At 30.9% G+C, this 57,671-nt stretch carries 55 protein-coding genes and 1 tRNA gene (1 of these 56 only partly in view); 20 read left to right on the plus strand and 36 right to left on the minus strand.

What is annotated here, in order from left to right; genetic code table 11:
* The 6 genes from C7447_RS14710 to C7447_RS02400 form a co-directional block, all read left to right on the plus strand.
* Positions 1-1,503: GEVED domain-containing protein (locus C7447_RS14710; RefSeq protein WP_170245876.1), on the plus strand; the 1,503-nt coding region annotated here is incomplete at its 5' end.
* Between the two features lie 269 nt (positions 1,504-1,772).
* Positions 1,773-4,436, plus strand: a complete 2,664-nt coding sequence (locus C7447_RS02380) for a GEVED domain-containing protein (RefSeq protein ID WP_246143000.1) — start codon at positions 1,773-1,775, stop codon at positions 4,434-4,436.
* A gap of 79 nt (positions 4,437-4,515) precedes the next feature.
* A complete protein-coding gene (locus C7447_RS02385; RefSeq protein WP_148868580.1) occupies positions 4,516-6,375 on the plus strand; it encodes an ABC-F family ATP-binding cassette domain-containing protein in 1,860 nt (619 codons plus the stop codon).
* 30 nt (positions 6,376-6,405) lie between these two features.
* Positions 6,406-7,083, plus strand: a complete 678-nt coding sequence (locus tag C7447_RS02390; protein ID WP_148868581.1) for a response regulator transcription factor — start codon at positions 6,406-6,408, stop codon at positions 7,081-7,083.
* Entirely contained in the window at positions 7,080-8,378 is a 1,299-nt protein-coding gene (locus C7447_RS02395; protein ID WP_148868582.1) for a sensor histidine kinase, read from the plus strand. Before C7447_RS02390 ends, C7447_RS02395 begins: the two co-directional genes overlap by 4 nt.
* Positions 8,379-8,450: 72 nt before the next feature.
* Positions 8,451-8,819, plus strand: coding sequence for a hypothetical protein (locus C7447_RS02400; protein WP_148868583.1), 369 nt, complete (start codon positions 8,451-8,453; stop codon positions 8,817-8,819).
* A gap of 113 nt (positions 8,820-8,932) precedes the next feature.
* Here the strand turns inward: C7447_RS02400 and C7447_RS02405 are convergent, their stop codons facing one another.
* The 4 genes from C7447_RS02405 to C7447_RS02420 form a co-directional block, all read right to left on the minus strand.
* Positions 8,933-9,649: a 3'-5' exonuclease gene (locus C7447_RS02405; RefSeq protein WP_148868584.1), complete on the minus strand. Its 717-nt coding sequence runs from the start codon at positions 9,647-9,649 to the stop codon at positions 8,933-8,935.
* Positions 9,639-11,387, minus strand: coding sequence for a DUF4153 domain-containing protein (locus tag C7447_RS02410; RefSeq protein WP_148868585.1), 1,749 nt, complete (start codon positions 11,385-11,387; stop codon positions 9,639-9,641). Before C7447_RS02410 ends, C7447_RS02405 begins: the two co-directional genes overlap by 11 nt.
* 67 nt (positions 11,388-11,454) lie before the next feature.
* Positions 11,455-12,084 carry a DUF6973 domain-containing protein gene (locus C7447_RS02415; RefSeq protein ID WP_148868586.1) on the minus strand — a complete coding sequence of 210 codons (630 nt, stop codon included), beginning with the start codon at positions 12,082-12,084 and terminating at the stop codon, positions 11,455-11,457.
* Between the two features lie 13 nt (positions 12,085-12,097).
* On the minus strand, positions 12,098-12,610 hold the full coding sequence (locus tag C7447_RS02420; RefSeq protein WP_148868587.1) for a DUF4442 domain-containing protein: 513 nt from the start codon (positions 12,608-12,610) through the stop codon (positions 12,098-12,100).
* Positions 12,611-12,892: 282 nt separating this feature from the next.
* Between C7447_RS02420 and C7447_RS02425 the strand changes: the two genes are divergently transcribed.
* Positions 12,893-13,591, plus strand: coding sequence for a response regulator transcription factor (locus C7447_RS02425; protein WP_148868588.1), 699 nt, complete (start codon positions 12,893-12,895; stop codon positions 13,589-13,591).
* Between the two features lie 64 nt (positions 13,592-13,655).
* Positions 13,656-14,705, plus strand: coding sequence for a sensor histidine kinase (locus tag C7447_RS02430; protein WP_148868589.1), 1,050 nt, complete (start codon positions 13,656-13,658; stop codon positions 14,703-14,705).
* Here C7447_RS02430 and purD read toward each other — a convergent pair whose 3' ends face one another.
* The 4 genes from purD to C7447_RS02450 all read right to left on the minus strand — a co-directional run bounded on the left by purD (position 14,706) and on the right by C7447_RS02450 (position 18,142).
* Complete coding sequence (gene purD, locus C7447_RS02435) at positions 14,706-15,980, minus strand: phosphoribosylamine--glycine ligase (RefSeq protein ID WP_148868590.1); 1,275 nt, start codon at positions 15,978-15,980, stop codon at positions 14,706-14,708. It abuts the gene before it with no gap.
* A gap of 93 nt (positions 15,981-16,073) precedes the next feature.
* On the minus strand, positions 16,074-17,270 hold the full coding sequence (locus tag C7447_RS02440) for a 3-coathanger stack domain-containing protein (RefSeq protein ID WP_148868591.1): 1,197 nt from the start codon (positions 17,268-17,270) through the stop codon (positions 16,074-16,076).
* Positions 17,271-17,306: 36 nt separating this feature from the next.
* The gene (locus tag C7447_RS02445; protein WP_148868592.1) at positions 17,307-17,738 is read right to left on the minus strand and encodes a tail fiber protein; all 432 of its coding nucleotides are present in this window, start codon (positions 17,736-17,738) and stop codon (positions 17,307-17,309) included.
* Between the two features lie 119 nt (positions 17,739-17,857).
* On the minus strand, positions 17,858-18,142 hold the full coding sequence (locus C7447_RS02450) for a hypothetical protein (RefSeq protein ID WP_148868593.1): 285 nt from the start codon (positions 18,140-18,142) through the stop codon (positions 17,858-17,860).
* A gap of 105 nt (positions 18,143-18,247) precedes the next feature.
* Between C7447_RS02450 and C7447_RS02455 the strand changes: the two genes are divergently transcribed.
* Positions 18,248-18,817, plus strand: a complete 570-nt coding sequence (locus C7447_RS02455; RefSeq protein ID WP_148868594.1) for a response regulator transcription factor — start codon at positions 18,248-18,250, stop codon at positions 18,815-18,817.
* Here C7447_RS02455 and C7447_RS02460 read toward each other — a convergent pair.
* Genes C7447_RS02460 through rnpA form a run of 12 tightly spaced genes read right to left on the minus strand, consistent with a single transcriptional unit; the run spans position 18,800 to position 32,135 of the window.
* A complete protein-coding gene (locus tag C7447_RS02460) occupies positions 18,800-19,570 on the minus strand; it encodes a glycosyltransferase family 2 protein (protein ID WP_148868595.1) in 771 nt (256 codons plus the stop codon). The two genes, C7447_RS02455 and C7447_RS02460, sit on opposite strands and share 18 nt — an antisense overlap.
* Positions 19,570-20,925 (minus strand): undecaprenyl-phosphate glucose phosphotransferase, encoded by a 1,356-nt coding sequence (locus C7447_RS02465; protein WP_148868596.1) that lies wholly within the window; start codon positions 20,923-20,925, stop codon positions 19,570-19,572. The genes C7447_RS02460 and C7447_RS02465 overlap by 1 nt, the downstream gene beginning before the upstream one ends.
* Positions 20,915-22,042, minus strand: coding sequence for a glycosyltransferase (locus tag C7447_RS02470; RefSeq protein WP_170245878.1), 1,128 nt, complete (start codon positions 22,040-22,042; stop codon positions 20,915-20,917). Before C7447_RS02470 ends, C7447_RS02465 begins: the two co-directional genes overlap by 11 nt.
* Entirely contained in the window at positions 22,035-23,390 is a 1,356-nt protein-coding gene (locus C7447_RS02475) for an O-antigen ligase family protein (RefSeq protein ID WP_148868598.1), read from the minus strand. Before C7447_RS02475 ends, C7447_RS02470 begins: the two co-directional genes overlap by 8 nt.
* On the minus strand, positions 23,387-24,448 hold the full coding sequence (locus tag C7447_RS02480; protein WP_148868599.1) for a hypothetical protein: 1,062 nt from the start codon (positions 24,446-24,448) through the stop codon (positions 23,387-23,389). The genes C7447_RS02475 and C7447_RS02480 overlap by 4 nt, the downstream gene beginning before the upstream one ends.
* On the minus strand, positions 24,429-25,493 hold the full coding sequence (locus C7447_RS02485) for a glycosyltransferase (protein ID WP_148868600.1): 1,065 nt from the start codon (positions 25,491-25,493) through the stop codon (positions 24,429-24,431). Before C7447_RS02485 ends, C7447_RS02480 begins: the two co-directional genes overlap by 20 nt.
* The gene (locus C7447_RS02490; RefSeq protein ID WP_148868601.1) at positions 25,490-26,794 is read right to left on the minus strand and encodes an MATE family efflux transporter; all 1,305 of its coding nucleotides are present in this window, start codon (positions 26,792-26,794) and stop codon (positions 25,490-25,492) included. Before C7447_RS02490 ends, C7447_RS02485 begins: the two co-directional genes overlap by 4 nt.
* Entirely contained in the window at positions 26,781-27,326 is a 546-nt protein-coding gene (gene rfbC, locus C7447_RS02495; RefSeq protein ID WP_148868602.1) for a dTDP-4-dehydrorhamnose 3,5-epimerase, read from the minus strand. The genes C7447_RS02490 and rfbC overlap by 14 nt, the downstream gene beginning before the upstream one ends.
* A 49-nt stretch (positions 27,327-27,375) precedes the next feature.
* Positions 27,376-28,413 carry a hypothetical protein gene (locus tag C7447_RS02500; protein WP_148868603.1) on the minus strand — a complete coding sequence of 346 codons (1,038 nt, stop codon included), beginning with the start codon at positions 28,411-28,413 and terminating at the stop codon, positions 27,376-27,378.
* 3 nt (positions 28,414-28,416) lie between these two features.
* A complete protein-coding gene (locus tag C7447_RS02505; protein ID WP_148868604.1) occupies positions 28,417-30,096 on the minus strand; it encodes a DUF6909 family protein in 1,680 nt (559 codons plus the stop codon).
* A gap of 40 nt (positions 30,097-30,136) precedes the next feature.
* A complete protein-coding gene (locus C7447_RS02510; RefSeq protein ID WP_148868605.1) occupies positions 30,137-31,762 on the minus strand; it encodes a S41 family peptidase in 1,626 nt (541 codons plus the stop codon).
* On the minus strand, positions 31,752-32,135 hold the full coding sequence (gene rnpA / locus C7447_RS02515; protein ID WP_148868606.1) for a ribonuclease P protein component: 384 nt from the start codon (positions 32,133-32,135) through the stop codon (positions 31,752-31,754). Before rnpA ends, C7447_RS02510 begins: the two co-directional genes overlap by 11 nt.
* A gap of 69 nt (positions 32,136-32,204) precedes the next feature.
* On the opposite strand from rnpA, the gene C7447_RS02520 reads away from it, so the two are divergent.
* Together C7447_RS02520 and C7447_RS02525 are read left to right on the plus strand one after the other, a co-directional pair.
* Entirely contained in the window at positions 32,205-33,383 is a 1,179-nt protein-coding gene (locus C7447_RS02520; protein ID WP_148868607.1) for an acyl-CoA dehydrogenase family protein, read from the plus strand.
* 545 nt (positions 33,384-33,928) lie between these two features.
* Positions 33,929-34,108, plus strand: coding sequence for a hypothetical protein (locus C7447_RS02525; protein WP_148868608.1), 180 nt, complete (start codon positions 33,929-33,931; stop codon positions 34,106-34,108).
* A 104-nt stretch (positions 34,109-34,212) separates the two neighbouring features.
* Here C7447_RS02525 and C7447_RS02530 read toward each other — a convergent pair whose 3' ends face one another.
* From C7447_RS02530 to C7447_RS02555, 7 genes are all read right to left on the minus strand, one after another.
* Positions 34,213-34,755 carry a pyridoxamine 5'-phosphate oxidase family protein gene (locus C7447_RS02530; protein WP_148868609.1) on the minus strand — a complete coding sequence of 181 codons (543 nt, stop codon included), beginning with the start codon at positions 34,753-34,755 and terminating at the stop codon, positions 34,213-34,215.
* 134 nt (positions 34,756-34,889) lie between these two features.
* A complete protein-coding gene (gene glpK, locus C7447_RS02535) occupies positions 34,890-36,371 on the minus strand; it encodes a glycerol kinase GlpK (protein ID WP_148868610.1) in 1,482 nt (493 codons plus the stop codon).
* Between the two features lie 405 nt (positions 36,372-36,776).
* On the minus strand, positions 36,777-37,454 hold the full coding sequence (locus tag C7447_RS02540; RefSeq protein WP_148868611.1) for a response regulator: 678 nt from the start codon (positions 37,452-37,454) through the stop codon (positions 36,777-36,779).
* Entirely contained in the window at positions 37,447-38,958 is a 1,512-nt protein-coding gene (locus C7447_RS02545; protein ID WP_170245880.1) for a tetratricopeptide repeat-containing sensor histidine kinase, read from the minus strand. Before C7447_RS02545 ends, C7447_RS02540 begins: the two co-directional genes overlap by 8 nt.
* Before the next feature lie 401 nt (positions 38,959-39,359).
* The gene (locus tag C7447_RS15025) at positions 39,360-39,485 is read right to left on the minus strand and encodes a hypothetical protein (protein ID WP_262712194.1); all 126 of its coding nucleotides are present in this window, start codon (positions 39,483-39,485) and stop codon (positions 39,360-39,362) included.
* A 440-nt stretch (positions 39,486-39,925) separates the two neighbouring features.
* Entirely contained in the window at positions 39,926-40,222 is a 297-nt protein-coding gene (locus C7447_RS02550) for a GIY-YIG nuclease family protein (RefSeq protein ID WP_148868613.1), read from the minus strand.
* A gap of 305 nt (positions 40,223-40,527) precedes the next feature.
* Complete coding sequence (locus C7447_RS02555; RefSeq protein WP_148868614.1) at positions 40,528-41,058, minus strand: RNA methyltransferase; 531 nt, start codon at positions 41,056-41,058, stop codon at positions 40,528-40,530.
* A gap of 181 nt (positions 41,059-41,239) precedes the next feature.
* Here C7447_RS02555 and mutS point away from each other — a divergent pair, with 181 nt between their 5' ends.
* The 6 genes from mutS (at position 41,240) to C7447_RS02580 (ending at position 47,247) form a co-directional block, all read left to right on the plus strand.
* Positions 41,240-43,849: a DNA mismatch repair protein MutS gene (gene mutS / locus C7447_RS02560; protein WP_148868615.1), complete on the plus strand. Its 2,610-nt coding sequence runs from the start codon at positions 41,240-41,242 to the stop codon at positions 43,847-43,849.
* A gap of 93 nt (positions 43,850-43,942) precedes the next feature.
* Positions 43,943-45,277 (plus strand): MATE family efflux transporter, encoded by a 1,335-nt coding sequence (locus tag C7447_RS02565; RefSeq protein ID WP_148868616.1) that lies wholly within the window; start codon positions 43,943-43,945, stop codon positions 45,275-45,277.
* A 21-nt stretch (positions 45,278-45,298) separates the two neighbouring features.
* Entirely contained in the window at positions 45,299-46,066 is a 768-nt protein-coding gene (locus C7447_RS02570) for an enoyl-CoA hydratase/isomerase family protein (protein ID WP_148868617.1), read from the plus strand.
* Complete coding sequence (locus tag C7447_RS02575) at positions 46,063-46,515, plus strand: GNAT family N-acetyltransferase (protein ID WP_148868618.1); 453 nt, start codon at positions 46,063-46,065, stop codon at positions 46,513-46,515. The genes C7447_RS02570 and C7447_RS02575 overlap by 4 nt, the downstream gene beginning before the upstream one ends.
* Before the next feature lies 1 nt (position 46,516).
* On the plus strand, positions 46,517-46,690 hold the full coding sequence (locus C7447_RS14715) for a hypothetical protein (RefSeq protein WP_170245882.1): 174 nt from the start codon (positions 46,517-46,519) through the stop codon (positions 46,688-46,690).
* A gap of 107 nt (positions 46,691-46,797) precedes the next feature.
* A complete protein-coding gene (locus C7447_RS02580; RefSeq protein WP_148868619.1) occupies positions 46,798-47,247 on the plus strand; it encodes a 6-pyruvoyl trahydropterin synthase family protein in 450 nt (149 codons plus the stop codon).
* A 41-nt stretch (positions 47,248-47,288) separates the two neighbouring features.
* Here the strand turns inward: C7447_RS02580 and pth are convergent, their stop codons facing one another.
* The 3 genes from pth to C7447_RS02595 form a co-directional block, all read right to left on the minus strand.
* On the minus strand, positions 47,289-47,918 hold the full coding sequence (gene pth / locus C7447_RS02585) for an aminoacyl-tRNA hydrolase (RefSeq protein WP_246143001.1): 630 nt from the start codon (positions 47,916-47,918) through the stop codon (positions 47,289-47,291).
* Between the two features lie 63 nt (positions 47,919-47,981).
* Positions 47,982-48,557: a 50S ribosomal protein L25/general stress protein Ctc gene (locus C7447_RS02590; protein WP_148868620.1), complete on the minus strand. Its 576-nt coding sequence runs from the start codon at positions 48,555-48,557 to the stop codon at positions 47,982-47,984.
* Positions 48,558-48,578: 21 nt separating this feature from the next.
* Complete coding sequence (locus C7447_RS02595) at positions 48,579-49,520, minus strand: ribose-phosphate pyrophosphokinase (RefSeq protein WP_148868621.1); 942 nt, start codon at positions 49,518-49,520, stop codon at positions 48,579-48,581.
* A 113-nt stretch (positions 49,521-49,633) separates the two neighbouring features.
* Here C7447_RS02595 and C7447_RS02600 point away from each other — a divergent pair.
* A tRNA-Leu gene (locus C7447_RS02600) sits at positions 49,634-49,715 on the plus strand.
* Between the two features lie 82 nt (positions 49,716-49,797).
* Positions 49,798-50,337 carry a GNAT family N-acetyltransferase gene (locus tag C7447_RS02605; RefSeq protein ID WP_148868622.1) on the plus strand — a complete coding sequence of 180 codons (540 nt, stop codon included), beginning with the start codon at positions 49,798-49,800 and terminating at the stop codon, positions 50,335-50,337.
* Here C7447_RS02605 and C7447_RS02610 read toward each other — a convergent pair.
* From C7447_RS02610 to moaA, 6 genes are all read right to left on the minus strand, one after another.
* Positions 50,318-51,403, minus strand: a complete 1,086-nt coding sequence (locus C7447_RS02610; RefSeq protein ID WP_148868623.1) for a HesA/MoeB/ThiF family protein — start codon at positions 51,401-51,403, stop codon at positions 50,318-50,320. The two genes, C7447_RS02605 and C7447_RS02610, sit on opposite strands and share 20 nt — an antisense overlap.
* A 40-nt stretch (positions 51,404-51,443) precedes the next feature.
* Positions 51,444-52,574 (minus strand): NTP transferase domain-containing protein, encoded by a 1,131-nt coding sequence (locus tag C7447_RS02615; protein ID WP_148868624.1) that lies wholly within the window; start codon positions 52,572-52,574, stop codon positions 51,444-51,446.
* 81 nt (positions 52,575-52,655) lie between these two features.
* Positions 52,656-53,129: a cyclic pyranopterin monophosphate synthase MoaC gene (moaC, locus tag C7447_RS02620; RefSeq protein WP_148868625.1), complete on the minus strand. Its 474-nt coding sequence runs from the start codon at positions 53,127-53,129 to the stop codon at positions 52,656-52,658.
* Positions 53,130-53,131: 2 nt separating this feature from the next.
* A complete protein-coding gene (locus C7447_RS02625; RefSeq protein ID WP_148868626.1) occupies positions 53,132-53,653 on the minus strand; it encodes a hypothetical protein in 522 nt (173 codons plus the stop codon).
* A 14-nt stretch (positions 53,654-53,667) separates the two neighbouring features.
* The gene (locus C7447_RS02630; protein ID WP_148868627.1) at positions 53,668-54,858 is read right to left on the minus strand and encodes a molybdopterin molybdotransferase MoeA; all 1,191 of its coding nucleotides are present in this window, start codon (positions 54,856-54,858) and stop codon (positions 53,668-53,670) included.
* Between the two features lies 1 nt (position 54,859).
* Positions 54,860-55,849: a GTP 3',8-cyclase MoaA gene (gene moaA, locus C7447_RS02635; RefSeq protein ID WP_148868628.1), complete on the minus strand. Its 990-nt coding sequence runs from the start codon at positions 55,847-55,849 to the stop codon at positions 54,860-54,862.
* Positions 55,850-55,914: 65 nt separating this feature from the next.
* Here moaA and uvrC point away from each other — a divergent pair, with 65 nt between their 5' ends.
* Positions 55,915-57,671, plus strand: partial view of an excinuclease ABC subunit UvrC gene (uvrC, locus tag C7447_RS02640; RefSeq protein ID WP_148868629.1) — the 5' portion only. The gene runs 37 nt beyond the window's last position; only the first 1,757 of its 1,794 coding nucleotides appear in the window; the start codon lies at positions 55,915-55,917; its stop codon lies off the right edge, out of view.

Genomic DNA, 57,671 nt, shown 5'->3' on the forward strand with positions numbered 1-57,671 from the left:
GGAGGAGGAAGTGGAACAGCAGCGACAACGAATGTTACTACAACAGGAACGCCACCATTAAACTATTGTGATTCTAAAGGAAATAGTGTTGCAGATGAATATATAGGAAGAGTTCAATTAGGAACTATTAATAATACTTCTGGAGGAGGAAGTGGATATACAGATCATACTTCAATTTCAACAACTTTATCAAAATCAGCATCAGCTACTATTACAATTACCCCTACTTGGACAGGAACCACGTATAATGAAGGTTATGCAGTGTTTATTGATTATAACCAAGATGGAGATTTTGCAGATAGTGGAGAAACAGTTTGGACGAAAACAGCTTCTAAAACGACGCCAGTTTCAGGATCATTTACGGTACCCGCAAGTGCAGCATCAGGAGCAACAAGAATGCGTGTTTCTATGAAATATAATGGAATACCAACTTCATGTGAAACATTTTCTTATGGAGAAGTAGAAGATTATACTGTGGTAATTGGAGCAGGAGCACCAGATACACAGGCACCTAGTACACCAGGAAACGTTAGTGCATCAAGCGTTACACAAACATCAGCAACACTAAGCTGGTCAGCATCATCAGATAATGTTGGAGTAACAGGATATGATGTGTATAGAGGAGCAACTTTTGTAACTTCAACCACATCAACATCTACAAATGTATCAGGATTAACAGCAGCAACAAGTTATACGTATTCAGTAAGAGCAAAAGATACAGCAGGAAATGAATCTGCATCAGGATCAGTAACATTTACTACATTAAGTAATCAAGTTTCTTACTGTGCATCAACAGGAAGTAGAGTTACGTATGAGTGGATTGATTATGTATCATTTGGAGGTATGACAAATTCAACTGGAGCTAATGGAGGTTACGGAGATTTTACAAGTCAAGTAGCAACAGTAGCACCAGGATCTACAAACCAAATTATTTTTAGTGCAGGATTTAGCGGAAGCACTTATACTGAGTTTTTTACAATTTGGATTGATTTTAACCAAAACGGAACATTCGAATCAAATGAAGAAGTGGTAGCAGGATCGTCATCAAGTGCCGGTAATTTATCAGCAGATATTATTGTGCCATCAGATGCGGTATTAGGAAATACGAGAATGCGTGTTTCTATGAAATATAATAGTAAATCTACAGCCTGCGAGTCTTTTGGAGATGGAGAGGTTGAAGACTACACGGTTAATATAACAAATTCGGCAGCGGTTGTTCAAACGTTTGGGGAAGTAGCCAATGTAAAAGCATCTACAATAGGTAATGAAGGCAGCTTTGTTCTAAAAGCGGTTCCAAATCCAGCGACTAATTTTGTTCATGTTAATTTACAAATTAGAGGAGATATTGCATCATATAGAATCCTAAATATTATAGGCCAATTAGTAAAAAAAGGAAAACTAAACGGAGAGAGTATTAGTCTATCTAATTTGAAAACAGGAATGTATATTTTAGAAGTTAATGATGGACAAAAGTTATTAAAAACCAAATTGGTAAAGAAATAACCTATCAGTTTCATGAGGAAATAAAACCCCAAGATGATTTTGCTTGGGGTTCTATTCTTATGATTAAACATAATTTTTTATGTTTTTTTACAGCTTACACTTAAATATTTACGATTTATACATAATTTTTTAATTTTCTTTTAACTTTAAATAAAAAAATTATATTTGCTACTGCTTTAACAAAAATTTATGATTTTTTTTAGATTATTTATTTTTAAATAACCTAAAGGTTAAGCAAAATATAATATTAATTAAAACCCTTCAATCAAATGAAAAAAATTACCCTAACACTTATGTGTTTATTATTTGTTGCTGTAAATTTTGCACAACAAAGAAACTGTCACTCAATGGAAAACCTTGAGTATAGACAATCTCTAGACCCGACATTACAACAACGTATGGGAGAAATAGAATCTTTTACTCAAAGAAAGGTAAGAGAAAAGGAAAGTAACCAAGCAAGAGTAGACGGTCAAATTATTACTATTCCTGTAGTAGTTCATGTTATTTATAGCAATTCTCAAGAAAATATTAGTGCTGCACAGATTCAGTCGCAATTAGATGTTTTAAATGAAGATTACCGTAGAACTAATTCTGATGCAAATAGTAAATGGTCTCAAGCAGCAGATACTCAAATTGAGTTTCAATTGGCGACTATAGATCCTAATGGTAACCCAACAACAGGTATTACTAGAAAATCTTCTTCTACAACTTCTTGGGGAACTAATGATGCAATGAAAAAATCATCTCAAGGAGGTGTGGACCCATGGGATGCTTCAGAATATTTAAATATGTGGGTTTGTAACATTGGAGGTGGAATTTTGGGATACGCTCAATTCCCAGGAGGTAGTGCTTCTACTGATGGTGTTGTTATGGGACCTCAATATTTTGGTAGTTCTGATAAAGGAACAGGATTTTATTTATCTGCTCCTTTCGATAAAGGAAGAACAACAACTCACGAAGTTGGTCACTTTTTAAACTTACGTCATATTTGGGGTGATGGAGGTTGTGGAGTAGATGATTTTGTATCAGATACTCCAGAATCAGATGCGGCTAATTATGGCTGTGAATCGTCACACTCTTCTTGTGGTTCTTTAGATATGGTAGAAAATTACATGGATTATTCTGATGATACTTGTATGAATTTATTTACGGTAGGACAAAAAGCAAGAATGCGTACTGTTTTAGAAGCAGGAGGGTCTCGTAGAAGTTTAGCATTATCTGATAAATTTGGAACCCCTTGTGATTTAGCAGCACCAGCCAGTTTATCGTCTTCAAGTGTTGGAGATAACGGATTTACAGTATCATGGAGTTCGGTTTCTGGTGCAGTATCTTATGATGTTACTGTTGGTGGAAGTACCTCAAACGTTTCTGGAACTTCATTTACTGCCTCAGGTTTAACAGCAGGAACTCAATATTCAGTATCTGTATCTGCTAAATGTTCAGATGGAGGAAGTGGAACAGCAGCGACAACGAATGTTACTACAACAGGAACGCCACCATTAAACTATTGTGATTCTAAAGGAAATAGTGTTGCAGATGAATATATAGGAAGAGTTCAATTAGGAACTATTAACAATACTTCTGGAGGAGGAAGTGGATATACAGATCATACTTCAATTTCAACAACTTTAGCAAAATCAGCATCAGCTACTATTACAATTACTCCTACTTGGACAGGAACCACGTATAATGAAGGTTATGCAGTGTTTATTGATTATAACCAAGATGGAGATTTTGCAGATAGTGGAGAAACAGTTTGGACGAAAACAGCTTCTAAAACGACACCAGTTTCAGGATCATTTACGGTACCAGCAAGTGCAGCATCAGGAGCAACAAGAATGCGTGTTTCTATGAAATATGATGGAGTGCCGACTTCATGTGAGACATTTTCTTATGGAGAAGTAGAAGATTATACTGTGGTAATTGGAGCAGGAGCACCAGATACACAGGCACCTAGTACACCAGGAAACGTTAGTGCATCAAGCGTTACACAAACATCAGCAACACTAAGCTGGTCAGCATCATCAGATAATGTTGGAGTAACAGGATATGATGTGTATAGAGGAGCAACTTTTGTAACTTCAACCACATCAACATCTACAAATGTATCAGGATTAACAGCAGCAACAAGTTATACGTATTCAGTAAGAGCAAAAGATGCAGCAGGAAATGAATCTGCAGCAGGCACTGTATCATTTACAACGTTGAGTAATCAGGTTTCTTATTGTACATCAACAGGAAGCAGAGTTACGTATGAGTGGATTGATTATGTGTCATTTGGAGGTATGACAAATTCAACAGGAGCTAATGGAGGTTATGGAGATTTTACAAGTCAAGTAGCAACAGTAGCTCCAGGATCATCAAATCAATTGTTAGTAAGTGCTGGTTTTAGCGGGTCTTCATATACAGAATTCTTTAGTGTATGGATTGATTTTAATCAAGATGGAACATTTGCTAGTAGTGAAAAAGTAGCATCAGGATCATCTAGTAGTGCAGGAAATTTAAGTTATACAGTTGCAGTACCTGCAAATGCAGTATTAGGAAATACAAGAATGCGTGTTTCTATGAAATATAACTCAGCATCAACTGCTTGTGAGTCTTTTGGAGATGGAGAAGTTGAAGATTATACGGTTAATATTTCAACATCTGCACGTTCTTACGGAGCTGATGTTTCTGCAGAAGCTTTAAGAAACGAGAAAGTTTTAGATGTAGTTGCATATCCAAATCCAGCAACCAGCTTTATTCAAGTAAAGTTAAATACTAAAGATACATCTAATGCAACGTATAGAATTGTGAATACAATCGGTCAATCTGTACAAACAGGTAGATTAGACAATGCAAACATTAACGTTTCCAAATTACAAACGGGAATGTATATTTTAGAAGTTAACGATGGTCAAAAGCTATTAACAACTAAATTGGTTAAGAAATAATCACCCTTCATTTTTTTAAAACCAATTAAACCCGAGCAAATTGCTCGGGTTTTTTGTTTCTTTGCGTAAAATTATACAGATGAATTACCTTACGGTTGAAAATATATCAAAAGCTTATGGCGAAAGAGTATTGTTTGAAGATATTTCTTTCGGAATTAATAAAGATCAGAAAATTGCATTTGTAGCAAAAAATGGTAGTGGAAAGACTTCTATTTTAAATATTATAGCAGGTTTAGATACACCAGACACGGGGCAAATAACGAGTCGAAAAGGAATTTATATAGCTTATTTAGCACAAGACGATAAATTAAATCCTGAGTTAACAATAGAGGAAACTATTTTTTCAACAGAAAATAAAATTCTTACGATTGTAAAACAATATGAAAAAGCACTAGAAAACCCTGATGAAGTTGAAGCTTATCAACATGCGTTTGAATTAATGGAGCAACACAATGCCTGGGATTTTGAAACACAATACAAACAAATTTTATCCAGATTGAAGTTGGATGACTTAAGTCAAAAAGTGGGTACGCTTTCTGGAGGCCAAAAAAAACGATTGGGGTTAGCGATTGTACTAATAAATAAACCAGATTTATTGATTTTAGATGAGCCAACCAACCATTTAGATTTAGAAATGATAGAATGGCTAGAGGCTTTTTTTGCAAAAGAAAAGATTACCTTGTTTATGGTAACGCACGACCGTTACTTTTTAGAGCGTGTATGCAATGAAATTATAGAGTTAGATAACGGACAGTTATATAAGTATAAAGGAAACTACTCGTATTACCTTCAAAATAAAGAAGAACGACAAGCGCTTGAAGCTGTTAACTTGAGTAAAGCAAAAAGTTTGTTCAAAAAAGAGTTGGAATGGATGCGTCGTCAACCTAAAGCACGAACTACGAAGTCGAAATCACGTATTGATGACTTCACTGAAATTAAAGAAAAAGCACATCAGCGAAGAAACGAACATGAAGTTCAGTTAGAAATTAACATGGAGCGCTTGGGAAGTAAAATTGTTGAGCTACATAAGTTAAAAAAATCTTTTGATGATAAAGTTATTTTAGACGGATTTGACTATGTGTTTACAAGAGGAGAACGCATAGGGATTATCGGAAAAAACGGAACAGGTAAGTCGTCTTTTTTAAATATTTTAACAGGAAAAGTTCCTGTTGATGGAGGAAAAGTGATTGTAGGAGAAACCGTAAAATTTGGTTACTATACCCAAAAAGGTATTGTTATTAAAGAAGGACAGAAAGTAATAGACGTTATTAAAGAATTTGGTGAGTATATTCCTTTAACGAAAGGAAGAAAAATTTCTGCAAGTCAATTATTAGAACGTTTTTTATTCGATAAAAAAAAGCAGCATGATTTCGTTGAAAAACTAAGTGGTGGAGAACAAAAAAGATTGTATTTGTGTGCGGTACTTATTCAAAATCCTAATTTTTTAATTCTGGATGAACCTACGAATGATTTAGATGTAGTTACTTTAAACGTGTTAGAAAACTTTCTATTAGATTACCCTGGTAATTTAATGGTTGTATCACATGACCGTTATTTTATGGATAAAATAGTGGATAATTTGTTTGTGTTTAGAGGCGATGGAATTGTTGAAAATTTCCCTGGAAATTATTCTGATTTTAGAGCTTATGAAGATTCTAAAGAAGAAGAACCCAAGGAAGAGAAGAAAGAGGTTGTAGCACCCGTTAAAACACCTCAAAAAGGAAAGTTAAGTTTTAATGAAAACCGAGAATTTGGTTTGTTAGAAAAAGATATTGAAAAACTTCAGAAGAAAAAAGCAATTATTGAAACACAATTTATGAATAATGAAGTTTCATCAGAAGACATTAATGATAAATCAATAGAGCTCCAACAAATTATTGAAGATTTAGAAACAAAAGAAGAACGTTGGTTTGAGCTTTCCATGAAGTTGGAAGGATAGTTAGTTGTATAGTAACAAAAGTCTATTTTTATGAAACTTTTAATTATTGAAGATGAACATTTATTAGCTGAAACTATGATGGCTTATCTTAACAAAGAAGGATATCAATGTGAATGGGTTGATAATTTAGAGAAAGCCAAAACTAAGAGTTGGGATTACGAGTATGATTGCTTGGTGGTAGATGTAAATTTACCAGACGGTAAAGGGTTTGAAGTCGTAAAGCAACTGAAAGAAATGAGGTCTGATTGTGGTATTATCATTATTTCAGCTAAACACGCCCTTGATGATAAAATTTATGGCTTAGAAATAGGGGCTGATGATTATCTTACAAAACCATTTGATTTGGTAGAGCTTAATGCCAGAATTAAGTCCATTTTACGACGACGAAATTTTAACGCTCAAAACACCATTGTTTTTAACGAAATTGAGGTTTTCCCAAATGATAAAAATGTAAAAGTTAATAATGAGTTTATAAAATTAACCAAAAAAGAGTACGATCTTTTACTATATTTTATAACTAATTTACATAGGGTGATTCCGAAAAGTTCTATTGCAGAACACTTATGGGGAGATCAAATGGACATGGCGGATTCCTATGATTTTATATACTCCCACCTTAAAAATCTCCGGAAAAAAATCTTAAAGAAAAACGGAAAAGACTACATACAAACAGTATATGGAGTGGGTTATAAATTTACAGATGAATGAAATTACTTAGGTTTACCAATCAATATTACTTCATAGGGCTTTTGATTGCATCGTTAGTAGGAAGTGTTTTAGCATTTTATATTACGAAATACAATATAAACGAAGGGTTTAATCAAAAACTATATGCAGAAAAAGAACAATTAATACATGAGCTTAATGAGTTTGATGAATTACTATCAACTTACACACTTAACATTGGTGATAAAATTAACATAAAAAAGGTGGATGAGGATCCCAGAATAGAAACATTTATAAAAGATACTGTTATGTACAGTACTTATGAAAAAAATAATCTTAATCATAGACAGATACTATTTTCTGAAAAAATTAAAGAAAATTATTATATAATAAGTATTACTAAATCCTTACTATCACAAGAAAACTTAATCAAAGATGTTTTAGAAATTATTTTTGTTATTATCATCCTGTTGTTTTTAACAATGGTATTATTAGCTAACATAGTATCTAAAATAGTTTGGAAGCCTTTTTATGACACATTATTCCAACTACGATCATACAACATAAAAAAGTCAGAATCATTAAAGCTTCTACCAACAAAGGTGTTAGAATTTAATGAGTTAAACACAACAATTGAAAACATGACTTTTCAGGTTGAAAAAGATTATAAATTGTTAAGAGAATATACAGAGAACGTTTCACATGAAATACAAACACCATTAGCTATTATCAAAAACAAAATAGAGTTATTATTACAAGATCAAACTCTTAATGAAGAACATTTAATTACATTAGCTCAGCTACATCAATCTACAGGGAGATTGTCTAGGTTAAGCAAAAACTTATCGATCTTAACTAAAATTGAAAACAATCAGTTTGTTGAAAATACAGAAATCTATTTAGCAGATTACATTAAAGAAAGAATAGAGGATTTTGAAGAATTATTAATTTTAAAAGACATTGAATTAACCACTAAATTTAAAGATAATCCCAAACTCTTATTAAACGAAACACTGGCGTATCTTCTTTTTAACAATTTAATTAGCAATGCCATTAAACACAATATCAAAGGAGGTGGGATTGCTATAGAAATTACAGATAAATCTTTTGTAATTACAAATACAGGAAAACCTCTTATTGTTTCTAAAGTAGAACTATTTAATAGATTTGTTAAATCTACAAATAGTTCAGAATCTACAGGTTTAGGATTATCTATGGTGAAAAAAATAATTTCTTTTTACAATTTTTATATTGCATATAAAAATGAAGATAACTTACATGTTATCACTGTTTTATTTATTAAAAAAAATATTTTAAATACTAAAAATATTTTTTAGGAGTTTTCTACAGATTCTCTCCAGATTTATATATCACTTTTGTGGCAAATAAAAATATAAATAAATAAAGTAATGAAAGAAATATTAAAGTCTTTTAAAGAGAATGTAAAATCTATTAGTGGTTTTATTGCAGTTTCAGTAACAGAAATTGAATCAGGTATATCTTATGATTCGGAAGCTATTGATGGTTTCGATCCAGAATTAGCATCAGCCTATAACTTAGAAGTGGTTAAAGCTAAGTTAAACGCCATTAAAGTATTAGGGCTTAAAGAAGATATTGAGGATATAACAATTACCTTAAACGGACAAGTACATATAATTAATGTAGCCCCTAGTGGTGCTTACTTTATTTATTTAGCAGTAGATTCTTCTAAAGCTAATTTAGGAATTACTAAGTCTTTATTAAATAAGCACAAACAAGAGTTATATAGCGCTTTATAATAAAGTTTCCGTAACGCAACAAAGTTTACCATTCATATAAAAAGCATCTGTTTTAAAACAGATGCTTTTTTTGTAAATTATAATAGTATTGTAAAAAGAATTCTGATTTATTATTAAACTTTAATAATGTTTTTTTCTTCAACCAAGGATAAATTATTAAAACGCAATAATAATTGTGCTACTGCAACGGTATCACGTTCACAATACTCAACAATACGCGGGAGGTTTTTCTCCTCGTAATATACGTTAGCGACCTCGCTACCATCAATATCTTGTTTTGGTGAAGGAACTCCTAAAATATGTGTTAATAACTTCAGCGAAGTATAGTGTTTATAATCACCAAACTTCCATAATTCTAAAGTGTCTAAATGCGGAACTTCCCATGGTTTTTTACCAAATAAATCGAGTTTTTTGGGTAACTCAACTTGCTGGATAATCATTCTACGAGCAATGTATGGAAAGTCAAACTCTTTTCCGTTATGAGCACATAGTATATGTTGAGGTTTGTTAAAATGATCTTCTAATAAGGTTTTAAAATCGATGAGGAGTTGTTTTTCATCATCAGAATAAAAAGAAGTAACTCTTAATTGATCAGCCCCTTTTAATTCTACGAAATACCCAACAGAAATACAGATTATTTTCCCAAACTCAGCCCAAATACCTGCTCTATGATAAAATTCTTCTGCAGTAAATTCATCTTTTCGTTGGTATTTGGTTTTAGCTTCGTATAGTTCTTGCATTTCTTTAGAAACGTCGTTCCAGTTTTCGTGTTGCGGAACAGTTTCTATATCTAGAAATAAAATATTTTTCAGATTGAGTTTATTGACCATTTTCTTTGATTAAAACATATCCGTTAGCAGAGTAAATATAATTTTTCTGATTGTTTTTATCCATAGAAATATCAACAAACACAATTTTTACTTTTAAGGAATCTAAAATTTTTTCAATCGTCATTAGATCAGGATCTATACCGTTATTTTTACTTTGCTTGTCAAGTGAATCCAAAAGGGAGGTGCAATCTAATATTCCTATTTCTGAATTGTTTTTCCAAATAGAGATTGTGTTAGATTTTTCTAACAGAATAAACTCATAGCCCAAATATTCTTTACGATTATCTTTAAAACTATTGAAATACACACGTTTAAAAAAATCATACCCTTTGGTGTTTATTATGGTGTTGAATTCATCTAAATTATAATATTTATTTTCAGAAGCTATTGTCGTTTTATCATCAATAGTAATATTCAAACTATCCATTAATTTATAAGGAATATCCCATTTGTTTTTACTTTTAAAAACTTCGTCTGGATTGTAGCCTAAAATATCGGTAATCTTATCAGTTTCATTTTTATTAGATAAATAGCGTATTATAGATTGTAACTGATTTTTCTTCTCGTAAGTAGTTGTGAAATTCTGTGCTTTAATTTCGTGATACACTTTTTTAAACTGATGTACTTGACTTTTGGTAGAAACCGAAAAAGCACTCCAGAATCCGAAGGAAGTAAGCAAAGCTAGTACAGCTAAACTCAATGGAAAATAATTGGTTTTTTTGTTTTTACTAATAAGCATGTAAGCTGTCATTCCTAAAATATAACATGCTAAAATGAGCACAAAATAACGATTTTCGGTAAATCCATATTCTGAAATTCTGCGAAAAATAGCTACAAAAAGTAATATGTTTAAAGGAAGTAACAACACATAAAACCACGGATAAAACCTTCGAATTGCTCTAGAATCTGTCGTTTGTTGAATCGGGCTGATTAAAATTTGAATAAGAAAACCTAAAAAGGAAAGTGCTACAACCAAATAAGAAACCCATCCTTTAGGTAAGTTCCAGTTCAGTACAATTTTTAAACTATAAGCATATAAAATGATAAGGTATAAAATTACTAAAGGAATCAAAACATACTTTACAAGAACCTCTAATGCTTTTGTATAGTTTACAATGGTTTTTTGGTGTATTTTCTTAGGAAAATCAGCTAAATACATCCAAGTATTTACAATACCTAAACAAATGATAAAAATTTGAAAGAAACGTTTTCCATCAACATCAATATTGAATAAATGTTTAAAAGCGAGAAGTGCAAGTGCAACACCAAGGTATAAGACTAAAGAGAAAAACAAGCTTCTAACAATGGCGATAAAAATGGATTTTATATAGTTGAAATAGGCGTTTTTATTCCACTTTAATAAAAAAGGAGCTACAAAAATCAGTAAATGTCCCGCTAATAAGTATAGCACAAACCGTGTGATGTTTGTATTGCTCATTCTACCTTCATTGGGCAGGCTTACATAAAACACAAAAATAAAGGATAATGTGATTAAGAAAATCCATTCTTTATCCGTTTTAAATTGTTCTTCAAAAAAACGAGTAGCGATTAACCAACTAATTCCTAAAATAAAGGTGAGAATTACCTTACCATAAAAAATTTTATCAAAGGTTTCTATTTCAACAGACCACAAAGTAAAAAGGGTTCCAATAATTGACCATGAAAGCGTAATAGGAAAGCGTTTAAAAGCTTCTTTACCTTTATGGGTAATTTCTCCTAATGAAGGAATTAATTTCATAGTAATCAATTTTTATAAAGGTAGAAATATTTTTATAAATTGATTTTAATCTGAAGAAGATTGACTTTTACTTATCAGTAATTATTTCGTTTGATTTTACTAAACATTTGTTGTTTTCCCATTTTCCTCTTAATGTTTTTGTATTGATGAGATTTCCTTTACAGGTTAGAAAGCGTTTTTTAGCGTCTTTTTTAATGATGAGCATTTTACCTTGATGAATTGCATTCACAATTAGATAAATTAATCTATTTTTAGTGTATTTTTCACCTTTTCTGGTTAGCGACAATCCAATTTCATTGTTATGTAAATCCATTTTCCTAGAAGCTTTGTCGGGTAAAACACCATCTTCTAATTTATTTTCTTTAAAATATTGATAATTTTCTTTTTCATGCGCTTTTCCTAAAGAACGTGCAGCAGATTCACCAATTTCTTGACGCAAACGTGCCATCCAAAAAGCATGACGAAAAGCATCTACCTGTCCACCTGCATGATCACCGTCTAATAAGCTTGTTTTTCGAATACTATCGGTTACACGACCAGCTTCTTTAGAAATAGCTAAGGCTTTTTTGGCTTTAAAAGGATGAAAGAAAATCCACCATTTTTTAGGACTCGAAAGGTTTTTAAATTTTTGATAATTAGATTGTGAAAACCCTGATATTGTAAAACACAAAATCAAAAGGAAAACAACATTTTTCATAGCAACTATTATATTATTTCTTCTTTTTTCTTTTCTCTTTGTAGTACTGTTTATCTGCGATGTAAATGATTTTTTCTAACTCACAGAAAACCGTTTTTTCTCCATCGGTTATATTCAGTTTTTTTATCAAGTCGATTTCCTTTTTTTCAGCGATATCTTTTTTGATGTTTTCTATTTCTTCCGAAGTAAAAACAAATTCAGCGTAAGCATTAGATTTTGCAGGCCTTCTGTATTTTATTTCGGCAGATTTATCCCAAACCACATAATCATCTCCTAAAATATGGAGTAACTGTATCATGTAAATAGGATCAGTTGCAGAGAATAAGCTTCCACCGAAAACACTACCAACATAGTTTTTGTTTTTATAACTAATAGGAATTTTAATTTTTACATCTAATAAATCATCCGAAGTATAAATAATACGCCCTGTTAATCTTCTGTACATTGGCGAAAGGTTGAAGCCAGATTTAAAAATCTGTGACTTTGTAAAGACTTTTTCAGCAAGTTTGGTAAGTGTTTTATACATACTTCAAAAGTATAAAAAAGAAAGGCTTGGTTATGTTCTAGTTATTTTTAAGTTGTTGTAAATGCAAATTTTTAAGGTAGTTAATTTTAATTTACTACTTTAATGGTTAATATAAGAGTCAAGTAAAATACTAAAACTCACATTAATTAAAAGTTAAGCTTCTGATAGTAAGCGTAATTTTTAATAAAAGCCTTAACATTAAATCAATGTTAAGTTAAACAGGTGTTGATTGTTTTAATTATATAATAGTTATTTTTGAGTTAAATTAATTAAACCAAAGAAATGAATACTAACGACATCAAGATTTTATTAGTCGATGACGAGCCAGATATTTTAGAAATTGTCGGGTATAATTTAAAATCAGAAGGATATCAGGTTTTTACTGCAAACAATGGTGCAGAAGGTGTGAAATTAGCTAAAAAAATAACTCCCCATTTAATTTTACTTGACATCATGATGCCAGAGATGGATGGTATTGAAGCTTGTGAAAAGATACGTAAAATAAAATCACTTGAAAATGTAATAATTTCTTTTTTAACAGCAAGAGGAGAAGACTATTCTCAAGTTGCCGGGTTTGATGCAGGTGCAGATGATTATATTACCAAACCAATAAAACCTAAAGTTTTAGTAAGCAAAGTAAAATCTCTCTTACGTCGCTTAAAAACAGAAACAGCAGAAGATACAACAACCAAAATTGGTGATATCTTAATTAACAGAGAAGAATATGTGGTTTTTAAAGCAGGAAAAAAAATCACATTACCTAGAAAAGAATTTGAACTTTTTTCTCTTTTAACCTCAAAACCAGGAAAAGTCTTTAAAAGAGAAACGATATTAGATAATGTTTGGGGTAATGAAGTTGTGGTTGGTGGAAGAACTATAGACGTACATATTAGAAAATTACGTGAAAAAATAGGAGATGATTATTTTAAAACGGTAAAAGGAGTAGGTTATAAATTTGTACTTGAATCTGCAGAAAAATAACATTAGTAACATACCAATAAAATTATGTAGATTGCTGTTTTAGCAATCTACTTTTTGTTTTAGAATGAAAAAAATAAAAAAAACATATAATTACGCTCTTTTATCAGCATTTTATTTAACCATATTATCTATTGCTATTGCATTACTTTCCTACTTGTTTTTCTTCCAATCATTAGGAGTTATTACGGTAGTTGTTTTTGGATTTTTACTTTTTACCATATCCTTTTTCATAATACAGTACAGAGCAGAACATTTTATCTATCAAAGGATTAAAAAATTATATCAAGATATTTCAATTTTAGATATCAATGATTTACATAGAGATAAAGTTACAACCGATGTAGAAGGTTTAACCAAAACAGTGCAGGAGTATGTTGAAGACAAAAAAGAAGAAATAGCTAATTTAACAGAAAGAGATTCTTTTAGAAGAGATTTCTTAGGAAATGTTGCGCATGAATTAAAAACACCACTCTTTACAGTACAGGGCTATATTTTAACACTTTTAGAAGGAGCTGCTAATAATAGAGAAATTAGGGAAAAATATTTAGAAAGAGCAAGTAAAGGTGTAGAAAGACTCACTTCTATTGTTAAAGATTTGGATATGATTGCTAAATTAGAAACAGAAGGAATGAAGATGAATATTGAAACATTTAATATTCTTGAGGTTATTCAAAATGTTTTTGATTTGTTTGAAATGAAAGCAAAAAAACGCAATATCAAATTAAAGTTTGATAAGATTTACGAGTTTCCAGTACTTGTTAAGGGAGATGTAGAAAGAATAGAACAAGTATTAATTAATTTAATTGTTAATTCCATTAAATATGGAAAAGTGGGTGGAGTTACTATTGCTTCTGTAGAAAACTATAATAAAAATAAATACATCATAAAAATAGCAGATAATGGAGAAGGCATAAAGCAAGAACACCTTCCTCGTTTGTTTGAACGTTTTTATCGAGTAGATCAAAGTCGTTCGAGAGAGCAAGGAGGTTCTGGTCTTGGTTTATCGATTGTAAAGCATATTATAGAAGCTCACAACGAAACAATTTTATTAAAAAGCACCTTCGGAGAAGGTTCTGAGTTTTCGTTTACGCTTGAAAAAGCTACCGTTATTTAATTATTGTAAATCAAAGCCAATATCTTTTCGATAATTCATTTTATCAAAAGATATTTTATCAATGTTTTTGTAGGATGTTTCTAAGGCTTCATTGATTGTTTTTCCTAATGAAGTAATAGCCATAACACGACCACCATTAGTAAGAACTTTATTGTTTTCTAATTTTGTTCCTGCGTGAAAAACGATAGAACCGTCAATGTTTTCTAACCCTAAAATTTCTTTCCCTTTTTCATACGATTCAGGATATCCACCAGAAACCAACATAACAGTTGTTGCTATCTTATCCGTTACTTTAAACGATTTTTCATGTAAATTTTGATGCGCAACTCCTTCAAATAAATCTAATAAATCCGATTCTATTCTTGGTAAAATTACTTCTGTTTCAGGATCACCCATTCGTACGTTGTATTCAATAACTTGCGGATTTCCATCAACATTCATTAAACCGATGAAAATAAATCCACGATAATCGATTCCGTCCTTCTGTAAACCATTTATAGTTGGTTTTACGACGTGTTCTTCAACTTTAGTTAAGAAATCCTCACTAGCGAACGGAACTGGAGAAATGGCACCCATTCCACCTGTATTTAAACCTGTATCACCTTCACCTATTCGTTTATAATCTTTAGCAGACGGTAAAATTTTATAACTTTTTCCATCCGTTAACACAAAAACAGAAAGTTCAATTCCGTCTAAAAATTCTTCAATAACAACTGTAGAAGATGCTTCTCCAAATTTCTGATGCGTTAACATCTCTTTCAATTCAGCTTTTGCTTCTTCTAAATTATTAAGAATTAAAACGCCTTTACCAGCAGCTAAACCATCTGCTTTTAAAACATAAGGAGGATTTAAAGTTTCTAAGAAATTAAACCCATCATTTAAATTTTCTTTGGTAAATGATTTATAACGAGCTGTTGGAATGTTATGTTTTTCCATGAATTGCTTAGAGAAATCTTTGCTACCCTCTAATAAAGCGCCATCTTTTTTAGGACCGATTACTGGAATTGATTTTAACTCATCATCATCTAAGAAAAAATCATGAACTCCGTCTACCAAAGGAGCTTCAGGCCCCACAACCACCATATCAATTTTATGGGTTAAAATTGTTTCTTTAACAGCAGTAAAATCAGTAGGATTGATGTTGATGTTTTTAGCAATTTTATGAGTCCCTGCATTACCAGGCGCTACAAAAATTTGATTTATTTTTTTACTTTGTAAAAGTTTGTAAACAAAAGCATGTTCGCGACCTCCCGAACCTAAAATTAGAATATTCATGTTGTTGTGTTGTTGAGGTGCAAATATAGGTTGGTTTATTAAAATAAAAAAGAGAAGCTATAGCTTCTCTTTTTTATAATCTTGGTTTTAAATTTATTCTTTAATCACTTTTTTAGTGATTAATTCACCATTATTTAAAAAGACTCTTAAAACATAAATTCCTTTAGGTAAATTTTGAGTGTTAATTGTCTGTAGGTTCTCTTTTCCTTCAAATAGAACCTCATTAAATAGGGTAGTAAAGTTCCAATGATTTATTGATTCTTCACTTTTTATAAAAATATTCTCTTTTGTTGGGTTTGGATATACGCTTACAATTTCATTAGATTTTAAAATATTAAGATCTTCACTATTTGTCGTAAGTTCTTCCTGAGAATTAGAACTTTTAGCTAAAGAAGGTCTACCTGCTGTACAATCTTCTATAAATGCTCTGAAATTTGTACCTGATTGCACATGAAATCCAGGGTTTAAAATAACTTTATTTTCAGCTTTAAATGTGACAGGGTAGGATGTATTTATAATGTTTGTAGCTATTATGGTATTAGAAACTTCTACAGAAACGGTTCCTTGATTTTGATAGATATCCTCATCAATAGTAACATTTTCAGTACAACTGGCACTTGAAGTTGTGAAGTTTTTTATAGAGCCCCAATTATCACTATATATACCATTTGAACATTTGGAACGGACTCTCCATTGATAATCAGTATTTGCACTTAAATTAGTTATTGTTTTACTGGTACTACTAGTAGTACCAGTTGTCCAAGAACTAAAACTAGATTTCTTATACTGATATTGATAACCACTATTGTTTGCAACACTTGACCAATTTAATTTAGCACTGTTCTCTGTTATATCATTTGTGTTTGATGACGAGGGTGCATTTAAATTACAAGTAGCATAATTATATGTTACATTTATAGTTATAGGTTTTTCATGATATCCTCCTCTATTATCAAAATAGACAGCTTTAAAAGTATATGTTGATATTGTTGTGAAATTAACATTCCGTTTAAATCTAAATACCATATCAGTGACATCACCGACAAACAAAATTGGATTTGTATAACCTATTGATAATAAACCATTATCTGGAATGGAAATATAATCAGTAGCACTTCCTGAACAAGAACCGGTTTCTCCTCCATAACAATTAACTCTTATACTCGCTAGTATTTCTTCATTAGAATTTCCAGAAACATTTAAGGTTTGTGGAGTGTAAGTAAGATAGTTTTGTGAAAAACCAGAAAGACATATAATTAAGGATAATGTAAATATTATTCTTTTCATCATAATTTTAAAATTTTAAGTTAAACTTTGATGAAACAATTACTTAACATCTGTTAATTTCTTCTCTAACGTTTTAATACGTTTTTCTTGTTCTATTGTATACAATGTTAATTCTTCAATTTTTTGAAGTAATAAGTTGGTCATTTCTTTTAAATGTAAACCTTCTTCTTGTATTTGTTTTGCTGATGGCATTTCAGGTAAATGATTGTTCTTTTTGGTAAATATTTCAACTTCTTCTAAAGTTGGCATTTTATAATCTTCTTTTAAAGAAGAAGAACCTATATAATATTTTTCAAATACATAATCGGCAGGAACTGCTAAATCTACTTTTACTTCTTCACAATGTATTTTACCTTTTACAGTAAGTTTGCTGTCTGGGTTTACTGAGCCTATACCAACATTACCATTATAGTTAATTCTTAATCTATTTTGACCACCAGTAAAAAAATCCACTCCAAAATAACCAGACATATAAGCATTATTACCATTTGCTGGGCTTGAGTTATCCTGAAAATGATGAAAACCAAAACCATAATGGTTTAAATATTTACCATCATATAAAAAATCGTCGCCTTCACTTTGATATTGTATTATACCTGCAGAGCTGTTATCCGTATTAGAAGCTTCATATATTTTTGTATAGTCAATCCTTTACCACTTACTGTTACCCCACTTGAAAAATCTCCATCATAGTTTATTATTAATTCATTTGTTCCAGAAACTAATGCTCGTTTCCAGATCAAATCATTTGTAGAATAATTTCTCATTAATAAATCTCCATTATCATTATTTAAATTAAAGGAATTATTAAGTAACTGCCCAAAAGAGACAAAACTGACTAAAGAAAGTAATAAAACAAAAAATAAATTTTTCATAGTTAAAAAGGTTTAAGGTTAGAATACTCAAAGATTATAATTTTATAAACATTTGTAAATACCATAATTAGGGTATTTTTTGTAAGTTTAAATAAAACTAAAACTATGAAAAAGATAGAAGTAGTATTAGTTGATGATCATCAATTATTTATAGAAGGTGTAATAGCTTTAATGAAAACAGAACAATATTTTAATGTTATCTCTTTTAATAAAGCAGCAAGTGCTCTTGCCAAGTTAAGTGATTATTGTCCTGATATATTGATTGCTGATATGTCTATGCCAGAAATGAATGGTTTAGAGTTAATACAAAAGGTAAAAAAGGTACATAAAAATTTAATAATATTGGTTGTAAGTGCAAATGAAAAAATGATACCTTACCATTTAATTGATGGTTATCTTAATAAAAGTGAATGTGCATTTAAATTAATCTCAATTATAAAAAATATAGTTTTAGAAAATATCGACTACTCTAAACCACAAAAACCGATTACAAATAGAGAAAAAGAAATAATAACATTAATTACAAAGGGACATAAACTTGAAAAAATAGCATCTTTAACAAACACCAGTTCACATACTGTTATAACACATAAAAAAAATATTTATAAAAAATTAGAAATAAATAGTATTACAGAGCTTGTAAAGAAGGCTTTTTATTTAGGACTTGTTGACTAACCCCCACTTTTTAAAATATTTATAAGCTGAAGATAAATGATAATACAATAATTTAATTTTTTTTGAAGAACCTTGTCTCTTAACGTGTTGGATTTTTACATTTGGATAATACATTTTTCGCTTACCAGTATTATCTATTTTTTTACAAATATCAACATCTTCCATATATAGAAAATAGCGTTCATCAAATCCGTTAATTTTAACAAAATCATCAGTTTTAAATAACATAAAACAACCATGGATAAAATCAGGGTAAAAAGACCTTGACAAATCTAGATCTCTGTACTCTTGTTGATGAACTCTCGTTTTAAAAACATTTAACCTTCTAATAATTAAATCTAAAAATGCAGGGTATTTTCTGGCAGTAAACTGATATTTCCCATTTGGGTATTCTACTTTTGGAGAAATCATAGTTAAAGTTTCATCTTTCTCTAATTGATGAATTAATTCTGATATAATTCCTGATTCAAATACAACATCAGGATTTAAAATTAAATGATAATTAGAATAATTTTTTATATGATCAATAACTTGATTGTTTGCTTTTGAAAAACCTATATTTTTATTATTAAAGACATATTCAGTTTCAGGATGATTAAACTTTTCTTGTAGTATATTTTCTTTTGAGTTATCAATTAAAAAAAGTTTTTTTGAAAACGGAATTTGAAGAAAACTGTCAACCGTTTTTTTCAATTCGGTATAATTCTCATTGTAAAGAACAATCGTTGAAGATATTTGAGTTTTAGTGTTCATTAATAAGCGTTTTCATCTCCTTTAAATACGTTTATAATGGTTTTAAAAATTATTTTAACATCTAAATAAAACGACCAATTTTCAATATAAAAAATATCGAATCGAACCCTATTTTTTATATCATTCTTTTTCTTAATTTCACCTCTGTAACCACTCACTTGTGCTAAACCCGTTATTCCTGGTTTTACAGCATGCCTATCCATATAATTATCAACTTCTTTTTCATATTCAACAGCTAAACTTCTCATATGAGGTCTTGGTCCCACTACACTCATATTTCCTAAAAAAACATTAAAAAACTGTGGGAGTTCATCAATACTAGTTTTTCGAATAAAAGCACCTATTTTGGTTACTCTATGATCATTTTTTGTAGCATGTAATTGATCTGCTTCCTTGTTTTTTTGCATCGAACGAAATTTATAACACACAAAATGATGTCCATTCAAACCTTCACGTTCTTGTTTAAAAAACAAAGGTCCTTTAGATTCTAACTTTATGAATATCCACAAAAGTGGAGTTAACCAAGACATGATAAGGAGAATGATAAAAAAAGAAAAAAGAACATCAAAAATTCTTTTTAAAATATGATTCTCAATAAAATCAAAAGGAAGCTTTTTTATACTTAAAACTTTAAAAGTATCATCATAAAATTGTACTTGTTGGTTTTTACTGTATAATTCATTAGCATTAGGAATTAACTTTAACTGTATATGATTCTCGTTCGTGAATTTAGTAAGTTTTTTTAGCTGCTTTTTTTCTAATACTGATAATGTTGCATAAACTTCATTGGTGTTATTCTTAATTATAAAATCAAAAATTTCTGTATCTAGACCTAAATAAAGAGGGTTTTTAGATGGTTTCTTAGAAAAAAATCCTTGCACTGTATATCCTAAACTCTTTTTCTCTTGAAAAAGAGATATTATTTTTTTTGAGGTATTATCTCTTTCTAAAAACACAACTTTACGATAGTTTTTACCATGTTTTCTATACTTTTTTATAAGGATAAAGAAAATAAGTTTAACGAAAGCCAAAGAGATAATTGTTATGAAAAGGGTTTTAAATTGTGTGTTAACAACAACCCCTTCTTTAAAAATACCGAAATAGGCGAAAAAACCTAATGTAAAAAGAGTTGCTTGAATAAAAAGTTGAGAAACGAGTCTGAAAGGACTTGTATATCGATATACTTTATAATATCCGGTTATTAATGAGGTTATGATCCAAAATAATGATAAAGAAAGATTGAAAAAATAATATTGATGTATTTTTTCAAAAATAGAAAGCACAACAATATTAATTATTAATACATCAATTATTAATAACAAAGGATATATATATATTGAATATCTATTTTTCAATGTTAACTTCTTTAGTATAAATTTTTTCTAAAACTTGAATATTGTTTTTTATATCAAACTCTAAAATAAATTTTTGTTTTGAGGCTACAGACATTTTATCTAGTAATTCTGTATTATAGTATAAACGTACAATTGCAGTAGCTAACTCTACTTCATTTTCTCCAACTAAAAAACCGTTTTTGGTATCTTCAACTAAATCTTTGTTGCCATCTATATTTGTTAATACACAAGCTTTAGATAACATTAATGCTTCTATAGCGGCATAAGGTAATCCTTCGTATCTTGATGATGAAATGTAAAATAAGCTTTTTTGTAATATTGATAAAGATTCTTCTCTAGGCAACCATTCTACTAGCGTAATATTAGAATCCAAATCAAGCTTTTTAATTTGATTTTTTATATATTCCAAGGAAGGAGAGTATAAACCGACTCCCAAGATTACTAAATGAATATTTTTGATGCTTTTTTTAGCCATGTGTATAGCATTTATTAACAACTCTGTGTTTTTTTGATAAGAAGGTCTACCAATGGTACAAATAAATTGAGAAGGAAGTTTTTCTGGTAATTTTGATTTAGTTTTAATGGTAGTTTCTTCAACAGAGTTATTCCATAAAAGAACTTTATTCTTCTGAAACTTTAAATCTTTAATGGCTCTTTTGTATTCTGATTGGGAACAAGCAAGTGTTTTGGCAGGAGTTAATCTAAATAGTTTTTCAACAAATTTATAGAAAATAGCTTTAAGTTTACTTTCTGTACTTAAATAAGAAAAAGCGTGTGGTGTATATAGAACAGGTATCTTTAGATATATACCTGCTAATCTTCCTAAGATTCCTGCTTTAGCACTATGACAATGGATAAGATTAGGTTTTATTCTTTTTAAAACTCTAATAAGTTTTATTAGAACTTTTATATCGTTTATTATACTTATTTCACGTTGTATATTGATATGGTATTTTTCTAATTCTTCTCCTACTGAATTCTTTAACTCAATATTATTGTCTTTTTCATTACATACGATAATATTTAGATACTTATTAGCATTCAAATACTTAGATAATAGTTGAATATATACCCCAACACCACCAATTGGTTTCGCTATGTGAACTATTTTAATCATTCCAATAATTTTTGTTGACATATAAAAGATTAAAAAAAGTAAATAGTAATATTCCTTTTCCTCTAACTAAAATAGACTCGGTAATCATAACAATTAAAAAAAAGATAAAAATATACGGGTTGATATTACTGTTCTTACCTAGTTGAATTATTAAGAATAAAAAAAACACTAGGCCTATACTCCCCATCCCTATAAAGAAATGTACATACTGATTATGAGAATTTATAGGATGATAATATTTATACCCATCATTAATGATTTTATTAGATATATGAGGTCTTACGTTTTGCATTCCAACACCAAGAGGCCATTTACTTTTAAGCTCTTCAAACGTATATTTGTAGGTCAAATACCTAAGAGGTATGTTTTTCCAGGATTCTTTAATTAACTCTTTTTTATTATTTGTTTTTATAATTGTGTAAAGGTTTGAAAATTCATCAAGACCCTGGTTAAAACGAGGTGTTTTATAACCAATGAAAATCACACCAATTATAACTAGCCCTAGTGATAAAATCTTATGATAAGGTTTAAGAGTTACTTTTTTATATCCAAAAAATAAGAGTACTATAATAAAAGCAATTAAAGACATTCTTGCACCTACATATAAAAGCAAAAAAGTATTAAATATTATAATAAAAAAATCTTTTATTGGGTTAAAAACGGGAGTATTTTTAAGGTTGTTTGTTAAAAATAATATATTACAAATTGTTAAATACAAACCAAAATAAACATGTGTTAGCCCGATAGGCTCAGAAAATTGAGGATTTGTTTTTAAAAATAATGTACCATTATAAAAATTAACTAAAAACAAAGAAACAGAAGCAATTAAACAAGATGTTATAAATACTCTTATAGTTTTTAGTAGTGAAATGGTAAACCCGTAATATTTTGTTCCAATGAATAAAAAAGGAATAATGAAAAAGTATATAAAAACATCTAATCCTTTAAAGCGAGGAGGGAAAATTATAGAGTTTATAGTTATAAGAGTAAATAGTAATAGAAATAAGTACTCAAAATAATTGAAATTTTTATCTCTTTCTGTTGATTTTGTCTTCTTGTAAATAGCTAAAAATAATAGTAATAATATAATAGTTATAACTTTAAAAACATCACCAACGTAAATAGAAGAAAAGACTAATAAGTAAAAAAAAGTATGAAAAAACTTATCTATTGTTGTTTTCTTTCTTAAAATTAAAAAAAATAAATAAAAGGCAAATAGCACTATACCTATTGTTGTGTAGGTTGCCAGTTTACCAATACTCAACATAACTAATAAATATAATAATATAGAAGAATAATTAGTTGCTCTATTTTGTGTATTAAATTGTATTTTATTTATTAATTTCATTTTTTTTCTCTAAAACTATTGTAATATAATCCGTAATAAATAAAAGGAAAAATCCCTATTTTATGCCTTATTGCAGATCCTAAATCTGGCTCAAAAACTCCTTGAACTATAAAGAAGGAAAAAATTATGTAAAAAATCCAGATATCATAATTATCAGAAATTCCTTGTTTAAGGCATCGTTCATATCTGATAAAAAGGATTATAAATAATAGTATTTGCCATATTACAAAAGCTAAAATTTGAGGTGAAGTTATATGTTTTAATCCGTTAAAAGGTAAGTTTACAGAAAAGAAACCATAAACAATACCAAAAGATTCTCCATACCAAGTATCTGTTTTAACAGGAGAGTATATTGCAGAGTTATTTTCTCCATCATTTTTACGAAACTCATTAAAAGACTCTCTAGTTTTTTGAGAAATGAATTGTCCTTTAATAAGTCCATAGCTTAATGATACACCAATTGCAATCAATAAACCATAAAAGAGAGTTGCTAGCTTTTTATTTTTAATATTAACTCTACTAATGAAATAAAATATTAAGGTTAATAATACGATCAACATATAGTATTCTCTGAAAAAATACCCAAAGAAAGTTAATATTAGAAGTGTTATTATTACAGTTGTTTTTACTGAAAAGTTTTTTTTTATAAATAAAAGAACAATTAAAGCCACCAAAAGGTAATTTATAAATTCTTTAGTAGGCATACATAAAAACACGCCAATTAATAAAAAACTGATATATATAACAATATTTTTTGTGGTAATTTTATGAAAATTTTTAGGGACTCCAATTTTATAGGTTAACACTATTACAATTAAAAACTGAATTAAACCTATTAAACTAAAAGAAAGGTGTTTCAAGCCAGTAATTTTATAAAACAAAATAGTAAAAGGGTAACTTCCTTTCCAACCAATTTCATTATATAAATCGTAAACAATAATATCTGTGTCATTAAAAAAACGACTGGGTAAAAAGTAAACACCTAATGTTGCAATTAATAAACCCAAAAAAGAGAAAAACAGAAACGCAAGCGTGTTTTTAGGTATAGTAAGCTTCATTATTAATTAATATTTGTTCAATAGAGTTGGTGGTAGTTTCCCAAGATAAACTATCCTTCTTATTAGACAGCAATTTAGTTATTTTTAAATTTTTATGGGTGTTTGTAAAAGCTTCTTTAATTGTGTTAACTAAACTGTTTTTATTTGGTTCACACCAAAAACATTCGTTTTTATTTAATTGCTCATTAAGTCCACCAACATTAGTGCAAATCATAGGTAAATTAGCACCAATACCTAAAGAAATTATACCAGATTGGGTGGCTTCTGTATAGGGAATAACTAATACGTTTGCCCATGTCAATAATTCACCAATTTCTTTATCAGATAAATATTTATTTATTAATTTTATTTTTGGGTGCTTGGGTATTTTTAATGGATATAGTACAGATCCCGCTATAATTAACTCATCAAAATAGCTTTCAGCTTCAATGGCACTATCAATTAAAAGTTCAATGCCTTTATATCTATCAATTCTTCCAATAAAAAGTAGGTTTTTTGTTGATATACTCCTGTTTTCTAATGAAAAATATTCATTATCTAAAACAGGGTGTGGTACAATATAATTAGGCTTATATACCTTAATTTTTTCTTCTACAGTTTTTTTAACATAATTGGTTAAAAAAATTAATTCTGATGAACTTTTAATTCTTATGTTAGATAAATATTGTGTAAAAAAAGTTTTTTCTCCCGTATGTAAAATACCATCATGTACTGTAAAAACAATCCTTTTTTTTAATAGTTTAAAGGCTAAAATAAAAGGAATATCCCATAAATGTTTATATGGTATATATAATACATTGTAGTTGTTTTTGATTTTGGGTAATAGTTTGATTAAAATAAAAGGGAGATAAAAGAACGTATTAATAACAAACGAGAATTTATTTTTGTATGTAGTTATTTCAATACTGTTTTTTAAAGGTTTTTTATTAATTCGATTTTTTGATACTAAAATATCATAATTCAAAGAAAAATTTTCTGATATATTTTCAGCATATTCGGGTAAAGAACCAGTTCTACCTAAAGATAAAATCAATGCTTTGTTCATAACCACCCTAACATTAAAATTCTATCTTTTTTATAAATAATAATTACAGATAAAATATTCCAAAAGAAAAGACTAAAACTAAAAGATATGGCTGCTCCAACCATTCCATATATCGGAATTAAATAAAAATTTAATATAAAGTTAATTAAAACAGCAACCGTTAAAATATTTTGAAATTGTTTTTGTTTACCTGTCATGTTTAAATATACTGCCGTTGATCCAAAAAAAGAACAAACACCTTGACTTAAAACCATAATTTTTAGTGCTGTTTCAGAGGCAATATACTCTTCACCAAAAAAACTTAAAATTTGACTAGAAAAAGTAACAATTAATATACATAGAATTAAAGAACCTATGAACATAAATTTAGTGCCTTGGTTCAAGATTTTTTTTAATTCAATTATTTTTTTTAAGGTATATAATTCAGCGATTTTTGAGGCAATATTTATATTAATAGCATTTATAACTAAAGCAATTATAAGAACAAATTTAACCGCAACACTATAATATGCAATCGTTTGATTATTGGTGTATTTTTTTAAAAACAAAACATCAATACTTTGTAATAAAAAGAATGCCATGCCGCTAATTGCCATAGGGTAAGATTTTTTAAAAACCTCCGTCATACCAATATAATTATTTGGTTTTGCTGCTGATTTTTTAAACTTATTAAAAACCTGATAGGTAGAAATAATTCCAATTAAAATAAAACCAATTAAATATACATTTATGAGTAATTGATTTTCTTCAAGGTAATTAATTAAAATAGCGCCTAAAAAGAATGGAAGATATTTTATAATATTTCTGTATAATTCTGATAAGGTAGTGTAATTAAGAGTCCTTAGAACTTCAAAATTAAGAATAGAAATGCTATAAAAAAAGATAATCATTGTTGTATTAAATATCAAGAAATAAGTGTCTAAATCATTAAAAAAACTATTAATAAATTCCTTATTTAATAAAAAAACAATAGTAGTTAAAACCAAATAAGCCATAAAAATTAAGCTAATCATTTTTATATAAATAGATTTTATATGTTGTTTTTCTTTTACACCGTTAAGTTTACCAGCAAAGTATAAAATAGAGTGTTCTGTACCTAAAAGGGTTAAGCTACCAAAAACAAGTAAAAATGATCTAACAAAATCATATTTGCCAATAAGACTCGCAGAAAAATTATTAGTTAAAAATAACGTTACTCCAAATAGTAATGTTACACCTAAAACCCTTAATATTAAAACGCTTAAAGTTTTAAAAAGTAAATTAAAACGGGGGTTTGATATATGTTTTTTAGGAAAAATCAATGGAAAATGTAGTTAGTTTCTTATCCTTCTTTGATAAATTTATTTCATTTTCTGAAAGCATCCAATCAATACCTAAACCAGGGTCATTATAAATAATTCCACCTTCAGCTTTTGGATTGTAATAATTATCACATTTGTAACTAAAAATTGTATTGTCTTCTAATACAGCGTATCCATGGGCAAAACCTCTAGGAACAAATAATTGCTTTTTGTTTTCATCGGATAAAATGATTGAAAAATATTTACCGAAGGTTTTAGAACTTGGGCGAATATCCACTGCAACATCTAATACCTTTCCTTTGATTACTCTAACCAGTTTAGCTTGTGCAAATTCTCCTTGTTGAAAATGTAAGCCCCTTAAAACACCTCGGTTTGAAAAAGCTTCATTATCTTGAACAAAATTTATATTTAATCCAGTTTGTTCTTTAAATACTTTTGAATTAAAACTTTCGTAAAAATAACCTCTATGATCACTAAAAACAGGTGGTTCAATTACAAAACAACCTTCTAAAAAAGTTTTTTCAATCTTCATTTTTAATAAGAAATAAGTTATTGAAATACACTCAAAAAAACGTTACTGATTAATTTTGGTAATTTTCTAAATAACGATTCAATTTTATCAATAACAATAATAAAATCATTAAAATGGCTCCCAATAAAGCAAATTGAAATGCTTGATTTTTTTGAATTTCCTTAATTTCATGGCCAACAGGTTGAAAATTAGAGATGACATTAATCACAGCTGTTTTTTCTGCAAGGTCTTCACTAATTTTCTTTAAGTCTTTATTTAACTCTCGATTGGTTTTAAACAACTCCAATTCTTTGCTGATACTTTGTTTACCACCCAAATCGATATTGGTTCCAGAGGTTGTTTTTTTAGCCTCCTCCAATAAGACTTTTTTGTATACGTAATGTAAAGAATCTGCTTGAGCTAAGTTTTTACGAATTAATAACTCTGTCGTACTTAGATTTTCATTATTTATCTTTCTTAGATTATTAAAATATTCGTTTTCAGTAATAGACCCAATGATTGCCTTATCTAATTTTTTAAAAATATTGTTTTTAGTAGCCTGTACGTTAATGTTATGAATTTGATAATCGTATTGCGTAAACATATTTTTAAACTTGTTAAAAGAGTAACTTTTAACTGTTAGGGTGTCTACAGATAAGATTAATTCATCGTAAGAGGTTAAAATATCATTTTCATTAATAATTGGATAAATTTCAAATTTTCTTAAAGAAGCGGCATCATCCATAGAAATATTGAATGTTTTAGCTAATAAAGCAGTGTCTTTCTGTTTTACCAAATCATTATAATAATTAATGTTGTTGTATAGCTGTCTAGAGCTCTTAAAGTTTGGTTGCACTTGAAGATTATCAACATATTTAGTATTGTTAGTATATTCAATAAATATACCTAGAACCCCACCTATTATAGCAGCTAATCCTATTTTTATAATATTAGACTTTAAGAATAATAAAACTTGAATAAAAAAATCAAAAATGCTATTGAAAAGTGAGCCTATAAAACTAAAAAAATTAGAAAATCCTTTGCCAATAATGACAAACAAAGAGCCTAAATCTACCTCTTCCTCGCTATTTTTATTAATGTTCGGCATGTATTAAAAAATTTGTTCTAGTATTTTTAAGGTTATTGCATAGGTTGGAGTTACACCACTCATTCCTAAACCACCAGAAGCAAGTGTAGCTCCAGTTTCTAAAGGGTTATCGGAAGCATAGTATGCGTAACGAACTTTTACATCTTCTCGTATATTACCTCTAATTTTTGAAGCAGATTGAATCGCTTTTTGATAATGAGCTCCTTCCATTTCTAAACCAATTACATTCCATGTAGAATCATGGAAAAATCGTAAAAGGTCTTTATTCTGTAATGATGTTCCAAGTACAGTAACCATGGCGCCGTCAAAAACTTTAACACCATAGCCGTCTAGATCTTCTTTCTTTAATTCGTTTTTAAAAGGATAATTATCTGCGGTTCCTTCAAATATATGAGAAGTCGGAATCATAATATCCCCTTTGCCACCTTCTAAAATACCTGCTTTTCCCATTATTGAAACAGATTCAACATTCAAATGAATGGTTTTATCATTCGTTTTATAAGGTTTTAAAAGCTCATCCATAGTTTCAAAAGCTTGCTCACCAAACGCATAATCCATTACAATAATTACTGGTTTTTCACCTTTAGAGTGATTCTTTATAAAAGAAGTGTTTTCAAAATTAATTTTATCAGTATCAATAATTTGAACATTGATATTCGTACCCGACTTATCTTTTATATAAATTAATCCGTTTTCAGAAGCGTATGTTTTAACAGTAGTTTGTAAATCATTACTATTAATACTACTCAATAATTCGTATAATTCAAATTTTTTACTACTTTTTGCTTCTTTTGGCAATGCATTTGTTGCGTAAATCGAGTTCATTACACTATGCATATTCGCACTGATAATATGTATAGGGCGGTCTATCAAACCATTTTTAAATAAAGCTTTTTTAACATCATCCGCCCACATATCACCATAAATATGATGTCCTATTTCTTCATTCAACACAGAACTGAACCTAATAGAACGTTTATTATCGAAAAGCTCTTCGTTTATTGCTAACTTACCTAACCAGTATATTAGATGGAAAAAACGATCTGGATTTTTATCTGTAGAAAAGTTTTTATGTGCGCTATAGACTTCATCATAAGTTCGTCCTAAAATACTACCTAAATGTACGACTAAAACATCGCGTTCATTGTTCGATATTTGTTTGTTGTGTAGTACGATATCTTCAAGGTGAGCCCATTCTCTAATAGTATCTTTACCGTCATTAATTAAAACACGGTCTTTTATTTTATGAGATTCAATAAATAAGAAGGTGAGATGGGTAAGAATATCATAAATTTCAGAACGTCCACGAGTAATTTCAATGACCATTTGATCTTTATCTATACGATAACAATTTCTCCTTCTTTTAGCAGGAATAATAGGTTTAAAATGTGAATTTCTATATCCTTCATCTGCAGTTAAATTGATGTATTGACATTCTTCAATTCCTTCAGGCAAACGCTCTATTACGTATATAAGGCCGTTTAATTCTGATTTTTCTTCAGCAATAGATCCGTATATCTCTGGTCGAAGTAATAATAATGATTTACGTAAAGTTTCTCCTGAAACTCCCATTGGTTTATAAAATCCACGACTAAATAAGTGACGCATAGAAATATATAATTTCTCAATAGCGTTGGTAGATTCTTGCGCACGAGTGCGTTCTTTCTGTTTTAGTTTTGACATAATTTTTTTAAAACTCAAATATACAAATAATGTGGTGTGCTTATTTGCCTAAAAAGTTATTGTATTTGTTGTTGTTATTAAGTAATTCTGAAGCTTTTTTTATTGCGATATCATTTTTTAATTGATATTGATAAACCCCTTTTTTATAAAAATAACGTTCAATGATTTCGTCTTGTAAAAGAGAAGTTAGAAGATCTTCATTTTTAGTTATTTCAGCGATTTTAAGACTCTTTAATTTTGTAATTAAATGGTTGTATTCTGAGGATATTTTACTGTTATTTTCCTCAGATTCATATGCAGTTATAAATAATTTTTCTTGCTGACTAGTAAACGTAGTATCTTTTGTTATAAGATATTCTTTAAATTGATTAAAATCTGAAGAAGAAAAAGTAAACGTGTCTAAATTTATAGAAGGGTTTTTACGAGCATATTCAGTTGCAAAATTAAAAATAGCTTTAGAATTTAATAAGCGATTTGTTTCTGCTGTTTTTTCAGAAATATCTATTTTAACATCTGGCAATACACCACCACCATCTAAAACCGGACGTCCATTTTCTGTACTAAACTTGTTAACAATCCCATCAGAAAACTTTGGAACCCCTCCTGTTTTAGCATCTCGGTTTGCATAATCTAATTCCTGAATACAACGTCCGCTAGGAGTATAGTATTTAGAAATTGTTGCTTTCATTTGTGTGCCGTAATTAAGTTTAAAATAACGTTGCACCAAACCTTTTCCAAAAGATCGCTCTCCCATAATTACGGCTCTGTCATAATCTTGTAAAGCACCCGATACAATTTCTGAAGCTGAAGCCGAACGACCGTTAATTAAAACTACCATTGGCATCTCTAAATCTAAAGGAGACCTACTTGTATTGTAAGTTCTTGAGTTTTTCTTACTTTTTCCACGAGTGTCCACCACTTTCTTACCCATTGGTATAAATAAATTGGTAATATTTACGGCATCATATAAAGAGCCCCCAGGATTGTTTCTAAGGTCGAAAACTAATTTCTTCATCCCTTTTTCTTTTAATTCCTTAAAAGCTTTGGTAACACCTTCTGTAGCTTTGTAATTGGTAAATTGCGTTAAAATAATATAGCCTGTATCTTCATTTATCATTTCATAAAATGGAACAGGATCCATCATAATTTTGTCTAAGGTTAAATCGAAGGGTATTGTTTTCTCTGCACGTTTAACTTTTAGATTAACAGGAGTGTTTGGACTTCCTTTTAACATCTGAGAAAGTTGATCATCTTCTAAACCTCCAATATTTTGTCCATTTACATTAAAAATTACATCTCCAGCTTTTAAACCAGCTTTGTCGGCAGGGTAACCTTCTTTGATATCGGCAACAACAATTCCTTTTTTTGTGTAAAATGAAGAAATACCTATACCTCCATATTCTCCTTCTCGTCTAATTAAAGCGTCCTCCATTTGCTGCTCATTATAAAAGCGGGTATACGGATCAAGGTTCTTTAAAGTATTGTTTATTGCCTTATTGGTTAAGTCTCCAGGATTAATTTCATCTACATAATTCATATTCAGGGTTTTGAATAGGTTGTTGTAGATTTCTATTTGTTTGGCAATTTCGAAAAAACGCGATTGAAAAGAGAAGGAAACAGTTATGAGTGCAACCAAACTCAAAATCAGTATTTTTTTAGCTTTCATCTTTTTTGATTTCTTCAATAAACAAGGTTAATAATTTCTTCATTTTATGCTCAATATCAGCATATTTCCATTCATCTTTTGCAAGATAAGAAATCATAAACACATAAGGTTTCTCTAGGGCGTCATATACCGTGTATTTTTCTTTTCTGTAAGTTTCACGAAGTAGTCTTTTAATACGATTTCTATCTACCGCACGTTTAAAATTTCGTTTTGGTACAGAAACACCCACTTGCGCAGGGTAACCTGAAGTATGTTCGGTTTGTAAATACACCATTCGCAAAGGAAAAGCTTTTACAGATTTTCCTTCAGTATAAAGCCTACCAATAAGTTTTCGGCTTTTTAATCTTTCTTCTTTTCCTAAGGTGTATTTCATCAATACAAACATACATAAACTAACGGGAATAACGGTTTTTTTGGTTATTTTTGAACAAAACCAAATCACATGAAACCCGACTTATTCCAAGCTCCAGATTATTATAATATTGATGATTTATTATCCGATGAACATAAACTAGTTCGTAATTCTGCAAGAGATTGGGTTAAGAAAAATTTGTCGCCAATTATAGAAGAGTATGCGCAACGTTCTGAATTTCCAAAAGTACTGGTAAATGGTTTAGCCGAAGTTGGTGCTTTTGGTTCTTACATTCCTACGGAATATGGCGGAGCAGGATTAGATCAAATTTCATACGGATTGATTATGCAAGAACTCGAAAGAGGCGATAGTGGAATACGTTCTACGGCATCTGTACAATCATCCTTGGTAATGGGACCTATTTATAACTATGGAAATGAAGCACAACGCAAGAAATATTTACCAAAATTAGCTTCAGGAGAATGGATAGGTAGTTTTGGACTTACAGAACCTAACCACGGAAGTAATCCTAGTGGAATGGAAACGAAGTTCAAAGATATGGGCGACTATTATTTGTTAAATGGTGCAAAAATGTGGATTTCTAATTCGCCAATTTGTGATGTCGCAGTTGTTTGGGCAAAAAATGAAGAAGGAAGAATTCACGGTTTAATTGTAGAACGTGGAATGGAAGGTTTTTCTACGCCAGAAACTAAAAATAAATGGTCGTTACGTGCCTCCATAACTGGAGAGTTAATTTTTAACAATGTTAAAGTTCCGAAGGAGAATTTATTACCTAATAAATCGGGTTTAGGAGCGCCTCTTAAATGTTTAGATGCTGCGCGTTATGGAATTTCTTGGGGAGCTATTGGTGCTGCGATGGATTGTTATGATACAGCACTTCGTTATGCGAAGGAACGTACTCAATTTGGGAAACCGATAGGTCAGTTTCAGTTACAACAAAAGAAATTAGCGGAAATGATTACTGAAATAACGAAGGCTCAATTATTAGCGTGGAGATTAGGAACGCTAAAAAATGAAGGTCGAGCTACGTCTGCTCAAATTTCTATGGCAAAACGTAATAATGTAGATATGGCGCTGAAAATTGCGCGAGAAGCACGTCAAGTATTAGGAGCTATGGGAATTTCTGGTGAATATTCTATTATGCGCCATTCGATGAATTTAGAAAGTGTGGTTACTTATGAAGGAACTCACGATGTTCACTTGTTAATAACAGGTTTAGATATTACAGGATTGAATGCGTTTAAGTAGTGGTTTCGCTATCGGTTCAGCTATGAATCGTTTCGTTGTTTTAGTATAAATTTAATAAAATAAGCGAATTTTAGATCGTTCTGTTGATTTTCCTGAGTGGGAAAATTCACCAGCAATGCTTTAGGTTTTGTTACCTTTTATTGCGTCATGTACAGCCATTTTTTAGCCTGTAGTTATCAACCTCGTAATTGATTAAGTCTGTCACAGTTTAAAATCCAAAGTATTATTTTCAGTCGTTTTATTCCGTAAAGATTGTCAGCAACGAGATTGGAAATCCTCCGTTTTGATTCAGTAGTTTTTCTCTGATTTTATTTCTTAAATTCTACTTTTAATCATTTTTTTCTGTCTATTTTGAGTCATTAAATCTACAATTATTGAAGGTTATCTTTAGTTTTCAAAATTGATTTTAAGCAATAAAAGGCAGGTAATTTGATAAAAATTTATTATTTTTAGATTTAATAAGAATTCTTTCGCGAGAAGATAGACATTAACCTTGAAATGTCTTTAAAATGTTCAAGGATTTAATCAATTTAATCATTATTATTATGAAAAAACAAATTTTAAACCTAGGAAAAAGATTAAGTAGAGAAGATCAACAAGAAATTAAAGGAGGATTTCCATTTATAGATTGTGACCAATTTTGTAATATTAGTGGGAATAATCCAGAATTTTATTTACAGGATCAATTGAAATATGGTCTAGATTGGTCTCATTGTGTTTGTTAACATTGAGGATGTAATGCTTTAATTAATATGGAAATATATTGATATGATAGCCATCGGCTTAAAACGGTGGCTATTTTAGTTATAGATTTAATAATCAAGATAAATTAAACATCAATACCAGTCGGCAATCCATCAATACTTTGGGTGTTTTTCTCTTTCCAATAGTCTTCAATACCGTCTTTTCCTTTTTTAATTGCCCATTCGTTTAGTTCTTCGCGTTCACCTTTGTATTCGTAAAAAGGGATAGACATTCCGCAGGAAGTTTGTGCACTTTCCACGGTTACATCAAAGATTTGTCGTGCTCCTGGAGTTTCTGGTAATAAAGAGGCCAACTCTTCCCAGTTTTTATCTTTTGGTTTAACTTCTTTAGCTTTTCCATAGATACGAAGAATGTTTGGGGTCCCTTCAAAAGCACATAGCATTAACGTTATTTTACCATTTTGATTTACATGAGTAGCAGTTTCATTTCCACTTCCAGTAACGTTGAGCCAAATCAATCTATTTTGTTCAATTACACGCAAACTATCCATTCCTTTGGGTGATAAATTAATTCGACCTTCTATAGGAGCAGTTGCTACAAAAAATATTTTTTGTTCTTCAATGAATTTTTGAAGTCTCGGAGTTATTTTATCGTAGAATTTTGACATATTGTTTTATATTTATAATGTCATATTGAGTAAGTTTTACTGTTGAAAACGTAAAATTTGTATCGAGATGTCTAGTTCTTGATACATTTTTGTTATGTTGTCACTTCACAAAAAAAACTCTAACAGACACGTTTTTAATCTATCCAATCTTTTGTTCTTTCCACGGCTTTTAGCCATTTTTTGTACAATATATCTCTTTTTTCCGATGAAAAGGAAGGAGAGAATTTTTTATCTATAGCTTTTTGCCTTGTTATATCTTCTTGTTTCCATAAGCCCACACAAATTCCAGCTAAGTAGGCACAACCCATTACTGTGGTTTCAATAATTTCTGGCCGCAGAACTTCTACACCTAAAATATCTGCTTGAAATTGCATTAAATAATTATTTGCACATGCACCACCATCAACTTTTAAAGATGTTAAAGGTACTTCAGCATCTTTTTGCATAACGTCTAAAATATCTTTGGTTTGATACGCAAGCGAGTCTAAAGTGGCTTTTACCAAGTGATTTTTACCTGTGTCACGAGTTAATCCAAACACAGCACCGCGTGCATACATATCCCAATACGGAGCCCCTAAACCAGCAAAAGCAGGAACTACATAAACAGGATTTTCACCTTCAACTAATTTTGCCAATTTTTCAGTGTCTTTAGCATTGTTAATGATTTGCAATCCGTCTCGTAACCATTGAATGGCAGAACCCGCTACAAAAACACTTCCTTCAAGAGCATAATATACTTTGTTGTCAATTCCCCAAGCAATGGTAGTCAACAGTCCATTTTTTGAATATTCGAGAGTTTCACCGGTATTCATTAGCATAAAGCATCCTGTTCCGTAGGTGTTTTTAGCTTCTCCTTTTTCAAAACAAGCTTGTCCAAATAAGGCAGATTGTTGGTCGCCTGCAATTCCTGCAATGGGAATCATATTTCCGTCTAATTCATAATTCCCGAAATGAAAAGAAGAGGGTTTTACTTCAGGTAGCATCGATTTAGGAATGTTTAATTCTTTTAATAATTTTTCATCCCAACATAAGTTTTTAATATCGAATAACATGGTTCTAGAAGCGTTGCTATAATCTGTTGCATGAACTTTTCCATTCGTTAAATTCCAAAGTAACCAGGTATCGATGGTTCCAAATAGTAGGTTTCCTTTCTCAGCTTCTTTTCGAGCTCCCTCTACATTATTGAGAATCCAATTAATTTTGGTTCCAGAAAAATAAGAATCAATGACCAAGCCAGTTGTTTTACGAACGTGATCTTCCAAACCTCGTTTTTTGAGTTGTTGACAAAAATCGGCAGTTCGCTTGTCTTGCCAAACAATGGCGTTGTATATGGGTTTTCCTGTGCTTTTATTCCAGACTACTGTTGTTTCTCGTTGATTGGTAACACCAATACCCACAACTTCCGAAGGAGAAATACTTGCTTTAGCCATTGCTTTTTTAAGCGTAGCTAATTGTGTTTTTAATATTTCTTCCGGATTATGTTCCACCCAACCCGAATGCGGAAAAATTTGCTCGAATTCTTGTTGTGCCAACCCAACAATTTGTCCGTTTTCGTTTATAATTACGGAACGAGAACTTGTAGTCCCTTGGTCTAGCGCGATAATATATTTTGCCATTTTAGAAAATAAAAAGACAATTTACAATTTAATGTGGTGGCAATAAAAAAAACCTTCTAGATAAATTTATCTAGAAGGTTTACTAATCCCCTTTTTTTCGTTTTTATCCGTGTCGATTAATTTAATCCCCATTAATTAATTAAACGGAAGAGAACAAGTCAAAAGTAAAGTAAATTTTTAATATTAAAAAAGGGATTTCCGCAAATAAAAGTGTGATTTTCCGCAGTTTATAGTTTAATAATCAAAGAAAAACCTCCCAAACAAATTTGCCTGAAAGGTTTTCTTTTTTTTTTTCTTCAAGTAATCTTCCCCAAAATTACTAACAAAGTATGATGCAAATTTATCAGTTTTATAGGTAGTGATAAAATGGTTTACCGCAGAAAAAAGTGTGGATTTCCGCAATAATTAATCTAATATTCCTAATTCTTTAGCTTTTAACACTAAGTCTGTATTATTTATAGCTTGTAAATCGGCACGAAGTTTGGCTAATTTATTTTCTATTGCTCTTATTTTCAATAGACTTCCGTCACTTTTGGTAATGATTCCTTCCATATTACCAATCTTTGCGTGTTTTGGCAATTCTTTTAAAATTTGGATAGCAACATCATCCATTTGAATTTCTACCAAGGCTCTTTTTAAGATTTTCTGATGAATTTCATGTGTGTAATACACCTCGTTTGCCAACATTTTTTGAATGGCAAAATTTAATTCGGCGGTATCGCAATTTCCTTTTAAAATATAGGCAGATGGATTTAGATTGTGAATAACACTATAAACCCGGTTCGTTTCAGAATGACCAGTAATAACACCAATTTTTATGGGAATTTCTTCTTTTTGAAGCATTTTTATAAAAGACTCTCCACTGTCTATAAGAGAGTTCTCATCAGCATTATCAAAACTTAAATCGGTAAAAACAATTTGAAAAGGATTGTTTTGTAAACATGTTTTTATTTTCGAAAAAGCCTCGTCGCACGAATTTGCAGTTTCAATTTCTAAATGAGGAATATCTTTAAGGTAAGAAAGAATTCCTTCTAATATCAACTGATGATCATCAACAATCAGTATTTTTATTTTGTTAGGCATTTATAGGTATTTGGATAGAAGTTTTGGTTCCTTCACCCACCTTACTTTCAATAGTAAGAGTTCCGTTTAACTCTTCTACACGTTCTTGTAGGTTGTGTAAACCAATTCCTTTTTTACTAATTTTGGTATCAAAACCTATACCATTATCAGTAATACTCAAAAATACAAATTTTTTAGCGATTGAAAGATCAATTATAATTTTAGTTGCTTGTGCGTGTTTTTGGCTGTTTTGTATGCTCTCTCTTATACTTAAATACAGTAGTCGTTTTATAGCGTTGTTTATGGCAGACCAATCGTAATCTTGTAATCCGTTTACTTTTATTTTTAAATCTAACGAAAAATAATCGCTCACTAAATTAATAACTTGATCTTTAAACGAAACTTTGTCAAAATTTACACTACTTAATTGATGCGATAAATTACGAACGTTTTCTTTTACCATTTCTAGCTTTTGTGCTTCTTCTATAAGTTGCGATTTCTCTAATTTTTGATGTAACATTCGCAAATCACCCGCAACTTCGTCGTGTAACGATTTTGCAATTTGTTGGCGTTCATGTTCACGGGCTTCAGCTCTTTGTAATTGTGCTTGGTATAGTTGTTTTCTACGTCTTAACACAAAAAAGGAAACACTTAATGCTAAGGCGAATAAACACGCTGCTGCAAATAACCAACCAATTGTTTTTTGCTGTTTATGACGTACTATTTCTATTTGTTTTTTTTCATTCTCGGTTTTTAAAACAACGTTTTCCTTTTCTTTTTTATCGGTTTCGTACCTAATTTTTGCAAACTGGTTTTTTAACCTACGCTCTTGTTGAAATAAACTATCATTAAGCTGTATGTATTCTCGTAAGTATTGCCTTGATTGTTTGCCCGTTGTGAGTTCTGAAAGTAATTCCAGAGCTTCTAAAGTTCGTTTGTTATTATGGGCTTGTCTAGCGTATTTTAAAGCTTCGTTAACGTGGTAGAGTGCTTTTTCTTTTTGATTAAAACTTTTGTAATAATCTGATAAATTAATATTAATAGTACTTAATTCTTTAAAATCTTTAAGTTTACTTCTTATTTCTAACACTTCGTAATATTGTTTTAAGACATTTTTTTTATTTCCTGATAAAAAATTACTGGCGGCCAAGTTTTCTAATAAAAAAGCATATTCTTTAGGGTATTTTTCTTTAATATCATCGAATTTTAACCCTTTTTTAAAAAACTGAATAGCTTTTTCATGTAATTTTTGTTTTTGATATAATAAACCTAAATTATTAAAAACACGAATGTATCCCAGTTCTTGTTTTTTATAGTCTTTATTTAATTTACTTATTTTGTATGCTTTTTTATAGTATGATATAGCTTCATTTATCTGATTTAATTCTTCAGAAGCCAAACCTAGGCAGTTATAGACACTTTCTAAAAAATTAAAAGCTTGAATAGGCTTCAAATATTTTAATGATTCGATTGATGAAATTTCACTACCTAAAAAATCTTTAGCATCTCTTTGTATTACAGCCATACTAAGAAATCTTTTACCTATTTCTAGTGAATCATTTAAAAGCAAGGAAATGTTTTTTGATTTATTATAATAATAATAAGTACTATCACTATTAAATTTAATTCTATGAAGTAAAGCTTTATAATGAAAATATTTAGCTAAAACTGACAAATCTTGATTTTTTTTATATAAAAATAATAATTGATTTGTTGTTTTGTTTAGAGTTATTGAATCATTATTAAAATATGCTTCTAGTCCCTTTTTAATAATACTTTCTTTTGAAGAAAGAGCTATTTCTTGAGAGAAGATAGAAAAAAAACTAAAAAAAAACAGGAATCTTAAAAACATTTTATAGATAATATAAAACCATCACAAGAGTGATGGTTTTGTAGCTTATTTAAATAAAAATGATTAGCTCATGATTAACCACCTTCACCATCACCACTTGTTCCACTACCTCCAGTATTGTCGTCACCTCCGCCAAGGGTCTCTGTTCCTTCAGGGTTTAAAATCATTGCTTGTTCTTCTAAGGGATTCATTTCTTTCATTTTCTTAATTTTTAAAAGTTAATATAATCTGAGCTAAATGTACTGTTTTATTCTAATTTACTCTAAAAAACAAAATAATTTAACATTAGTTTTACATTGTTGTTGTTAAAAGTTAAATTTTGGTATTATTTATTTAATAAATAAGGTTTTTTATTGAGAAATTTATTTATAGCTTTAAAAACAAGTTAGAAAAATAGAACGCCTCATTGCTTTTTTTAGCCCGTCATTGCGAGGGCAGCGAAGCAATCTTTCGGTTTTGAGTTCTCAATAGAGAGATTACTTCGTCATCCTTCCTAGTAATGACAATTGCTTGATGTTTTCATTTTTTAAAGAATTATATTTTACACGTCATTGCGAGGGACGAAGCAATCTGTTAGTTTCGAGTTCCCAATTAAGAGATTACTTATTACTTCGTCATCCTTCCTCATAATGACGTTAGGTTAAACATTAAACAACCAACCTTCAGATAAATCTTTCCAATCAGGATTTTCTTTATTTATTAAATCTTCTTTTCTTTTTCTATTGCCAGCTTTTAATTGCTTTTCTCGAGCTATAGCTTCCGTTATCGATTGAAAAGTTTCATAATAAACTAATTTGTTGCAATTATATTTAAAAGCAAAACCTTTGTATTTACCTGTTTTATGTTCGTAAATTCTTTTAATTAAGTTTGAAGTAATTCCAATATAAATGACAGTGTTGTTTTTATTGGTTAGAAAATAAACAGAAGGAGTTTTCATGCATACAAATTACTAAAATCCCACGTCATTGCGAGCGCAGTGAAGCAATCTTTCGGTTTCGAGTTCTCAATAGAGAGATTACTTCGTCATTTCACTCCTCGTAATGACGATTGGTTAATTGTTTTTCGTTTTTTGAAGGAATTTATATTTTTTACGTCATTGCGAGGGACGAAGCAATCTGTTTAAGGTTATCGAGAGTTTTCATATTGATGTCAGTTCGAGTGATTTTATGAAGTAAAACGGAATAAAATTGTATCGAGAACAAGCTCATAGGTTCCTGCCTTCGCAGGAATGACAATTTATTTTTAAGCTCTCATTTTAGAAAACAAATCCCAAAGCACCACACCACAACTTACTGAGATATTCAATGAATGTTTGGTTCCTAATTGTGGGATTTCAAGACACATATCAGAAGCAGAAACTACGTTTTGTTGTACGCCTTTTACTTCGTTACCAAAAACCACAGCGTATTTTTGGTTCGATTTAGGGATAAAGGTATTTAGCATAGTACTGTTTTCAGCTTGCTCAATAGATAGTACTTTTACATTGTCTGCTTTTAGTTTTTCAACCAAAGTCAACGTGTCTTCTACATACTCCCAATCTACCGATTCGGTGGCACCTAAGGCCGTTTTATGAATTTCTTTGTTGGGTGGCGTAGCCGTGATACCACACAGGTAAATTTTTTCGATTAAAAAAGCATCCGAAGTTCTAAAAACTGAGCCCACATTATTCAAACTACGAACATTGTCTAACACCACAATAATGGGTGTTTTTTCAGTTTGTTTAAACTCATCAACCGTTATTCTTCCTAACTCGCTATTCTTCAGTTTTCTCATGCTTGGGCAATCTTTAAATAATTATGGTGAGATTACTTTGTTATTGTTCCTCATAATGACGATTTTTTTACGTCATTGAGAGGAAAAGGAAGCAATCTGTTCATCAAATAATTAAATGAATTATTTAACAACAATAACACTTTTCATATCTTCGCAAAACTAACCCAAAAAATCCAAAAACTTGGCAAAAACAAAGGCAAAAAAGGTTACGCCATTAATGAAACAGTACAACGGAATTAAAACAAAATATCCTGATGCGATGTTACTGTTTCGAGTGGGCGATTTTTACGAAACCTTTGGAGAAGATGCGGTAAAAGCATCGGAAGTTTTAGGAATTATTTTAACAAAAAGAGGTGCAGGAAGCGAAAGCGAAACAGCTTTGGCAGGTTTTCCGCATCATTCGTTAAACACCTACTTACCTAAGTTAGTGAAATCGGGTCTTAGAGTTGCAATTTGCGATCAGTTAGAAGACCCAAAAATGACGAAAACCATCGTAAAACGAGGTGTTACTGAGTTGGTAACTCCTGGAGTTGCGTTAAATGATGAGGTATTACAATCGAAAACGAATAACTTTTTAGCAGCGGTTCATTTTGGGAAGAAATTGCTAGGAGTTTCTTTTTTAGATGTTTCTACAGGAGAGTTTTTAATCGCGCAAGGAAACGAAGAATACATAGATAAATTATTACAGAATTTTGCTCCGAGTGAAGTTTTGGTACAAAAGCAAAATAAACAGCGGTTTTTAGAATTGTTTACCAACCGTTTTCATTCCTTTTATTTAGAGGATTGGGTGTTTCAAAAAGACTACGGAAACGAAGTTTTAACCAATCATTTTAAAGTTAACAACTTAAAAGGTTTTGGTGTTGATGAATTAGAACAAGGCATTGTTGCTGGTGGTGCAGCAATGTATTATTTATCGGAAACACAACACAATAAAATTGAGCACATACAATCTGTTGGAAGAATTGCAGAAGATAAGTATGTTTGGATGGATCGATTTACCGTTAAAAATCTAGAGTTGTATGGTGGAAATTCGATCAATTCGGTTTCGTTGTTAGATATTATCGACAAAACCATTTCGCCAATGGGCGGACGTTTATTAAAACGTTGGTTAGCCCTTCCATTAAAAGATATTGAGCAAATACAACAACGCCATGAGTTGGTGAAGTTTTTAATTGACAAAGATGATTTTTTAGAAACGGTTACCTATCAGTTAAAGCAAATTTCAGATATAGAACGCTTAATTTCTAAAGTGGCTACAGGTAAAGTTTCTCCTAGAGAAGTAGTGCTGTTGAAAAACTCACTTAAAGCAATTTTGCCGATAAAAACTTCTGCAGAGAAAAGCAAGAACAAGGCAGTTCAAGAGTTAGGGAAACAGCTCAAGGATTGTAAAGAACTAATTCATAAAATTTCGGAAACTGTTTTTGATGATGCTCCTGTAAATATTAACAAAGGAAATGCAATTGCAAGTGGGGTTTCTGATGAATTAGACGATTTACGAGGTATTTCTAATTCAGGAAAAGAATATCTCGATAATATGTTGGCTCGAGAAACTGAGCGAACGGGAATTACGAGTTTAAAAATAGCTTTTAATAACGTTTTTGGGTATTATATAGAAGTAAGAAATACCCATAAAGACAAAGTACCCAAAGAGTGGATTCGTAAACAAACTTTGGTAAACGCAGAGCGTTATATTACAGAAGAACTTAAGGAATACGAAACCAAAATTTTAGGAGCGGAAGAGAAAATTCAAGCCTTAGAAGTTGAGATTTTTGCTAAGTTGGTTCAATACATTATCGGTTTTGTACAGCCTGTGCAACAAAACGCACAAGCGATTGCAAAAATTGATTGCTTATTGTCGTTTGCCAAATTAGCGATAGATAACAATTATGTGCGTCCGATTATTGATGAAAGTACGGATATTGAAATAAAAAATGGCCGTCACCCAGTAATTGAAAAACAATTAGCAATAGGTGAAGAATATATCGCCAATGATGTGGTGCTGAACAATAATCAGCAGCAAATTATAATGATTACGGGTCCGAATATGTCGGGTAAGTCAGCTATTTTACGTCAAACCGCATTGATAGTTCTGTTAGCACAAATGGGAAGTTATGTGCCTGCACAAAATGCGCGTATTGGTATTGTAGATAAGATTTTTACGCGTGTTGGAGCAAGTGATAATATTTCGATGGGAGAATCGACCTTTATGGTGGAGATGAATGAAACAGCGTCTATCTTAAATAACATTTCGGATCGTAGTTTGGTGTTGTTAGATGAAATTGGACGAGGAACGTCTACCTACGACGGAATTTCCATCGCTTGGGCCATTGCTGAATATTTACACGAATATCCTGCGAAGGCAAAAACGTTGTTTGCTACACATTACCATGAGCTAAATGAAATGACCACCACGTTTGAACGTATTAAAAACTTCAACGTTTCGGTAAAAGAATTAAAAGACAGTATAATCTTTTTAAGGAAATTAATTCCGGGCGGAAGTAATCATAGTTTCGGAATTCACGTAGCAAAACTAGCAGGAATGCCTAGTATGGTAATTCATAGAGCAAATAAAATTTTAAAAGAATTAGAAGACTCTCATTCACATAAAGAAGTTAAAGAGGTTCTAAAAGATGCGCAACACGAAGAAATGCAAATGAGCTTTTTTCAGTTAGATGATCCATTATTAGAAGACATTCGAGAAGAAATTTTAGCAACTAATATTGATGCGCTTACACCCATTGAAGCATTGATGAAGTTGAACGAAATTAAACGAATGTTGGTGAAGAAGTAGCCGTTCATCAAATAATTTTTCACCTCAAATGGAGTCGAGAGGTTGTTAATTGTTAGATATCGACTCCGCTCGATCTGACATAATACTTCTTACATGCAACAAGACATTAGCTTTAAACGAATAAATAAACTAGCAATTCCCGCCTTAATTGCGGGTGTTGCGGAACCATTACTTTCTACGACCGATTTAGCGATTGTTGGTAACATACAACACAATGCTACCGAAAGTATTGGAGCTATTGGTATTGTAGGAGCTTTTTTATCGATGTTAATTTGGGTATTCGGACAAACACGTAGCGGAATTTCAGCTATTTTATCTCAATATTTAGGAGCAAATAAGTTAAATGAGGTTAAAAATTTACCTGCACAAGCCATCGTAATTGTGGTGGCTACAAGTTTTTTAATTCTAGGATTGAGCTTTCCGTTTGCACGAGATATTTTTCAATTTTATAATGCTTCTGGAATTATTTTAGACTATTCAGTTGAATATTATCAGATCAGAGTTTTTGGTTTTCCGTTTACACTTTTTGTAATTGCTGTTTTTGGTACATTTCGAGGATTGCAAAACACGTATTATCCAATGTTGATTGCGATTATTGGAACAATTATTAATATTGTTTTAGATCTTATTTTGGTGTATGGTGTAGAAGGTATAATTCCAGCAATGAATATTCAAGGAGCAGCCTACGCCAGTGTTTTTGCACAAGTTTCTATGGCTGGTATAGCTGTTTATTTACTATTGAAGAAAACAGAAATCTCACTTAAACTTGAATTACCATTCAATAAAGAGATTTCGCGTTTTATCACTATGATTTTAAATTTGTTTGTGCGTACGATTGCCTTAAATGTTGCTTTGTATTTTGGTACTTCATATGCGACAAGCTTCGGAAACGAATATATTGCAGCTTATACCATTGGCCTTAATTTATGGTTGATAGGAGCATTTACCATTGATGGTTATTCATCCGCAGGAAATATTTTATCAGGGAAATTATTAGGAGCAAAAGCTTATAAAACACTCATAACATTAGGAAATCGATTGCTACTATATGGTTTTTTATTCGGAATTGTAATGGCGGTGATTGGTTTTATTTTTTATAAACCCATTGGAAGAATCTTTACGCAAGAACCCGAAGTCTTAGAACAGTTTTATCATACTTTTTGGATTATTTTATTGATGCAACCGGTATGTGCAATTGCATTTATTTACGATGGAATGTTTAAGGGGTTAGGAGAAATGAAGTATATACGAAATGTTTTATTGGTTTCAACAACCTTTGTTTTTGTTCCTGTTTTGTTAATTTTTAATGAGCTTGATTACAAATTACACGCTGTTTGGATTGCTTTTTATTGTTGGATTCTCGTTCGTGGAATTCCATTAATTTTAAAATTTAGAGGAAAGTTTTTACCGCTAGCGCAAAAAATGTAATTTTGAGAAAAATCAATAACTATGAGTACAACCAGAGCTAACGGAAGTTTATATACCAATATTGAAAACAAGATTGCTACTGTAGAATTTGGTCATCCGGCAAGTAATTCATTTCCTAGTGAATTGCTAGATAGATTAGCCAAAGAGTTTGATTCATTGTCTGAAAATGAAAACGTTTCTGTAATCATCTTAAAATCGGAAGGAGACCGAGCGTTTTGTGCAGGAGCTTCCTTTGATGAGTTAGTCTCAATTTCTAATTTAGAAGATGGTAAAGCTTTCTTTTCAGGGTTTGCAAATGTAATTAACGCAATGCGTACATGTTCAAAATTAATTATTGGTAGGGTGCAAGGAAAAACAGTTGGTGGTGGAGTTGGATTAGCTGCTGCTTGTGATTATGTGTTGGCTACGGAAGGAGCGTCGATAAAATTATCAGAATTAACCATTGGTATCGGTCCATTTGTAATTGCTCCTGCGGTTGAACGTAAAGTAGGAGTGAGTGGTTTAGCAGAATTAACGTTAGATGCTACTAGTTGGAAAAACGCGTATTGGGCTAAAGAAAAAGGGTTATATGCACGAGTTTTTGAAAGCATTTCTGAATTAGATAAAGAAGTTGAATTATTATCAGAAAAATTAGCATCGTATAATCCGGAAGCTTTGCTTGAAATGAAAAAAGCATTGTGGTTAGGAACAGATCATTGGGATCGTTTATTAATTGGAAGAGCAGAAACTTCTGGAAAGTTGGTATTATCAGAGTTTACTAAACATGCGTTAGCAAAGTTTAAAAAGTGATACAATTAATACGAACTGATTCTCAAAATCAGGACTTTGTTGAGTTGGTTAAAAAACTAGATGAATATCTTTCTATATCAGACGGAGAAGATCATTTATTTTACGATCAGTTTAATAAGATTGATACGATTAACCATGTTGTGGTTGCATATTTCAATGAAAAACCTGTTGGATGTGGTGCTATAAAAGAATATGATGATGCAACAATGGAAGTGAAACGAATGTTTACGTCTAATGAAAGTAGAGGAAAAGGAGTTGCTTCTTTAATATTATTTGAGTTAGAGAAATGGGCTGTTGAATTGTTATACAATCGATGCTTGTTAGAAACAGGGATTAGACAAGTTGAGGCAATTGGGTTGTATAAGAAAAATAAATATGCTGTTGTAGATAATTACGGACAATACGTCGGAATTAAAGACAGTGTTTGCTTTGAAAAAAAATTATTATGAAATGTTTTTATATCAAAATTTAGAAAAGACAGATGCTTATAAAGCTGGTTATGAAACAGGAAAGTGGGTGGCACATCATCCAACAGTTTCTGTTATTATTGGTGTACTTTTATTAGCTGTATTAATATGGGGTTTTATCAAAGTTGTTAAACAAATTCGTACTTTTGGTGAATAAAAAACAATAAAAATGGGAGGAAATTCTTTATTTGCAGTTTTAGCTCTAGTTGTTGCTATCGTGTATTTTTTTAACAAGTACAGAAGTAATAAAAAATTTAAAAGATAATGAGCAATATTCGTATTACCAAACAATTCAATTTTGAAACGGGTCATGCTTTATACGGTTACGATGGTAAGTGTAAAAATGTACACGGACACAGTTATAAATTATCGGTAACAGTTATTGGTGAGCCAATTATGGATACTTCCAATGTTAAATTTGGAATGGTAATCGATTTTGGGGATTTAAAAAAGATAGTAAAAGAAGAAATTGTAGATGTTTTTGATCATGCAACGGTTTTTAATAAAAACACTCCTCATGTTGAGTTAGCAAAAGAATTAAAAGACAGAGGACACGATGTTATTTTAGTAGATTATCAACCAACTAGTGAAATGATGGTAATCGATTTTGCTAAAAAGATCAAAGATCGTTTACCAAAGCATATCAGTTTACATTCTATAAAATTACAGGAAACAGAAACCAGTTTTGCCGAGTGGTTTGCTGGTGATAATTAGTATATACTATTCTTGTAAAAAAGAAATCTATTCATATAAATTTACTTTCCATTAAAGGCATTCATGGTATTTGCTAATCCAGCAGTAATAAATGAAGTTACGGCGTTAACACAAGTAGGAATACGTTCTATCATAGCGCTTTCTTCTTCTTTGCTCCATTCACCCAACACAAAGTCTACTTGTTCACCTTTTCTATATTGAGAACCTACTCCAAAACGAAAACGAGGATAAGCACCTGTATTAAATTTTTCTTGAATATCCTTTAATCCATTATGCCCACCAGAACTTCCTTTTCCTTTCATTCGAAGTGTGCCAAAATCGATGTTTAGATCATCTGTAATCACCAATAAATTTTCTACTTGAATATTTTCTTGTTTCATCCAATACATGACTGCTTTTCCGCTTAAATTCATGTAGGTGTTCGGTTTCAATACAATTACTGGTTTTCCTTTAATTTTTAGTTTTGCAATATCTCCTAATTTTTCTGTAGTAAAACTTCCTTCATGTTCTTTTACAAAGGCATCAACAATTTTAAATCCGATATTGTGACGTGTGTTTTCGTATTTAGGACCAATGTTTCCTAATCCTACAATTAAAAATTTTTTCATGAATGGTTCTTGTGTTTCAGTTTTAATTCCGAATAGTTTCTTAAAAAAAACAGTAATATTCATTTTTCAAAAATAAAAAAAGCGTTACACATTGGTAACGCTTTTGTAAACTTACTTAAGCAAAAATTATTTTTCTGCTTCAGCAGCAGCTTTTGCAGCATTACGAGACATACGTACTTGAGCAACTACAGTGTTATCTGGATGCATGATTGTATAATCATCATTCTGTAAAGCTGTAACATATAATTTATTACCAATTTGTAACTCAGTAACATTAGCTTCGATAAAATCTGGTAATTTAGCTGGTAATGCTTTTACTTTTAGTTTACGTGTGTTATGACGTAAAGCACCACCGACAGCTACACCTTTAGATTTACCTACTATACGTACTGGAATTTCCATAGTAATAGCTTTGTCGTCAAACAACTGATAAAAATCTACGTGTAAAATATTATCAGTTACCGGATGAAACTGGATGTCTTGTAAAACAGCATTGTATTTTGATCCTTCAACATCAATCGTTGCAGTATATACGTTTGGAGTATAAACTAATTTCTTGAACGAAATTTCTTCTGTTGAAAAATGAACAGGTTTGTCTCCTCCGTATAATACGCAAGGAACCATTCCAGCATTACGTAAGGCTTTTGTTGCTTTTTTACCTACGCTTTCTCTTTTTGATCCTTTGATTGTAATTGATTTCATTACTTTTTTATTAATTAAAATTTACATTAAAAATTGTCCGCTAATAGATGTATTGTCTTGAACTTTATGCATCACATCAGCGAATAAGGGCGCGCAAGATACAACTTTTATTTTAGAAACTTGTCTTTTTAAAGGAATTGTATCTGAGACAATTAGCTCTGTTAATTTAGAGTTTTGAATCTTTTCATATGCATCACCAGATAGTATTGGGTGCGTACAAATCGCTCTTACCGATATTGCACCTCTTTCTATCATTAAATTAGCTGCTCTTGCAAGCGTACCACCTGTATCGATCATGTCATCAACAAGAATTACATTTTTGCCTTCAACTTCACCGATAAGTTCCATATGATCAATTATGTTTGCTTTTTTTCTTTGTTTATAGCAAATAACTACGTCGCTTTCTAAATACTTAGAATATGCATAGGCTCTTTTAGACCCCCCCATATCTGGTGAAGCGATAGTTAAGTTATCTAGTTTTAAGCTTTCTATATATGGCATAAAAATGGTTGAAGCGAATAAATGATCTACAGGTTTTTCAAAAAAGCCTTGAATTTGATCTGCATGTAAATCCATAGTCATAATACGAGTCGCACCAGCAGCTTCTAATAATTTTGCCACCAATTTTGCGCCTATTGCAACTCTTGGTTTGTCTTTTCTGTCTTGACGTGCCCAGCCAAAATATGGCATTACTGCAGTAATATGTCTTGCAGATGCACGTTTAGCAGCATCTATCATTAGTAGCATTTCCATTAAATTATCTGCTGTAGGAAAAGTAGAGCCAATAAGAAAAACTCTTCTTCCACGAACAGATTCTTCAAAAGCAGGTTGAAATTCCCCATCACTAAAGTGAGTTGTATTTACTTTACCTAAAGGAATACCGAATTCTTTTGCAATTTTTTCAGCCAATTCTGTACTTTGAGAACAAGCAAACAATTTTGGACTTAATTGTATTGGAGTCATTTATTGTATGATATTTTAGTTAGTGTTGTTGTTGCAACAAAAATATAACTATTTTAAGAGTTAAAAAGGTATTTTAAATGAAATATTTTATAGCTTTGCATCTTCCATATAATGCTCGAGTGGCGGAATTGGTAGACGCGCTGGATTCAAAATCCAGTTCTTTTGGGAGTGTGGGTTCGATTCCCACCTCGAGTACAAAAAACTCAACTTTTTTAGTTGAGTTTTTTTGTTTTATAAATACAATTTATTAATTTTAATAAAACTCTTTTTCAAGATTATGGTAGCTTATAAAATAACTTCAACACGAGAAGAATTAGAGCAAATTTTAAACCTTCAACAAAAGAATCTGCTCAAAAACCTTTCAGAAGAAGAGAAAAAAGAGCAGGGTTTTGTTACTGTCGAACATACTCTAGGTATTTTACAGAACATGCATGATGTACAACCACATATTATAGCAACTCATCAAAATAAGGTGGTAGGATACGCACTTTCAATGCATCAAAGTTTTAAAAATGACATTCCTGTTTTGGTTCCTATGTTTGATGTAATTGAAAAAACAGTAGAAAATTCTTTAAATTATATTGTAATGGGACAAATCTGTATTGATAAAGATTACAGGGGAAAAGGAATTTTTAGAGGTTTGTACGATAAAATGAAAAAAGAAGTTTTTAAAAATTTTGATGCAATAATCACAGAAGTCGATGCTTTAAATACTCGCTCTTCAAACGCACATAAAGCTATTGGGTTTAAAGAATTGGTAAAATATGAATCAGGAGGGCAACTTTGGGAATTGATAATTATAGAGACAAATAGCTAGAAATTCCATTCTCTAAACTATAAATTTGAGCTTCTGGAAATTGTTTTTTTAACATAGCAGTTGCTTCGTAACTGGTAATACCTTTAACACATACCATTATATATTTTTTGTTTTTCTGCGGATGAAAATTTGAATTCGGTAAATCAGAAAAATGAATGGTTTTATAATTTGAAAAAGGAAGTTTTAAATTTTCTAAAACACTAATAACTTCTATATTTTCATTTAGTAATTCTGATTTTAATTCTTCAGAAGAAATTAACCAATCAGGATTATGAACCTCACAACTTGTGGCAAAATAATTCTCTGTCTCAAATAATTTTTGAATTTCATCTTTTGATGTTCTTGGACTCAACTTCATTTTTAACTGAGAATTCTGTAAAGAATTATAAATCAATAGCTCGTTGGCTAAGGGTTTTCCAACTTTGGTGATGAGTTTTAAAACTTCATTTACTTGTTGAGTGGCAATCATCCCCACTATAGAATTCAAAGTTCCGGCTTCTTCACAATTAGGAATATCAGTTGCCATGGTTGGAAAAGCGTCGCGTAAATTTGCACTTCGAGTTCCACCTTTTAAAGTAATGTTGAAAACAGAAAGATAACCATCAAACTTGTACAATGAGCCATACACTAAAGGTTTGTTTGTTAAAACACAGGCATCGTTCAATAAATATTTTGTGGGTAGAGAGTCAGTTCCGTCAACAATAATGTCGTAATCCGAAATGAGTTTTAAAACATTTTCTTTATTAATAGGAGAGTTGGTGTAGCTAACTTTTGTAAACGGAGCTCTTTGTTTTATAAAATTTGCTAAAACTTCAGCTTTTGGCTTGCTAATATCATCTAAAGAATAAAAAACTTGACGATGTAAATTAGTAACATCAACCATATCAAAATCAACCAAGTGTAATTCTCCAACCCCACTGGAAGCTAAATACACTGCAACAGGACTTCCTAATCCGCCACAACCAACTATCAAAACTTTTGCATTTTGTAATTTCTGTTGACCTTCCTCACCAATTTCTGATAAAGTGATCTGGCGTTTAAAAAGCTGTTCTTTGGTGATTTTCATTGTTTTAGTCATTGCGAACATAGTGAAGCAATCTTAAAGATTACTTCGTCGTTTCTCCTCGTAATGACGAGGTAATTTCTCTTTTTGCTTTTTCAAATTCCTCTGGAGTATTGATATTTCTAATCAAATCATCATCTACCTCAACAATTTCCACATCCGAATTGATTAACATTTTACGCGGACAAGAATATCCTTGAGCTAAATATTGTAATAAAATAGGATATGCTTTAGGCTCATAAATAGTGATTAACGGTTCAGGAAACTCTTTACTTTTTCCTTTCACCGTAGTTGCCACTTTACTCGGATTTCTCTTTTGTAATAATAATTGAATTAAGTCATCATTTACAAAAGGTACATCGGTTGCTAAGACAAACCACGCTGAATTTGGGTCTTTTTGAAATGCTGAACAAATTCCTCCAAATGGGCCTAAATTTAAAAACACATCGTGAATTTCTTTCGGATCATCTGATTTGTTCTGAACCGAGTGGAAAGTTTCTACTAAATGTTCACTCAACAATTCTTTTACAACTACTTTTTGAGGCTTTCCATGATAATTCAATTCCGATTTATCTGTTCCCATTCGGGTACTTTTCCCTCCAGTTAATACTAACCCTTTTATTGGAGTAATATGTTCTTCAATAAGATTTTTGATGTGTTGCGTTATTTTATCAACCTCATCAATAGTGTAAGAAGTAATGTTTTTTATCTGCGGATATTTCTCTGTTAAAAATGAAAAGTATTCCGTTTCAGGTTTCAATTTTATAACAAATTGAATTCGATCTAATTGATCTAAACGTTTTAAAACGGAAGCTTCTTTTTCCTCGTCTAAAATTAAGATTTGTTTTGCTCCGTTGTAATGATTTCCATTAATAAACACAAAATCATATTGCGAAAATTGAATTCTTTGAACATACTTATTCACAGGTGAATTAGTGTTGATTTGTAAATTCCCTTCGTGATGAAAAGTATATTCAGATACTATGTTTTTTTCAATGTCTTTTGCGTGAGAAGCATCAAAATACGCCAATTTATAGTTGGATAATTTATCTGAAACCTGACGAACCAAATCTGTAATAATTCCACATTTTGTTCCGAGAATTGCAATTTCATTAGGCGCGAAATTATCGTTGTGTTTTCGTGTTAAGTTAGTATGTTTTTGGTGTTTTTCCATTTTGTTATAGGTCATTGCGAATGTAGTGAAGCAATCTCTAATTTTAAAGATTACTTCGTCGTACCTTCTCGTAATGACGGTTTAATTTTTTACATCCGATTTTCCGCCAGTTTTCTCAATTAATTTTACTTCTTGAATCACCATTTTTTGACTGATAGCTTTACACATATCGTAAATGGTTAAACATGTCGCAGAAGCTCCAGTTAAGGCTTCCATTTCCACTCCTGTTTTTCCTTCAATAGTAACTTTACAAAAAACATCAACATGTTCTTTGTCGGTGATATTAATATCGATATCAACTCCGTTAATTAGTAGTGGGTGACACATAGGAATAATATCAGACGTTTTCTTTACAGCTTGAATTCCCGCAATAATTGCCGTTTGAAAAACAGGACCTTTTTTGGTCATCAATTCATCATTGGTAAAGTGACTGATTATTTCTTCGCCTAAATACATGGTAGCTTTTGCGATAGCAGTACGTTTCGTGATTTTTTTATCAGAAACATTGACCATTTTAGGTTGGTTTTGTTCGTTTATATGGGTGAAGTTGTTCATTGTTAATTCAACAGTTTATTGTCTTTAAAAACATCAATAATAGTTTCTTTCACTTCACTAGTCAAATCACCTAGCCCCATGTCTATAAGTTTACCTTTTAAGACCTCTTTCCAATTTTTCTTATTTAGAATTTTCAATAATTCTTTTAACTCTTCAAATTCGTTACTTAAATCATCGTAAATAATTTGTTGACCCAATTGAATTTCTTCGATTTTCGTAAAAAAGTTATCCAACCTCTTTATTATTTCTTTTTTCTCATCATTTGAAAAGAAGTCGATTTCTTTTTTAGAGTTGTCATCTTCAATAAATTCAATTCCCTTAGCAATTATATCTAAGAAAGTTCCATCCTTAGTGCTTATCATTCTTACATGTCCCATTTTTTCAAGAGAAATTGCTAACTCGTAGGCTTCACTAGGGTTTACATCTAAGTCTTTTAATAATTTTACTACATCAAAATAGCCTCCTTGAAATCGATTTTCATAAAGAAGTTGTAATAGATGAGTTTTCTTTTCTTTGAATGTCATTGCTTCAATATTAATTATCTAAATCTAATTACTGGATAAACTTCTCCTTTTTTAAACTCCGCTTCTTCTGTTTTTGGCAGTTCAATAAACCCGTCAGCTTCAACCAAACTTGCTAAATCACCAGATCCATTTCCTTTTATGGGTGTTGCGAATAATTGTCCGTTTTCGGTTGTTAGTTTTACTTGTAAAAAGTACGTTAAATCAGGTTTAAAACTTACATTTTCAGTAAGAATTGCTGTTTGAGGTTGCTGTTTAACCCCAGCCGATTTATAATACCACGGATAAAAATACACCAAACAATTCACAAAAGTTGAAACTGGATTTCCAGGAAACGCGAAGACTTTACAAGTATCTGTTTGCCCCATCCAAAATGGTTTTCCAGGACGTTGTGAAACTCGATGAAATAATTTTTCAACTCCTAATTCCTCTAAAACCTCAGGCAGAAAATCAAACTTCCCTTTGCTTACTGCACCGCTGAATAGTAAAACATCGAAGTCGTTTAAAAACGAGGTTATTTTTTGTTGTAAAACCTCTTTTTTATCTGTTAAATGTTCGATTTCCGAAGGAATTTTCAATTCATTCAACAAAGAAACTAAGGTAAATACATTGCTTCTACGTATTTGATGTGCTTCAGGATTTTTATCAACACCAACCAATTCATCACCTGTAGAAACAATCATCACTTTAGGTAGTTTAGCAACTTTCACTTTAGACTTCCCTACAGTTGCTAACACACCAATTTCTGAGGGAGAAATAACAGTATTCTTTTTGATAAGTATATCTCCTTCATTCCTATCTTTTCCTTGGTAGTGAATGTTTTGGCCTTCGGTAATTTCATCAATGTTTACGGTTGCCATTAACGTATTGATGCTAACATCTTCATACCGAATTACAGTATCACAGTTTTCTGGTAATACAGCACCTGTCATTACTTCGTAGCAATTAGAAGCGTTTATCATGGCTTCTTGTTCACTTCCTGCGGGTTGAACACCTTCAATTTTAAAATCACGAACTCCGTATTGAAAGAAACGATAATTAATCGCAATTCCGTCCATAGCCACACGATTGAATGGTGGAAAATCTCTATCGGCAACAATATCTTCTTTTAAAACGCGTCCGACCGAATCTAAAAACGGAATTTCCTCAACACCAAAATCTTGTGTGTTTTGTAATATGATATGTTTTGCTTCTTCTACTGTAATCATTTTATCCCCCTATTGTACTCATACTTTCCGTTACGTTTCCTTTTCTGTTGGCTTCAGCTTCAAAACCGTCTTTAGGTTTTTCTTTTACTAACGATAAAAACAACTCTTTTAAATCTTCATTACTCGCTCCGTTTCGTATAAAATTCCTCAAATTGAAAACACCATCATCAAACAAACAGTTTTTAAATGTTCCGGTTGAGGTGATGCGAATTCGATTACAATCATTACAAATAGTTCGGGTAAAAGCAGGGATAATTCCAACAGTTCCTAAATGACCTTCTATCGAATAATTTCGTGAAGTTGATGATTTTTCCGAAGAAATTTTAGTAATCGTATATTGAGATTTTATTTCTTCTAAAATTCGATTAAAGCTCCAGTTTTCGTTTGTTTCACGTTGCCCGTTTCCATTAAAAGGCATTTCTTCAATAAAACGAACAGCAATATCTTTATCCTTAGTCAATGCAACAAAACCATTGATTTCATCGGTATTAAAACCCGATTGCACCACAACATTCAGTTTTAAATTTAGGTTGCTTTTTTCCAGTAGCTCAAAAGTGTTATATACTTCGGGAAACACATCACGACGTGTTATTTTAGCGAACTTTTCTCGTTGTAAACTATCAATACTTAAATTGATGTTTTTTACTTTTTTGATTTTTTCAAGCGTTTCAATGTGATTAGAAATCAAAGCTCCGTTGGTGGTAATATTAATGTCGTCTAACAAATCATTAAAAGACAGCATTTCTAAGAAACTCATAAAATCTTTTCTAACAAAAGGCTCACCACCTGTTAATCTAACTTTATTCACACCGAGTTCGGTTAATACTCGAACAATTCGATACATTTCTTTATAAGTAAGCAGTTCTTTTCTCGGAACAATATCTATTCCGTGCGCTGGCATACAATATTGGCAACGCAGGTTACAACGATCGGTAACCGCTAACCTTACATAGCTAATTTGTCGCCCAAAATTATCAACTAACTTACTCATAATGTAAAAATACTAATTCTATAAACGATGGGGCTTTAAAACCCAAAAAATTGTACTTTCGTTATATGCCAACACCACTAGAACTTCAGGTACAAACATTGCCCAATTCTCCGGGAGTTTATCAGTATTTTGATAAAGAAGATGTGATTATTTATGTAGGAAAGGCTAAGAATTTAAAAAAACGTGTTTCGTCATATTTTACTAAGAATCATGAAAATGGAAAAACACGAATTCTAGTAAAAAAAATTGTTCGGATTGAGCATGTGGTGGTTGATACAGAAACGGATGCCTTATTATTAGAGAATAATCTGATAAAGAAATATAGACCACGCTATAATGTTTTGTTGAAAGATGATAAATCATATCCGTGGATTTGTATAAAAAAAGAACGCTTCCCAAGAGTTTTTTCTACTAGAAGAGTGATAAAAGATGGATCTGAATATTTTGGTCCATATACGAATATGAGAACGGTACATGCGTTGTTGGATTTAATTAAAGAGTTATATCCGTTACGAACATGTAGTTACGATTTAAGTCAAGAAAAGATTGATAGCGGAAAGTATAAGGTTTGTTTAGAGTATCATTTAGGAAACTGTAAAGGTCCTTGTGAAGGATATCAACATGAAGATAACTATCTGGAAGATATTACAGCAATCCGTAATATTATAAAAGGAAACTTTAAGGAAAGTTTAGAGCGTTTACAAACCATGATGATGAATTTTGCTTCGGAGATGAAGTTTGAAGAAGCTCAAAAAATTAAAGATAAATTAGATTCTTTAAAAAATTATCAGGCAAAATCTACGATTGTAAATCCGTCTATTAACAATGTTGATGTGTTTTCTATTATTTCTGATGAAACACATGGTTATGCGAATTTCTTTAAGATTATGAATGGGTCTATAGTTCAGTCTTATACTACTGAGATTAAGAAAAAGCTAGACGAAACCGATAAAGAATTATTAGAGCTTTTTATTGTGGAAACACGCCAGCGATTTAATTCGCTTTCAAGAGAAATTTATGTTCCTTTTAAAGTTGACGTTGGTGATGAGGTTAAAGTAACCATTCCTAAATTAGGAGATAAAAAACGTATTGTTGAATTATCAGAAAGAAATGCAAAATATTACAGACAAGAGCAGTTTAAACAAATAAAAATTGTAGATCCAGATCGTCATGTAAAAAGAATTATGGCACAAATGCAAAAGGATTTGCGTTTGCAAGTAGAACCTCGTCATATTGAATGTTTTGACAATTCAAATATTCAAGGAACGCATCCTGTAGCTGCTTGTGTGGTTTTTAAAGATGGTAAACCAAGTAAAAAAGAGTATAGGCATTATAATATAAAAACTGTTGATGGACCCGATGATTTTGCATCGATGGAAGAGGTTGTTTTTCGTAGGTATAAACGATTATTAGAAGAAAACGAACCGCTTCCGCAGTTAATTGTAATTGATGGGGGAAAAGGCCAGCTATCATCCGCCTTAAAAAGCTTAGATGTTTTAGGGTTACGAGGAAAAATTGCCATTATCGGTATTGCAAAGCGTTTAGAAGAGATTTATTATCCAGGAGATTCTGTTCCGTTGTATTTAGATAAAAAGTCAGAAACGCTTAAGATTATTCAATACTTACGCAATGAAGCGCATCGTTTTGGAATTACTTTTCATCGAAATAAAAGAAGTAAAAGTGCCATTCAATCAGAATTAGAACAAATACCTGATATTGGTCAGCAAACCATAACCAATTTATTACGTAAATTTAAATCGGCAAAAAGAGTTAAAGAGTCTACTATAGAAGAACTTAAAGAAGTTGTCGGTAACTCTAGAGC

Source organism: Tenacibaculum adriaticum (genome assembly GCF_008124875.1).
GTDB lineage: Bacteria > Bacteroidota > Bacteroidia > Flavobacteriales > Flavobacteriaceae > Polaribacter > Polaribacter adriaticus.

What these genes read in the sequence shown, in the direction of transcription:
- C7447_RS02380 (WP_246143000.1), top strand. Translation starts at nt 1,773, where the DNA reads ATGAAAAAAATTACCCTAACACTTATGTGTTTATTATTTGTTGCTGTA.
- C7447_RS02385 (WP_148868580.1), top strand. Translation starts at nt 4,516, where the DNA reads ATGAATTACCTTACGGTTGAAAATATATCAAAAGCTTATGGCGAAAGA.
- C7447_RS02390 (WP_148868581.1), top strand. Translation starts at nt 6,406, where the DNA reads ATGAAACTTTTAATTATTGAAGATGAACATTTATTAGCTGAAACTATG.
- C7447_RS02395 (WP_148868582.1), top strand. Translation starts at nt 7,080, where the DNA reads ATGAAATTACTTAGGTTTACCAATCAATATTACTTCATAGGGCTTTTG.
- C7447_RS02400 (WP_148868583.1), top strand. Translation starts at nt 8,451, where the DNA reads ATGAAAGAAATATTAAAGTCTTTTAAAGAGAATGTAAAATCTATTAGT.
- C7447_RS02405 (WP_148868584.1), bottom strand. Translation starts at nt 9,649, where the DNA reads ATGGTCAATAAACTCAATCTGAAAAATATTTTATTTCTAGATATAGAA.
- C7447_RS02410 (WP_148868585.1), bottom strand. Translation starts at nt 11,387, where the DNA reads ATGAAATTAATTCCTTCATTAGGAGAAATTACCCATAAAGGTAAAGAA.
- C7447_RS02415 (WP_148868586.1), bottom strand. Translation starts at nt 12,084, where the DNA reads ATGAAAAATGTTGTTTTCCTTTTGATTTTGTGTTTTACAATATCAGGG.
- C7447_RS02420 (WP_148868587.1), bottom strand. Translation starts at nt 12,610, where the DNA reads ATGTATAAAACACTTACCAAACTTGCTGAAAAAGTCTTTACAAAGTCA.
- C7447_RS02425 (WP_148868588.1), top strand. Translation starts at nt 12,893, where the DNA reads ATGAATACTAACGACATCAAGATTTTATTAGTCGATGACGAGCCAGAT.
- C7447_RS02430 (WP_148868589.1), top strand. Translation starts at nt 13,656, where the DNA reads ATGAAAAAAATAAAAAAAACATATAATTACGCTCTTTTATCAGCATTT.
- purD (WP_148868590.1), bottom strand. Translation starts at nt 15,980, where the DNA reads ATGAATATTCTAATTTTAGGTTCGGGAGGTCGCGAACATGCTTTTGTT.
- C7447_RS02440 (WP_148868591.1), bottom strand. Translation starts at nt 17,270, where the DNA reads ATGATGAAAAGAATAATATTTACATTATCCTTAATTATATGTCTTTCT.
- C7447_RS02445 (WP_148868592.1), bottom strand. Translation starts at nt 17,738, where the DNA reads ATGTCTGGTTATTTTGGAGTGGATTTTTTTACTGGTGGTCAAAATAGA.
- C7447_RS02450 (WP_148868593.1), bottom strand. Translation starts at nt 18,142, where the DNA reads ATGAAAAATTTATTTTTTGTTTTATTACTTTCTTTAGTCAGTTTTGTC.
- C7447_RS02455 (WP_148868594.1), top strand. Translation starts at nt 18,248, where the DNA reads ATGAAAAAGATAGAAGTAGTATTAGTTGATGATCATCAATTATTTATA.
- C7447_RS02460 (WP_148868595.1), bottom strand. Translation starts at nt 19,570, where the DNA reads ATGAACACTAAAACTCAAATATCTTCAACGATTGTTCTTTACAATGAG.
- C7447_RS02470 (WP_170245878.1), bottom strand. Translation starts at nt 22,042, where the DNA reads ATGATTAAAATAGTTCACATAGCGAAACCAATTGGTGGTGTTGGGGTA.
- C7447_RS02475 (WP_148868598.1), bottom strand. Translation starts at nt 23,390, where the DNA reads ATGAAATTAATAAATAAAATACAATTTAATACACAAAATAGAGCAACT.
- C7447_RS02480 (WP_148868599.1), bottom strand. Translation starts at nt 24,448, where the DNA reads ATGAAGCTTACTATACCTAAAAACACGCTTGCGTTTCTGTTTTTCTCT.
- C7447_RS02485 (WP_148868600.1), bottom strand. Translation starts at nt 25,493, where the DNA reads ATGAACAAAGCATTGATTTTATCTTTAGGTAGAACTGGTTCTTTACCC.
- rfbC (WP_148868602.1), bottom strand. Translation starts at nt 27,326, where the DNA reads ATGAAGATTGAAAAAACTTTTTTAGAAGGTTGTTTTGTAATTGAACCA.
- C7447_RS02500 (WP_148868603.1), bottom strand. Translation starts at nt 28,413, where the DNA reads ATGCCGAACATTAATAAAAATAGCGAGGAAGAGGTAGATTTAGGCTCT.
- C7447_RS02505 (WP_148868604.1), bottom strand. Translation starts at nt 30,096, where the DNA reads ATGTCAAAACTAAAACAGAAAGAACGCACTCGTGCGCAAGAATCTACC.
- C7447_RS02510 (WP_148868605.1), bottom strand. Translation starts at nt 31,762, where the DNA reads ATGAAAGCTAAAAAAATACTGATTTTGAGTTTGGTTGCACTCATAACT.
- rnpA (WP_148868606.1), bottom strand. Translation starts at nt 32,135, where the DNA reads ATGAAATACACCTTAGGAAAAGAAGAAAGATTAAAAAGCCGAAAACTT.
- C7447_RS02520 (WP_148868607.1), top strand. Translation starts at nt 32,205, where the DNA reads ATGAAACCCGACTTATTCCAAGCTCCAGATTATTATAATATTGATGAT.
- C7447_RS02525 (WP_148868608.1), top strand. Translation starts at nt 33,929, where the DNA reads ATGAAAAAACAAATTTTAAACCTAGGAAAAAGATTAAGTAGAGAAGAT.
- C7447_RS02530 (WP_148868609.1), bottom strand. Translation starts at nt 34,755, where the DNA reads ATGTCAAAATTCTACGATAAAATAACTCCGAGACTTCAAAAATTCATT.
- glpK (WP_148868610.1), bottom strand. Translation starts at nt 36,371, where the DNA reads ATGGCAAAATATATTATCGCGCTAGACCAAGGGACTACAAGTTCTCGT.
- C7447_RS02540 (WP_148868611.1), bottom strand. Translation starts at nt 37,454, where the DNA reads ATGCCTAACAAAATAAAAATACTGATTGTTGATGATCATCAGTTGATA.
- C7447_RS02545 (WP_170245880.1), bottom strand. Translation starts at nt 38,958, where the DNA reads ATGGCTGTAATACAAAGAGATGCTAAAGATTTTTTAGGTAGTGAAATT.
- C7447_RS15025 (WP_262712194.1), bottom strand. Translation starts at nt 39,485, where the DNA reads ATGAAAGAAATGAATCCCTTAGAAGAACAAGCAATGATTTTAAACCCT.
- C7447_RS02550 (WP_148868613.1), bottom strand. Translation starts at nt 40,222, where the DNA reads ATGAAAACTCCTTCTGTTTATTTTCTAACCAATAAAAACAACACTGTC.
- C7447_RS02555 (WP_148868614.1), bottom strand. Translation starts at nt 41,058, where the DNA reads ATGAGAAAACTGAAGAATAGCGAGTTAGGAAGAATAACGGTTGATGAG.
- C7447_RS02565 (WP_148868616.1), top strand. Translation starts at nt 43,943, where the DNA reads ATGCAACAAGACATTAGCTTTAAACGAATAAATAAACTAGCAATTCCC.
- C7447_RS02570 (WP_148868617.1), top strand. Translation starts at nt 45,299, where the DNA reads ATGAGTACAACCAGAGCTAACGGAAGTTTATATACCAATATTGAAAAC.
- C7447_RS14715 (WP_170245882.1), top strand. Translation starts at nt 46,517, where the DNA reads ATGTTTTTATATCAAAATTTAGAAAAGACAGATGCTTATAAAGCTGGT.
- C7447_RS02580 (WP_148868619.1), top strand. Translation starts at nt 46,798, where the DNA reads ATGAGCAATATTCGTATTACCAAACAATTCAATTTTGAAACGGGTCAT.
- pth (WP_246143001.1), bottom strand. Translation starts at nt 47,918, where the DNA reads ATGAATATTACTGTTTTTTTTAAGAAACTATTCGGAATTAAAACTGAA.
- C7447_RS02590 (WP_148868620.1), bottom strand. Translation starts at nt 48,557, where the DNA reads ATGAAATCAATTACAATCAAAGGATCAAAAAGAGAAAGCGTAGGTAAA.
- C7447_RS02595 (WP_148868621.1), bottom strand. Translation starts at nt 49,520, where the DNA reads ATGACTCCAATACAATTAAGTCCAAAATTGTTTGCTTGTTCTCAAAGT.
- C7447_RS02605 (WP_148868622.1), top strand. Translation starts at nt 49,798, where the DNA reads ATGGTAGCTTATAAAATAACTTCAACACGAGAAGAATTAGAGCAAATT.
- C7447_RS02610 (WP_148868623.1), bottom strand. Translation starts at nt 51,403, where the DNA reads ATGAAAATCACCAAAGAACAGCTTTTTAAACGCCAGATCACTTTATCA.
- C7447_RS02615 (WP_148868624.1), bottom strand. Translation starts at nt 52,574, where the DNA reads ATGGAAAAACACCAAAAACATACTAACTTAACACGAAAACACAACGAT.
- moaC (WP_148868625.1), bottom strand. Translation starts at nt 53,129, where the DNA reads ATGAACAACTTCACCCATATAAACGAACAAAACCAACCTAAAATGGTC.
- C7447_RS02625 (WP_148868626.1), bottom strand. Translation starts at nt 53,653, where the DNA reads ATGACATTCAAAGAAAAGAAAACTCATCTATTACAACTTCTTTATGAA.
- C7447_RS02630 (WP_148868627.1), bottom strand. Translation starts at nt 54,858, where the DNA reads ATGATTACAGTAGAAGAAGCAAAACATATCATATTACAAAACACACAA.
- moaA (WP_148868628.1), bottom strand. Translation starts at nt 55,849, where the DNA reads ATGAGTAAGTTAGTTGATAATTTTGGGCGACAAATTAGCTATGTAAGG.